The following is a 57,671-nucleotide window of genomic DNA, read 5'->3' as shown; positions in this document are numbered from 1 at the left end:
TTATGATACAGATATTGTAATTACAATAGAATTGATAAAAATCATCTTTTCCTTCATCTTGATTTAGTATCTTTTCTAGTATATGCAAAGATTTTATTGGAGATTCTTCTTTATAAAAGAGTAATCCAGCATAATTAATTTTGAATGCTTGATTTATTTCTGTATTATTTATCTTATTAAATTCACTTAACACCTTAAATATATCATCACGGATATTATTGCTCAAAAATAGAGTGATAAGAAGTGCGTTATTTTTAAGTTTAAATTTCTTAAATTTGAAATTATCAAGTATATCAAAGCTATTATCGTATACCCCCTTAGCATTCAGCATGTTCTCATTTTCCAAGTACATGCTAACCCCTAGAAAATTACCAAGTGCAATAGGAAATATTCTCTCTAGATTAATATTTGAAGAACGAAATCGTTCTGTTTTCAAATCATTAATAAGACCATATAAAGTATAATAAGCTTCTTGATAAGGTATAAAACCAGCACATATAATTTTACAAAAGATAGAGTATGATATATAATAATTATTCTTTTGGACAATTTTTTTATCTATCAAATCAGTTATTTCTAGATAAACTTTTTTTGCCATATCTAACTTGCTAGAAACGTTGTAATTAATGGCTCCGATAGATACAACGATTCCTACTCTAATAGCTAATTCTATTTCTTTTAGGTTTATCATTTTTTCATAGGTGTTAAATAACTCCATAATTATAAAATGAATTAATTCATAATTTCTTGAGCTACTTTTTGTAATACAATTAAAAAAATGAATCTGAAACTCCGCCAATTCCAATAAAGTCAATTCTGATTTATTAAACATTATATAATCATGTTCATTTTTTTCTATATCGGTAATAAATTCTATAAATTTGTCTTCTGATTCAGTAAGGTTTTTAGGATTTCTAAGATTTGAAATACGAACTAAACTTTTGTATTTTCTATTGTCAATACCTTTTAATATTTTTGCTCGAAGAGAGTAGTTTTCTGGATAATTTAATTTTAAATAATACTCAAGTTTCAATGCAATATCACGCCTAGTTCTTTTGTTATAGAAATTTTTTATAAACCCTTCTCGTGAGTTCCATATTAAATCATTAAATTTGTACTGTTTATCTATAATACTACTTTCAATTAACTTTTCAAATTCTGAAATATAGTCATAATCAGTATCTGAAAAAATATCTTCTAGAGCTTCCTCACTTAAAAAATTACTCAATAAAAAAATAGATAGAATTAATTTTTGTTTATTTTTTTCATTTTCGTTATCTACCGTTTCTTGCTTTGAACTGTAGATTTGTTCAATAAAAGATATTATATCGTGATTAAGCAATAATTTGATATTCCCATAATTTCCATGAGATAAATCAATGATTTTTTTATAGTCTTCATTTGATAATTTTTTTAATTCTCTCAATATAGATGTTTCATAATTTTGAAAATCTTTACTATCCTTTTTAATTTTGGGTATACAAAATCTAGCAATAATATCCTCTTCTATAAAATCATCAAAAATCTGTTTATCAGATGTCGTTATAATAACAATAGATTTACCGGGGATATCTTTCAAAATTGTTTTAATAGTATGTATATCAATGTTATTTTCTTGTTCGACATCCTTAAAATACAAAACATTATTCAACTTTTTATTTGAGAAGTACTTATATAATTTAGTTATAGGTAAAGTAATCCCAGCACTTGGCTGAATTCCTTCTGTAGATAATGAAAAATCAGGCAATAGTTCATGAATATGAATGTTTTCCTGAAGCTCAAACGGATATTTTTCGACTACAATTTCGTGATTTTCATATCTAATTAGTTGCACATCATTCTTTAAATATTTTTTACAAATATGATTTACCAGTGTATTCTTACCACTATTATTCTCTCCATATATTAATAAAATTTTGTTATTATGTTTGGAAATATTACTTAAGTACTTTCTACAATTATTTTTTATGAAGTCTGTTATATCTTGATCCCAATACTCAAACTTTTCCATAAAACCTCCAAATAATCGAATATTATTTGGAGGTTATTTTAGTTCAAAAAACAAGTCAGTAAATCTCATCATTCCATGCTATAATAGACCTATCAAATCACATCCAGAAAGCAGGCAAGCATGCAAGAAAACAAATATCTGTCATTATTAGCTGAAAAGTATGAAACCAAGGACAAAGTCGCAAGTGAGCTGATTAACTTGGAAGCCATTCTTAACTTGCCAAAAGGAACAGAGCTTTATATTAGTGATATTCATGCAGAATATAAGGCATTTAACCATATTATTCGAACAGGTGCTGGAAATATCAAGGAAAAAATTGATGAGCTATTTAGTGATGAGGAGCCGGAAGAAATGGAGTGTCTGGCTATGCTGATTGCATATCCGACGGATATGTTACAACGTAAGCCAAAAGATTTGGAGGCTGCCAACGACTGGTCAAGTCGGACGATTCATCGTCTGATTAAGTTGCTCCGTTATCTGGGCACCAAATACTCTCGTTCTAAGGTTCGTAAGGCGGTTAATGCAGATTTCCGCTATTTTACGGAAGAATTAATGCTGAGTATTGAGGCGAATCAGTCTGAAAAAGCGGACTATTATCAGCAGATTATTAAGCGGTTGATTGAGCTGAATCAGGCGGACAAGTTTATTCGCAGTTTGTGTATGACGCTTCAGCAGTTGACGGTGGACCATTTGCATGTGGTTGGGGATGTCTTTGATCGGGGTGCGGGTGCGGATAAGGTGATGGATCGCCTGATTCAATTTCATAACGTGGATTTCCAGTGGGGCAATCATGATGTGCTGTGGATGGGGGCTTATGCTGGGAACATGGCGAGCCTTGCGACGCTACTTCGAATTGCGGTTAAATATAATTACCTCTATGAATTAGAGACAGCTTATTCCCTGAACCTGCGACCATTATTTTTATTTGCTGAAGAACATTACGAACTGAATCCAGCTTTTAAGCCGACAGCACGTCCTGATGATGACTTGCTAGGTGTCGAAAATCAAACGCGTTTGACCAAAGTCCATCAGGCTTTGACCATGATTCAGTTCAAGCTAGAAGGTCAAATCATCGCGCGCCGACCTGAGTTTGAAATGGCAGACCGTAATTTATTAGAGCAGATTGACTTTGCGCACAAAACCATTACCTTAAATGATAAGGAATATCCACTTGAAAACACGTGTTTTCAAACCGTCTCGCAGGCTCATCCAAATGAGTTGACCGAAAGCGAAGCCTACGTCATGGCAGCGATTTTGTCGTCTCTACAGAAATCTGAAAAATTCCAACGCCACATGCAGTTTCTAGTCGAAAAAGGCTCATCCTATCTCGTTTACAATCGTCATTTGTTGTACCATGGTTGCATTCCTCTGAAAAAGGATGGCACTTTTTTAGCGATGAGGATTGGCGGTCATCTCTATTCTGGCCGTGCCTTACTTGATCAATTTGAGGCGCACATTAGGCGTGGCATTCGCCATACTGAAATTTATGATGATTACTCGACTGACCTGATGTGGTATGCTTGGGCAGGCAAATGTTCCCCTCTATTTGGGCGTTCGGCGATGACAACATTTGAACGTTATTTTATCGCAGATAAAAGCACACATAAGGAGGGAGAAAATCCTTACTTTGCTTATCGAGAAAAACCAGAAATCATCGAGATGATCTTGGCAGAGTTTGGCTTGAATGACCCACAATCCGTTGTGATTAATGGGCATACACCGGTCAAGGTCGCCAGTGGCGAAAGTCCTATCAAAGCCAACGGGAAACTCATGGTGATAGATGGCGGGATGAGTAAAGCCTATCAGAAAACGACAGGCATCGCAGGCTATTCCCTCTTAAATGACTCCTACGGTTTTAAAATCGTGACCCACGCGCCCTTTACATCTATTGAAGAAATTTTGGCAAAAGGCAAGGGCAACGAGTCCTTAAAATATTTCTTAGAAGAAAAGCCCAAACGTCGCTTGATTAAAGACACAACCATTGGCGATAAAATACGAGCTGACATTGGGGATTTGACAGACTTGATGGCTTATATGCCGTAACAGCAAGAGAAGTAAGTGTATAGCTTGCTTTTTTTAGTCTGGAGATATTAAACTTAAATTAATACTGAGTACAGTCAATCCAAATTTTAGACAAGCAATTTGAACTCAATGTTACTTTACTTTGAAAGCGGTGTCATTTACAATTAAAGTGTGAGGAGGAGATAAAGGATGATAAGGCAAGCAATCAATTTGACTGAAAATGACCGACAAGCTCTGGCAATTCTGATGATTTCAGCTGAATTAGAAGACATTTCTGTTTACCATTTACAAGATGCCCTGTTGGTTTCTCGAGGAACTGTTTTAACAGACATTAAAAAAATACAGAAATCTGCCCAAGAAAATGGTCTTGTCTTCAAGTACAGTCGACAAGCTGGTTACCGTTTTTATGGTGATGAAAGACGGATTCGGCAACTCGTTCAAAAGAGTATTCTTGCCTTACTTTGTCAACCTGCCACTAAAGCATTGATGGTGAACCTTTTAAATCAATTTTCGGATGACTTTCATTTACGCGTGATGACAGATATTCGACAATTTTTAGAAAGCCATCGTTTAACCGTCGTTCCGAGTAGATTAGAGGAAACCATCTACTTCTTAGCCTTTGTGATTATTCGTTCAAGCAGCCATCCGATTGTGCTGACTGATAAGGAAATCGGTATGCTAGAACCTTTAATCATCAAGCAAAAAGTGGGCGAGCTAGTGAATTGTTTTCCGACCATTATAGAGCCGAAAGCTGAAACAAGTTATTTTTCAATGGTTTTGATGGGCATGATTCAAGCCAAAGTTCGGGAATATGGGACTGAATTTCTCTACGACTGTTCTTACGAGATTTGTCGAAAAGTTGAGCATCTGACTGGCATTGAATTTAAAGCATTTACCAGTGTCGTTGACCATATTTATGCACATCTCGTGCCGGCATATTTTCGGATTTTGGGAAAATTTACCATTCAAAATGTTTTGATTGAACAAATTCAAAAACAGTACAATCATCTCTTTCAACTCACACAATACAGTTTGAGAACCTTAGAAGATTTGCTTGGCGAGAAGTTACCAGAGAGTGAGGTGGGCTATTTCACCATACTATTTGGGGGTGAGATTGCTAATCTAACAGAACGTCCAGAAGATAAGCGATACAGAGCCTTGGTCGTTTGTCCGAGTGGGATGAGCAGTTCGTTGATTATGCGTTCAGAGTTAGCAACGCTCTTTCCAATGATTGATTTTATTGAAGCAAAATCTTTCTTCGAATTAGACCTTATCCCTCTAGACGATTATGATTTGATCTTTTCGAGTGTTGCGCTGGTCACACAAAAACCACTTTATATCATACCACCTATTTTGAGTATGGTTGATAAGGTTGAATTATTGCGAAAGGTACAGCGAGAGTTGCTATTGCCTAGCGTGGTTGTCCCATCGGTCACCGATATATTGGCAACCATTTTACCCTATGTGACTTTAAAAGAGGGGGTGACGCAGGAGAAAATCAAAAAATTAGTCACTAAAAAAATGATGAAGCAGTTAAAAAAGAAAGGTGATGAATCCCCAATGCTTTCAGAATTATTAACACCCGATAAAATCCGCTTTAACCATGAGACGCCAGCGCCAACTTGGCAAGAGGCGATTCGCTTGGCTGGCGCGCCACTTGTCGAAAATGATGCGATAGAACCACGCTATTTAGATGCGATGATTCAAAAGGTGCTCGATTTTGGTCCCTTTATCCATCTCGGTTTTGGGATTGCTTTACCGCATGCCCGACCAGAAGATGGCGTCAAAAACTTAGCGATGTCTTTATTGAAGTTTTCGGAACCTGTTTATCTCTTAGACGATGAAAAACATCCGATTCGTATTTTTATCTGCTTAGCAGCCGTTGACAATGACACACACTTGCGTGCTTTGAGCAGTTTGACGAAGATATTAACGGATAAAACAGCAGTGCAACGGCTTTTAGAAGCCGAAACGACAGAAGAAATTGTCACATTAATTCAAGAAGGTGAGGAATAAAAGATGAAATTAGCAGCAGTATGTGGCTCAGGACTTGGGTCAAGCTTTATGGTAGAAATGAACATCAAAACGATTTTAAAAGAATTAGGCTTAGAAGAGGTAGACGTCCAACATTATGATGTGGGAAGTGCAGCACCCGAACTGGCAGATATGTTTTTTGTGGGTGGTGACTTAGCCGACAGTACAACGCATTTAGGGAATGTCACGGTCTTGGAGAGTATCATTGACATGGATGAATTGAGAGAAAAAGTGACAGCAGTTGTTAAAGCTGCTGGTCTGCTTGCTTAAAGATGACTGATAAACTAGATTAGGAGAATGAAAATCATGAAAGATGTCTTAGATGTATTAATTGATATTGCGAGTACGCCCGCTATTTTAGTCGCCTTTATTGCAGTTGTGGGGTTGTTACTGCAGAAAAAAGGGATTGCAGATATTATTCGAGGTGGCATTAAGACCTTTGTAGGTTTCTTGATTGTGACGGCTGGTGCCAACTTTGTTGTCTCGTCTTTAGAACCGTTTGGGATTATGTTCCAAAAAGCCTTCCATGTGACTGGCGTTGTACCAAACAATGAAGCGATTGTTGCCGTTGCCTTAGAAAAATTTGGAACCTATACGGCTTTGATTATGCTGGCAGGCATGCTCTTTAATATCTTGTTTGCCCGGATCACGCGCTACAAATATATTTATCTGACTGGGCATGCGACCTTATACATGGCCTGTATGATTGCTGTGATTTTAAGTGTTTCAGGACTGGATGGCGCTTTACTCATTTTATTTGGCGGCATTTCTTTGGGGATTGCCAATACAGTTTTCCCTGCTATCTTACAGCCTTTTACGGTACAAGTGACGAAAAACGATTCGGTTGCCTTGGCTCATACCGGAAATTTCGGTTACGCCTTTTCAGCCATCATTGGCAAATACTTTGGCAATAAAGCAAAATCAACTGAAGATATTAATTTCCCTAAAGGTCTGGCATTCCTACGTGACTCAACTGTTTCGATTACAATCACAATGGGTGTTGTCTATATGATTGTTGCCATTTTTACGGGGAATGACTATGTGACAAAAGAATTGTCTGGTGGCACAAACTATATCGTCTATGCCTTGCAACAAGCCGGTAGTTTTGCGGCGGGTGTCTTTATTATCCTAGCTGGTGTTCGCTTGATTTTGGCAGAAATTGTACCTGCCTTCAAAGGAATCTCAGAAAAATTAGTACCAAATGCTAAACCAGCCCTAGATTGCCCGATTGTCTTCCCTTATGCACCGAATGCTGTATTGATTGGTTTCTTCTCCTCATTTGTTGGCGGTATTCTCTCGCTCATTATCATGGCTGTGACTGGGTTGCCGATTATCATTCCAGGTGTTGTCCCGCATTTCTTCTGTGGCGCGACTGCAGGTGTTTATGGCAATGCGACAGGAGGCGTGCGAGGTGCCGTTCTTGGCTCATTCTTACAAGGGATTTTGATTAGCTTCATGCCGATTTTCTTAATGCCTGTCATGGGAGACCTAGGTTTTGCTGGCTCGACATTCTCTGATACTGACTACGGTGTTGTCGGGCTCTTGCTTGGTAACATGGCTAATGGTGGTGGCAAGGTGCTGGTGATGCTTGGCATTTTGATTGTGCTAGGACTTGTTTTAGCTGCCAGCAAAGTGACAACGATGCGTGTGGCTAAAAAAGCAACAGAAGTATAACAAGCGATTGGAGAAAAAATGATGAGAGATGATGTACCCAAATTAAGTGACTTAGCACATCTAAGAGATAAAATTCGACTAGAGACGCTTAAAATGCTGGGACATATGGGGTATGGCCACCTGGGTGGTTCGCTGTCAATTGTTGAGCTACTGGCTGTTCTTTATGGCAAGCAGCTGGCGATAGAGGCGAGTCAGCCAAATTGGGAAAAACGCGATAGACTAGTTTTATCTAAAGGGCACGCAGGACCTGCTTTGTATGCGACTTTAGCGATAAAAGGCTTTTTTCCAGAGGATTGGCTATTGACCTTAAATGAAGGTGGGACTCATCTACCGAGTCACCCAGATCGCTTGAAAATTCCGGGAGTAGATGCGACAACTGGCTCTCTTGGTCAAGGCACCTCGATTGCTGCAGGGATGGCGACTGGTTTGAGATTATCCGGTAGTGACGCCTATACTTATCTCATTGTCGGCGATGGTGAATTAAACGAAGGACAGTGTTGGGAAGCCTTTCAATATATCGCACACAATAAACTGAACCGCTGTCTTGTCATAATTGATGACAATAAGAAACAGCTTGATGGCTACACAGCTGATATTCTGAATCCCTTTGATATTCAGAAAAAAATGGAGAGTTTTGGTTTTATCACGTTAAAAGTCAAAGGTGACGACTTGCAAGCCATTGATGATGCCATTAATTTCTTAAAAGACCAAAAAGATAGCGCTGTTGCCCTTGTTTTAGATACGGTCAAAGCTCAAGGTGTACCCTTCTTCGAAAAAGTTGAGGATAATCATTCAGTTAAATTTGGGATTGCCAATTATCAAGAAGAGTTAGAAAAAGCCATCACCGCCTTAGAAGCACAAGTTGTTAAAGGAGGAAGTCATGCTTAAGCAAGTCAAACAAGATAGAAGCAAAATGGGTCCAGAACTTCGCACGGTATTTGTCGCAACCTTAGATGAGCTGATGACCGAAAATCAGCAAGTGATAGCTTTAGAGGCAGACCTTGGCAGTGCCAGTGGTTTTGCCAATCTGGCGCAAAAACACAGTCAACAACTCATTAATGTCGGCATTTCTGAGGCCAATATGATGGGCGTTGCGAGTGGGCTCAGTTTAACGGGGCACATTCCTTTCTGCCATACTTTTGCCCCCTTTGCGACACGACGCGCCTTTGACCAGCTATTCATTTCTGGCGGTTATGCCCAGACAACGATTAATATCTTCGGCTCTGATCCGGGATTTGCCGTTGGGCCAAATGGTGGGACCCATACATCATGGGAAGATGTCGCCTTGATGCGCATGATTCCAAATAGTGTTGTTTGTGACCCAGCAGACGGTGTCCAGCTCGCTTGGCTGATTCGTGAATTGGCAGATAAAGCAGGTATTCATTATATCCGTGCTAATCGTAAAGCTGTTCGCGAGGTTTATGAAGCGGGAACGACTTTTGAATTGGGTAAAGGGAATGTCCTAAGACAAGGCAGTCATATCGTCCTATTGGCATCTGGGCAACTCGTCAGTGAAACGTTAGACATTGCCGACGAATTAGCATTACAAGGGATTGATGTAACGGTCGTCGATATGTTTACGATTAAACCACTTGATAGCAACTTAGTGATTGCACTTTCTAAAACGCATGACTTGATGATTAGTATTGAAAACCATTCCGTTACAGGTGGCCTAGGCAGTGCAATTGCTGATGTCATAGCAGAAGCGGGTCTTCCTGCAAAATTATTGAAACTAGGTGTCAATGAACGCTTTGGTCAGGTCGGTAGTCCAGACTACTTACAAGCTGAATTTGGTCTTTCAAAAGCCAAAATGCAAGCAAAAATTTTAGACTTTATAAATAAAAATTAAAAGTTCCACTTATATTGGTAGTCCAGACTACTTACAAGCTGAATTTGGTCTTTCAAAATCCAAAATGCAAGCAAAAATTTTAGACTTTATAAATAAAAATTAAAAGTTCCACTCATAAAAAATATCAATTTCCGAACGATAAACGTATATTTTGTAAAGATATACGTTTTTTCGCTATCAAAATTGGGGATAAATCGTTAAAATTAAGTTATCAACTAATATTTAAGGAGTGAGACATTGACAAAACGAGCATTAATCAGCGTAAGTGATAAAACAGGGATTGTAGCCTTTGCCGAAAAATTGCGTGAACTGGGTTGGGAAATTATTTCAACTGGTGGGACTAAAACAGCACTGGATGCTACAGGTGTTACAACCATTGCCATTGATGATGTAACAGGTTTCCCAGAAATGATGGATGGGCGCGTGAAAACCTTGCACCCTAAAATTCATGGTGGTCTTCTGGCGCGTCGCGACCTCGACACACACGTTTCAGCTATGAAAAACCACGATATTTCGCCGATTGACCTCGTTGTCGTCAACCTTTATCCCTTTAAAGAGACGATTCTTAAACCGAATGTGACCTATGTTGATGCGGTTGAAAACATCGATATCGGCGGGCCATCTATGCTACGTTCGGCTGCGAAAAACCATGCTAGCGTGACTGTTGTGGTTGATCCGACAGATTATGAGGTTGTCTTGACTGAGCTTGCTGAAAATGGTGACACGACTTATGATACGCGTCAAAAATTAGCAGCGAAAGTCTTCCGTCACACAGCCGCTTATGATGCTTTAATTGCTGAATATTTCACAGCACAAGTCGGTGAAGTTAAGCCTGAGAAGCTTACCCTGACTTATGAGCTCAAACAGCCCATGCGTTATGGGGAAAATCCACAGCAAGATGCTGATTTTTATGAAGCAGCATTGCCGACAGACTATTCGATTTCACAAGCTAAACAGCTTAATGGGAAAGAACTTTCGTTTAATAATATCCGTGATGCTGACGCAGCGATTCGCATTATCCGTGATTTCAGCTTGCCAACTGTTGTGGCCTTGAAACACATGAACCCTTGTGGGATTGGCACAGCTGAGACGATTGAAACAGCTTGGGACTATGCTTACGAGGCTGACCCCGTTTCAATCTTCGGTGGGATTGTCGTTTTAAATCGGGAAGTGGATGCCGCAACAGCTGAAAAAATGCATCCGATTTTCCTTGAAATCATCATTGCACCAAGTTATTCTGATGAAGCCTTGGCTATTTTAACTAACAAGAAGAAAAATCTTCGGATTTTAGAACTTAATTTTGCGCAACAAAAGGCTTCTGAAACTCAAAAAGAAGTCACAGGTGTGCTAGGCGGTTTACTGGTTCAGGATCAGGATACGACAGTTGAGTTGCAAGATACTTGGGAAATCGTGACGAAGCGCCAACCGACAGCAGTAGAAGTTGAAGCGCTTGAGTTTGCATGGCGTTCTGTCAAATATGTCAAATCTAACGGCATCATCATTACCAATCATCACCAGACATTAGGTGTCGGTCCGGGTCAAACCAATCGTGTCGCTTCAGTTAAAATCGCGATTGAACAAGCCGCAGACCGTCTTGAGGGTGCAGTCTTGGGATCCGATGCCTTCTTCCCATTTGCCGATAATGTCGAAGAAATCGCGAAAGCTGGTATTAAAGCGATCATCCAACCCGGTGGGTCAGTCCGTGACCAAGATGCGATTGATGAAGCAGATAAACATGGCATTGCCATGGTCTTCACGGGAGTCCGTCATTTCCGTCATTAATGAAACAATGGGATAGGGTGGCTTGTAAAAGCTACTCTTTTCAGCTATAAAAGGGTTATTTTATGATATAATTGATTGAGTTGAGACGAACGAAAGATAATGAAATTGAGGATATAAAATGACAGTTTTGATTTTAGGTGGCGCTGGCTATATTGGGAGCCATGCAACAGATGAATTCCTTGCGCGTGGTTATGATGTCGCAGTCCTTGATAACTTGTCAACGGGACATCGTGCAGCAGTATCAGATAAGGCACGTTTTTACCAAGGAGATATCCGCGACAAAGCCTTCCTGTCAGACGTTTTCACTCAGGAAAAAAATATCGAAGGGGTTATGCACTTCTGTGCTTATTCTTTAGTCGCTGAGTCCATGGCAAAACCGCTCATGTATTTTGAAAACAATATCGGTGGCGCCATGACCTTGCTGGAAGTGATGCAAGATTTTGATGTCAAACATATCGTGTTTTCAAGTACAGCAGCGACTTTTGGCATCCCAGAAGAAATGCCCATCACGGAAAAAACGCCGCAAAACCCAATCAATCCTTACGGCGAAAGCAAACTCATCATGGAAAAAATGATGGCTTGGCAAGCTGCGGCGACGGATATGACCTATGTCGCCCTGCGTTATTTCAATGTTGCTGGCGCTAAACATGACGGTTCTATTGGTGAGGCACATAAAAATGAAACCCATTTGATTCCGATTATCTTGCAAGTGGCACTTGGTCAACGTGACAAAATTATGATTTACGGCGATGATTACCAAACCGAAGACGGGACGTGTATCCGTGATTATATCGGCATGACAGACTTAATTGATGCCCATATTAAAGCTTTAGAATATCTTAAAGCTGGTGGTCAGTCTGACGCTTTTAATCTCGGGACGAAAACAGGTTATTCTAACCTTCAAGTGCTAGAAACAGCACGTCAAGTGACAGGTCATGCCATTCCATCAGAAATCGGACCACGTCGCCCAGGAGACCCAGATGCCTTGATAGCCGATAGCAGCAAAGCTCAGGCAGTGCTTGCTTGGACACCGGCAGAAAAACTATCAGACATCATCGAAAATGCTTGGACATGGCATCAGAAACACCCACATGGGTATGAAGATTAATCATGATTAGAAAACACGTGCGCTTAGCGTGTTTTTTGTTTGACTTATTTTCTAGCAAAAAAAGAATCTTTTTCTCTTGACAAAATACACAGGCACCTGTATAATGTAATTTGTAAGGTACCTGTTTAATTGGAGCAGGAAATAAAAAGAAAAGAGAAAGCATATGATGACTACTGACGAAATCGCAATTGAAGTCAAAGGTTTAACCAAAATATTCAAAGGTAAAAAAGCTGTTGATGGGATTGATTTAACTATTAAAAAAGGTGAAGTCTTTGCCATTTTGGGGCCGAACGGTGCAGGTAAAACCACAGCCGTCCGCATGATGTCAACTTTGTTGAAAGCTGACGGTGGCAACATCAACATATTTGGGCATGATGCGGTCAAAGAGGCAGCAGAAGTCAGAAAAATGATTGGCTTAACAGGGCAATATGCCTCAGTCGATGAAGATTTGACTGCTTGGGAAAATTTGATGATTTTCACAGCGCTCAATGGTTTAGATAAAAAACAAAGCAAGGCTAAAGCAACACAGTTATTGCAAGATTTTACCTTGATGGAAGCGAAAGACAAACAAATCAAGAACTTTTCAGGCGGCATGCGTCGTCGCCTAGATTTGGCAGTGAGCTTGATTGCCAATCCACCACTTGTTTTTCTCGATGAGCCAACGACTGGACTTGACCCCCGAACCCGCGAACAAATGTGGGAGGTCATTCGTGAGATGATTGCGAAAGGGACGACCGTCTTACTGACAACGCAATATTTGGAAGAGGCTGATCAGTTGGCTGATCACATTGCCTTGGTTGATAAAGGAAAATTAGTCATTGAAGGTACACCAGATGAACTCAAACGTGAAGTTGGCGACTTGAAATTTATTGTTAAATTTGCTGCCAATGCAACAAATGCAGGCATCGCCTTAATCGAAGAAGTCTTTGACCGCGCATCAGAACTTGTTATCAACGGAAATGAAATACAGGTACCTGTTGAAAATACATTGCAAATCTCTGATTTCTTTGTCAAAGCAGAGCAAAGAAAAATTGACATCAAAGTCTTTTCAATGCAAAAACCAACACTTGATGATGTTTTCTTCAAGTTGACCGAAGATAATAAATAATAAAGGACGATAATCATGAAAAATACCCTTAAACGCCTAACCAAAGCATGCCGTGATACCTTGACATTTGCGAAACGTAGCCTCCTTAAAATCTACCATAATCCAGAAAAACTCTTTGATGTCACCTTCACACCCGTGCTATTTACCCTGATGTTTGCCTATCTTTTTGGCGGTGCAATAGCAGGTGATATGAAAAATTACCTGCCGACCTTGATTCCAGGAATTCTCGTTCAAAGCCTTTTGACGGCGACCTCTGCGACTGGTGTGCAAATGCGGGAAGACATCGAAAAAGGTGTGTTTGACCGGTTCAAATCGCTGCCAATCGCACGGATTGCACCACTTGCAGGACCGCTTGTCGCTGATCTTGTCCGCTATCTCTTATGTACAGGATTTGTCATGGGCACTGGGCTTGTCCTCGGCTGGCATGTTGGTGGGAGCGCGGTATCCGTTATTCTTGCCATTGCGCTGGCGGTCTTCTTTAGCTGGTCTATCAGCTGGATTTTCGCCTTTATCGGTCAAGTCATCAAAAGTTCAGCTGCCATTACTGGCATTTCCATGACTGTGATGATGCTCCTGACCTTCCTCTCAAATGCTTTCATCCCAGTTAAAACGCTCCCTAAATTTTTGCAAACTTTTGTCAATCTCAATCCAGTTAGTCACTTTGTGACAGCGCTTCGAGATTTGCTCAATAGTGGCGCAATCCATAGTAATTTCTGGCTACTCTTACTTTTAAGTGCTGCGATTGTCGTGATTTTTGCACCATTGACTACTATCAAATACAGCAAAACAATCTGATATTTTGGTATAATGGTAGCAGAAATAGAGGTAAATCATGACAACAGTATCAAAGGAATTATACGATAATCTGGGGAAATTGTTGCGCTTCTTTCGTCAACCACCAGGTGGTGGTGGCGGTAGACGAGGTGCTGAAAATAATGCCCAAATACGTGTCCTACAATTTTTAGCCCTGTCAGAAACAGCCAAAACAACAGGAGAAATCGCCGAGAAATTAGAAATTCGGCAACAGTCCGCCTCAGAACTTGTTAGCAAACTCGCCAAAAAATCATGGGTTGACAAGACAAAAGATAGTCAAGATAAACGAGTCACCTTAGTCACTCTCACAGCAGAAGGTCGTGAGATGATAGAAGGCACTGCCAAACGTGAGGGTGACTATTATCAACAATTCTTTGATGTTTTGACTGACGAGGAACAAGCCAATCTAAATCGATTAGTCAAAAAACTTTTTGATGGTAAATTTGAACAGTATATGCCTAACCGTAAGGATGGCTTGATAACAGCCGTAAAAAAACGTGAGCAGATGAAACGTGAGTTATTGCGAAAGAAATGATTTCTGATTGTCAATTTGAATTTTTTTCATCATCTGTCTACCATGCCCTATAGCCACTATTTGAGAAGCAATCTAGTTTTTGGATTAATTTATCTAAAAGCTCAACTGATGCAAAAAAGTTTCCAAATTTCGGAAACTTTTTCTGATTTATCGCCAATATGTTCATGTCAACGATGAAGCATGAAAGTTTTGGAAACCTTTTTGGTATTGTCACTTTTTTCAATGATACAAGGCATGATGAACAGTTGTTAAAGCATGCCGTTCTGAAAAATGCTAGGCATTTACTACTGATTTCGTGCGCGGTGGGTTACAGCCTAATCTAACGATTGGTAGGCTTGCCGAGCAATTAGGTCGTGATTATTCCTCAACTAGCCGTCAGGTTGATAAATTTGTTAGCCAAGGCTTACTCACAACAACTTATGTCAAAGAGATAAGCGTGTTCGGGAAATTAGTTTGACAAAAGAAGGGCAAACGATTTATCAGATGATTGAAAAAGCGCGTTCAGATAAGATGAACATGCTTTGGGAAGACTTATCAGAGTCTGAAACCAAGTAAATCTCAGATTACTTAAAAAGTTGTTGCGCACCCGTATCTGAGTCATATTATGAGAGCCAAATAAAAAGTCGTGTTCAATTTTCACGACTTTTTTAATGTTTATTTTGTAGCATGCTCTGTCTCGGCCCATTCACGACTAAAGAAGTAGTTATCTAAATGATACTGAGGCGTTGGTTGCTTGTTTGTGAGAAAAGGATTCACAGCTTTATCAAAGGCTAGCCAACCGTTCCAGCCTAAATGGATGGTGTCTTGCATAAAGTAGGGCTCATTGCCTTGCTGAGACAAATCAGCAATTTGATTAAAGCCTTGAGAAGTCAGTTGATAACGGATTTTGTCAACAGCCTTGTCATACATCTCTTTGTTCAAACCTGTATAAGTACGCCATTTCTCGTTGACAGGCGGAATGACAAACATCACATCGGTCTTGTTTTTAGCAAATTCACTCAGAAGAAGTTGAAAATCATTGTATTCGGGGGATTTGAGATAAGAAAATTTGGTCTGGCTATCTTTCAGTTCTCCTAAACTGTGCTTGATACGTCGTGTATAAAAGCGATTCAAAATTCCAAAGTTATTATTGCTCGTATGTTTTTCGCCAAGCTCTTGCGCCTTTTCTTGTAAAGTACTCAAATCATAAGGTTGTGGCAATTTAGCAGCCCGTGGTTCAACCTTATCCTGATAATTATCGCCGAACTGCAAGCCAGCAAATAGATTATCTTCATGATTAGATAATTTTTCCACCAGATTAATTTGCCAATAATCAAATTTTGTCAGGCGTTTACCGGCGACAATTTTTTTCATGAAGCGATTAATTGGACTTTCAGGCATCAAAGCTAGAAAACGTTTAGCAGCATATTGATCCTCAGCAGAACCCGTTGTATTTTTCAAGAAACTATAACCCTGATCGCTGGCATAATAATAGTTAAAAGCATCCGCCACCTGTCCATCTTTCACAAACCATTGAGGCGAAATGATGAAAACGGCTTGTTTACCTTTCAACTGGGGTTGAATTTGTTGTATGCCGAAATAATGGGTCAATGATTCTGCCCCTTTTAAACCGAGTAAAAACGGGGTATAGTCTCGTTTATAGGCCTCAGATAAGATAGAGGGGTGCATCTCATCGAGACGGCGCCATTCACTTGAACCGAAAAAGGGAACGAATCGATGATTAGGGTCAGAAAGCGCTTCTTTTTTCAAGGCAGCATTTTTAAAGACGATAGGTGTCAAAGCAGTCGCCGCACGTTTTTCAGCGGATAAGTGATGAGACGTTCTTTCGGGTGCAAATAAGAGTAAGGCAAATAAACCGATGAAGGCGACGAGAAGTGGCCCCAATATCAGCCAAAGTCGTTTAAGCATTTTGTAAGTCCTTTACACCTTGCACGATTTTATTACCCGTGTTCCAGTCGTCACGCCCCATATCTGAAACTGGAATTTTGATGTTAAATTTGTTTTCTAGTTCGATTACGAGCTCGACTGTCCCCATAGAGTCTAGAACGCCTGCGTCAAAGAGATCCTCATCCATCATATCAGAAATATCTTCCATAAATAAGTTGTCAATGAGTTCAATGATTGTTGTTTGAATATCCATTTAAATTCTCCTTTAAGTTAGGTTAGAAAGTTCATTTGAGAGGTAAGATGTTAGTGGTGGAACCATAGTTGGTCTAAAAATCCTGAGAATAGCAGTAAACTCAACATGACAACATTAAACGTAACAAAAATACCAAGGGCATGCGTCCATTTGTTGTCAGGTAAGGGTGGCTGACCATTTTTTTTGCGTGTTTTATTGACTGTTTTCTTGCGGCGAACCCACCAGTCGTTGATGATGAGACCAACACCGTGGAAGATACCGTATGAAATGTAATACCAAGTCACGCCATGCCAGAAGCCCATAATCGTCATGTTCAAGAGATAGGCGACACTAGAAGTTGTATTTCGATTTTTGAAGATTTTGTGTTTCATCATGACATAAACCAGTCTCATGAACACAAAATCTCTAAACCAGAAGCTCAAAGACATATGCCAACGGTTCCAGAAATCCTTCAAATCTCTCGCAATAAAAGGCTTGTTAAAGTTGACAGGGGTCTTAATCCCCATCAAATAGGAAATCCCAATCGCAAATAGAGAGTAGCCTGCAAAGTCAAAGAATAAATCAAAGCCGTAGGTGTACATGACTAAAAGCGTTTGCCAATTAAAGATGCCACCCGCATGGAGCGCAAGCTGTTTAAACTGTGGCAAGAGCACTTCGCCGAAGATATGCGCGAGGATGAACTTGTAAAAAGCGCCTAACATCAGCGACCAAACAGCCTTCTCAATCATATCCAGATAGGCATCACGACTGGGTGGATTAAGATAGTCTTCGTTAAAACGACGGAAGCGATCAATCGGACCAGACGAAATCGTTGGCATGAAAATCATAAAACGAAAGAACGACCAGAAAGTCACAGCCTTTAATTCGCCATCCCGCATTTCCATCATCATGGCAACAGACCTGAAGGTGAGGTAAGAAATACCAAGAAAACCCAGTAAAGACTCCACGCCAATGACAGCAGGTGTGACTTTGACGATAATCAAGGGAAGTAAGGCAACTAAAACACTGAGGTAGAAGACCCATTTATTATCCGCTTTTTGGCGATAGGTTTGATAGGCAAAGACAACGAGCGTTTGCCAAACCAGATAGAAAAGCAAGGCAAAGAATTGTTGATATTTTGACCCGCCAAACATCAAAGTGATGAAAGCAATTGAGACTAGACTTTCATATACCTGAAGCCGACGACGGAAAAACAAGCCGATGATAATCGGGAGTAGCGCTAAGATGAGAATGCCAAAGTATTTTGGCGTCCCATAAGGCTGCCAATTCGGCAGAGATTGTAAGAGGCTTGTCATTGGTCGTTCACCTCAGCAATCAGCGCCTTAATGTCAACTTTGCCATTAGGCGTAATCGGTAGAGATTCCCGATAAATAAAGCGCGATGGCATCATATAAGACATCATTTCGTTTTCAAGCTCAGTTTTGATGGCTTTCGTCAGCTGCAAGTCACGTTCAAAACCATCACGCGCTCCAGGTTTCAGCACGATATAAGCCAAAAGCTGATGAACTTTATGTTGATCGTTGTAGCGAGGTACAGCAACTGCAGAAGCAACATACTGAGACAGATTTAGGATATGCGCGACTTCTTCAAGCTCAATCCGATAACCATTGAGCTTGATTTGGAAATCCATCCGTCCACGATAATGGAGCATGCCACTATCATCAAGCAGCCCTAAATCGCCAGTATGATAAGCCTTTTGACCCTTTAGCTCAAAGAAAGACTGCGCCGTTTTCTCGGGATTATTAATATAGCCTTTAGAAACAGCAGGACCCGTCACGACGATTTCGCCCTGCTCACCAGCAGCCAAAATCTCGCCAGATTCATTGAGAATAAAAGTCGGCGAATCAGCCTTAATATAGCCAATCGGCAGACGGTCAGATTTTTCAATCATCTCATCTGTAATGGTCACAGCAGAAAAAGCAACGGTGCTTTCAGTCGGACCAAAAGAATTTACAACTCTGGCTTGAGGAAAGCGTTGGCGTATTTTATCGGCAGTGCCGATGGTTAATTCCTCGCCACAGAAATAAAAATGCGTCAAACTCGGCATCTTTTCAGCAGAGAAATCATCTGAGAGTAAGACCATATCAGCAAAAGAAGGCGTTGATACCCAAACTTGAATTGGCAAAGTCGGTAAAACAGCAAATAAATCTTTGAAATTGTCTGTTTTTTCCTTTGGTAAGGCATAGAGACAGCCACCAGCTGCTAAAGCCGGTGCCCAAGACATGACAGATAGGTCAAATGAATACGGTGCTTGTGCCAAGATTTTAGCCTGTGCTGGCAAGTCAAACTCATCTGATGCTAATGTCCAGTTGACGAAGGACAAGAGATTGTTGTGTGAAATTTGCACACCTTTAGGCTTACCCGTTGTGCCAGAAGTGAAGATGATGTAGTAAGTCTCGTTACCATTAACAGGATGTGTCATCTCATAGGGGACAGGCGCTTCAAGAACTGTTGTCAATTGGTCAGGTGTCACGACTGGCATTTCTGAAATCTCAATCGGCAAGGTATCAATCGCAATGACCGCACTCGGTTCAGCAATGTCAAGAATATTTGTCAAACGTTCATTGGCTGAATTGACATCGACAGGAATATAGGCATGCCCTGATTTTGTCAAGCCGACAAAGGTTGCCAGCATTTCGTATTCTTGGCCGCCAAACACCATGACGGGACTTTTTTCAGGCAAACGCAAGCTATCAATGTAAGCCGCAATTGTATCTGAGTCTTGCTTGAGTTGTTGGTAAGTGTAGCGTTTACCCAAGAAATCATAAACAGGTGCATTGGGCTGTGTACTGGCATAGTGCTCAAGTGTTGCGATAAAATCTGAAACGATCATAGGTAGCTTTTCTCCTTGTGATTAGAATTCATTGTAAATAAAGTGCCCTTGTCCTTTTCCGGAGTAGTTAAATAAATAAAGCAAGGCAAGTAAAATCATAAAATAGAATAAGCTCTGTAAAATAAATTTGATGACAGGCCATGCCTTTTGTTGCGGCAAGTTATGAATATATTTAATCATTTTTTAATTCTCCTGTGTTAAAATTGTTACTTAACTATTTTAACAAGTATTTGAGTAAATTGCCACTATATCTGAGTGGCTGGTATTGAGTATATCAAAAGAATAAGTTTATCAGCTTACGCGGTCAGACCGAATACTTACATTTTTGAAAGGTTTAAGAGTGGCTAGCGCAAAGCAGGTAAGTTAGCAGCTGACGTGACGCCCATCACGACACGCATCCGATAAGTCTGGTTCTAGGATAAAAGAACAGTCTTAAATAAAACTCAAAAAGATAGCGTGATTTTTAGTTGCGTCAGAAAGGTCAGCATTTTCACGCTGGCCTAATCTCAGGATTAAGAAGACATTAACTATTATATCTTAAAAATTTCGAAATTTTATCCTTCTAAAGTCTTATTTTAGATCTGACCTAAAAATGTTCAATTGCGACTTGCTGAAAACAGCTCTAGTTTCAAAGCGGCTTTTTATTCGGCGTCCCAGCTTGACGTGGGAATTTTTTAGGGGTCTCTTTTTTCTTTTCGACGATAACCAGATGACGCTCGTCGCCATTTGGCAACGCATAATCCAGTGTATCGCCTAACTTGCCACCCAAAATCGCGATAGCGTGCTTCCCTTCTGAAATTTCATCCAGCATTTGACTCGCCTTTAAGGACAAAAGCTTCCCATTTTTTCTCAAAAATGGGAGTGTCAACTCAGCTAACACGTTGAGACGCGCCACAGCGCGAGCAGTCACGTAGTCGAACTTAGCTCTGTAAAGCGGGTTTTGACCAAAATCTTCAGCCCGACCATGTAATAAAGTGATAGAAGTCGGATCAAAACCGAGTTTATCAGACAAGGCCGCTAGAAATTTAATCCGCTTGTTCAAAGAATCAATAATCGTCACTTGCAAGTCAGGGTAAATAATCTTCATCGGAAAGCTAGGAAAGCCGGCGCCAGCACCAATATCTAGCAACTTAATCGGTGCATTGTCAATCACACCATATAAAATCGGTGCAATCGAGTCGTAAAAATGTTTGAGATAAACGTCATTTTCTTCGGTGATAGCAGTTAAGTTAATTTTTTCATTTTCAGAAACGAGAAATTCAAAGTAAGTTTTAAACTGTGATTTCTGCAAGTCAGAGAGTTGGATATTGAAAGTTTCAAGCGAGTTATAAAAATCTTCTGGGGTCATAATTGTCTTTCTAAGAGGTCTCTAGTAATCTGACGAATATCAGATTTGACAGGGATATTGGGTAATTTGTCGATGAGTTTGAGGGCAGTTGACGTGTATTTGCCTGCCAAGTCATGTGTTTTTTGAAGGGCGTCGGTTTGTTGAATGCGACGAAACACACCATCAAAATCTTCTTGTTTTAAAAGATCAGTGACACTTGCATCAGCTGCCAAGGCAAATAAAACAGGAGCAGAATAAACGCCTTGCTGCATATCGGCAAGCACAGGTTTACCCAGCGTCTCACTATCTGCTGTATAATCGAGATAATCATCCATAATTTGAAAAGCAATGCCGATATTTAAGCCAATGTCGTAGGCTAATTTTGCTAGTTTATCGTGACCAGCAGCAAATGGGGCAACCGCACAAGCTTGGGCAAATAACTCCGCAGTTTTCCCGGAAATATTATCAAGATAATCTGCAATTGTCTGTTCAGTGTTAAAGCGCAAATTCATCTGACCCAACTCGCCATTGAGTAATTTTTCCATGGCCTCGACACGCTGAGAGAGATTAGATAGGTCTAGAGCGTGTTGAAACATTAATTTAAACACAGCAATAAAGAGATAGTCACCCGCATAAACCGCAATTTCTGACCCGTAAAGATGGGAAATCGTCGGGACGCCACGGCGCGTTTCAGCTTGATCAATCACGTCATCATGAATTAAAGTCGCCGTATGGAGCATTTCGATGGAACTGGCTAGGGCAATTCTTTTATCCGCTTCTAAATCAGTAAATTCAGAAAAGAGTAGCAGATAGGCAGGCCGAAGCCGTTTGCCACCAGACGCCAATAAGTCTAAAATCGCCGCTTGTGTCTGAGGGTTTTTAACATGAATGGCAGCAGTCATCATGCGTTGTACCTGCTCAAGTTGTTTTGAAAGTTGGGGATAGAGTGTCCAAAAGGTCATGTGTGTGTCATCCAAGTTTTATTTTCTTTTAGCAATAAAGCATTAATAGGTTTAATTTTGTAGAGTAAGGAATTGCCCGCTACACCGATAAAAAAGCCTGCTAAGAGCCCGAAAAAGGCTAACCAAGGCAGATAAAGTAGAACAGCAGGGGTTTGCGCAAGCCAAGTCGCCATGAGGAGTTGACCCACATTATGGAAAAAACCACCGACGAGAGAAATCCCAATCAAACTGATAAGTTTAGGCCCTAAAAGTTTGACGAGGTACATCGCCAGCAGAGATAGAAAACCACCAGCCATGCTATAGAGAAAAACTGAAAAACCTGTAAAAAGCGCCGTGAGCAGTAATTTGAGTACCATTAGAATAATCACGTCAGATTTTTTCAGCGTAAAAAGCGCTATGAGAACGACCAGATTGGCAAAGCCAAATTTAGCGCCGGGAGCAAAAGCAAAGGGCGAGGGAAACAAGGATTCCACAATCCCGATGATGGTCGCTGATGCTGTGAGTAAAGCGATATAGACAAGCCGATGTAACTGTTGTTGGTTCATTAATAATCTATTATCCTGCTTCCGTTGTCATCGTCATTGCCAGAGTGCATGACTTCAATAACAAGTTTATGGGGGAGACAAACAATCGTCTGTCCAGTTTGATTGATAAAGCCTTTTCTGACGCAGACTTGATCGCCACAATTCGCATAAACGATCGCGATGCGACCATCACGTACCTCTATTTTGTTAATCTCACCGTCGGCATCTTGATAGGTGTAGGTTTGATTTTTTGTTAAATCAAAATTTTTAACGACTTGGCTGTTGACGCGTAACTGTGCCTGATGGCTAATGCCCTGTTTCCCACCTAGTAGCAAAAAAGGTGTGAAACTTGCAAGCATTAAACACATCACAAGGATAAAATCTAGCGGTTTCATCCGTAACGCTTTAATTGCAGTCAAGACATTTTTTAGCTTGCCCGTAGTTGTTTTCATTATCATATTTTATCATGTTTAGAGAAGTTTTGCTTAATATTAATGAAATATATGCTATGTCCAATTCATGATGCCTAAAAATCAGAAAAAACGTCCCAGTATCAGAACGTCTCCCCTTTTATTTTTTAGTTGTTGCAGGCTTAGCGGCTGCTAAATCAGCTTTTTCTAATTCTTTCCCTTTTTTGATGATATAGTCATGCAAATCTTGCTTGATTTGTGGATGACCAAGACCATATTCGATTGTCGTTTCAACAAAACCAAATTTATCGCCGACATCATAACGGCGACCAGTAAATTCACGAGCAAAAACGCGTTGTGTTTTGTTAAGCGTTTCAATGGCATCCGTTAATTGGATTTCATTGCCAGCGCCTGGTGTTTGATTGTCTAAAATTTCGAAAATTTCAGGCGTTAGGAGATAGCGACCGATAATCGCTAAATCACTAGGCGCATCAGCGACAGCAGGTTTTTCAACGAAATTAGCAACGTTATAAAGTCCTTTGCAAACTTCGCCCTCAGGCGCAATCACACCGTATTTGTCAACATCTTGATGTGGCACTTTCATGACAGCGATAGTTGACGCATGTGTTTTCTCATAGTCATGAATCAGTTGTTTCGTTAAGGGGATTTCAGATTCCATTAAGTCATCACCGAGCATGACAACAAAAGGTTCTTCACCGATAAATGATTTAGCTTGCAAGACAGCATGCCCCAAACCTTTCGGGTGACTTTGGCGAATGAAGTGAAGATTGATATCAGTCGTTTCTTCAACGAGTTTCAACAAATCATCTTTGCCTTTTTCTTTAAGTGCCATTTCAAGTTCAATATTTGAGTCGAAATGGTCTTCAATTGGGCGTTTCGCTTTACCAGTGACGATCAGAATATCTTCGATACCTGATTTGAGGGCTTCCTCAACGATAAATTGAATCGTCGGTTTATCAACAATCGGTAGCATTTCTTTCGCGAGTGCTTTAGTTGCTGGCAAGAAACGTGTCCCAAGACCTGCTGCTGGAATGACAGCTTTACGAACTTTTTTATCTAAACAATCATCTCTCATCTTAATTCAGTCCTTTTATTTCTATAATATATTCATTTTCGGGACGGCCTTCACGACGCATCAATTTAATAATACTTTCCCGAATATCCGCATCTTTGTAAATCACGTGATAAATGGTATCAACGATAGGCATTTCAACCTGTAACATCTTGGATAATTCATAGGCAACTTTAGTTGTTGAGACACCCTCGATGACCATCCCCATGTTAGCTTCGATATCGGCGAGTTTTTCACCACGACCTAAAGCATCACCGGCACGCCAGTTTCGAGAGTGGATAGAAGTTCCTGTGACAATCAAATCGCCCACACCGGATAAACCGATATAGGTCATTGGATTAGCACCCATGGCGACGCCGAGACGTGTAATCTCAGCAAGACCACGCGTAATGATAGCAGCTTTTGCATTGTCGCCGAAGCCAAGTCCATGTAAGGCACCCGCACCAACGGCAATGACGTTTTTTAAGGCAGCGGCTGTCTCGACACCGATGACATCATCATTGGTATAAAGTCTGAAATAGTCGTTACTAAAAAGGTCTTGCACATATTTGGCATCTTCGTGGTTCTTAGATGCCGCCGTGATAAGTGTCAAATCGCGGACAATGGTTTCTTCCGCATGAGAAGGTCCAGAAACAACGACAACGTCAGAACGCAAGTCAGCAGGAATTTCTTCTTCTAGGATGGTCGAGATACGTTCGTGCGTGCCTTGTTCCAAACCTTTAGAAGCGTGCATGACGACAACCTTGTGATCCAAAACTTCAGCAACTTGTTTGGCAACGAGCCGTGTGACCTTAGTTGGGACAACGAATAAAATCGCATCAACATCAGTAAGGGCAGTAGCCAAGTCGTTGTAACCTGTGATTTTATCGTCTAAGATAACCTCGCTAAAATAACGCGTATTGGTATGCTTTTCGTTGATTTCCGTAATTTGCTCAGGAACATTTCCCCAAATCCGAACTTCGTGACCGTTGTCATTGAGCACTTGCGACAATGCAGTTCCCCATGAACCTGGTCCTAAGACGGCAATTTTCTTTTGAGTCATAATACCTCCAATTGTATTCCTTTTCATTTTAGCACATTCCAATAAAAAAATCATACTCTAGACTGAGAATTGCACGAGAAAATATGCTAAAATAGAGTTATGAAATTAATAACAATCTTGATAATAATAGCGGTGGTGCTCATTTTGTGGTTAAGACATGATTATAAAAAAAGTAAAAAGACTAATTTAATGGATACCTATCATGAAAAAGGGTTGTCGGATCAGGACATCACCATTTTTCGTGGTACCATGAAAGAGGCGAAAGCTCAAATCAAAACTTGGGAGACTGCAGTCAAACAAGATTCAGAGTTACAAATCATTGAAAATGTAACAGGTGGCTTGAAAAGTGCTAAAAAACTATTTCAACTGATTGTTAAACATCCTAAAATGGCGCTGACCAATCACAACTTTCTCTATAAACAATTGCCAACCATGGTTGACTTAACAGAAACTTATGACAATGTTAAAAGTGTTGATAAACTTAATCAGGAATTAAAGATTGAAAGTCAGAAAGTCATTCGGCAGTTATCTGAAAAAATTGCGAAAACGTATGAATTAGAACTGTCAGATGATATTGAAAAAATTAAAGATGAGGTAGAAAATGGCTAATGAGATTCTGGATGACTTAATGACTGCTGACCAAGCCACGCTAGTAGAAAAGCCACTGACACAGAGCGTGACGACTGGCACTGCTCTTGCGACTTTATCGGAAGAAGAGGTAGGGAAAGCAAAAGAATTGTCGAAATCTTTGGATGAAACTAATTCCCAATCTGTCATTGAATACGGGTCCTTGGCACAGAAAAAGATTGGTGATTTTTCACAGTCTGTTCTAAATAAAGTTCAAGCTAAAGACTTGGGCGAAGTCGGCACAGCGCTGACTGACCTCATGTATCAGCTCCAAGAGTCTAACCCTAACGATCTTGTGGCAGAAGACCCAGGCTTTTTCAAAAAAATGTTTGGCAAAGTCAAAAAATCAATTTTTGAAGTGACCCAAAAATATCAAAAATTGGGGGCAGGTATTGACAAAATTTCAATTAAGTTGACGCATGAGTACAAGGGCTTATTGGAAGATAATCAAACCTTGGAGACACTTTATGCTGAAAATTTGGATTATTTCCATGCGCTGAGTGTCTATATTGCAGGCGCAGAGCTGAAAATCAAGGAACTTGATGACACGATTATTCCGCAAGCGAAAATTGAAGCTGAACATACGCCAGATAATGCGATTGCGGTTCAAAAGATTTCTGATTTGGAAAGCTATAAAAATCGTCTGGACAAACGCCAATATGATTTGAAACTCGCGCGTCAGATTACAATTCAACAAGCGCCACAAATCCGGATGATTCAAAATACCAACCAAGAATTGGCTGAAAAAATTCAGACGTCCATCAACACTGCCATTCCTTTATGGAAAAATCAGGTTGCGATTGCTTTGACGCTTTTGAAACAAAAAGACGCTTTGACAAGCCAGCGGATTGTCTCTAGTACGACCAATGATTTGTTGACCAAAAACTCTGAAATGTTAAAACAATCTTCTATAGAAGCAGCACGGGAAAACGAACGGGGTGTGGTTGATATTGAGACGCTCAAAACCACTCAGGCTAATTTAATTGAAACCATTCAAGAAACGATGAACATTCAACGTGAGGGGGCGATTAAACGGCGTCAGGGTGAAGTAGAGCTTGCCCAACTTGAAGAAGAAATTAAGGCTAAACTGCTGGAGTTATCTAACAAAACAACAAGCGAGTGAGACTAGCTCGCTTTTTTTATATCTCAAAATTGGACTATACCACTTTTTGACAAAGACATCAAAAAGGTGTAAAATGATAAAAAAGTCTATTTTAAGAAAGAATAAATGAGGTAAAGTCGATGACAACTTACTATATCAAAGCGGACAAATTTTTCTATCCTTACGAAGTCAAGGTAGGTGGCTACTTAGAAGTCACGGCAGATGGTAAATTCGGGAAACATACGATGCAAGCGCCTGAACATGCTGAAATTTTAGATTACAGTGGTAAATTCATTGCGCCAGGTTTAGTCGATACTCACGTCCATGGTTATGCGGGCGCTGATGTCATGGACAATGATAAAGACGGGATTGTTCACACCATGAGTGATGCCCTTTTATCAACAGGTGTGACCTCATTCTTACCGACAGCATTGACGGCAAGCTATGAACAATTGCGCGACATTTGTCAAACAATCGGTGACCATTATACAGAAGCGAGTGGTGCTAAAATTCAAGGGATTTTCTTTGAAGGGCCTTATTTCACTGAGAAATATAAGGGTGCGCAAAATGCTGACTACATGCGTAATCCAAGCTTTGAAGAATTCCAAGGTTGGCAGGCAGCTGCCAAAGGCATGTTGTTGAAAATCGCGGTTGCCCCTGAACGTGATGGCGTCGAAGATTTCATTTCAAAAGTAACAGCGACTGGCACAAGAGTGGCGCTCGGTCACTCTGATGCGACTTACGAACAAGCTGTTCGTGGCGCAGAAGCCGGTGCTAGTATCTGGGTTCATGCCTACAATGGGATGCGGGGCTTGACGCATCGTGAACTTGGGATGGTAGGCGCTATCTATGAAATTCCGCATACTTACGCAGAGTTAATCTGCGATGGTCACCATGTCCATCCAAAAGCTTGTGACATTTTGATGAAACAAAAAGGGCATGACCATGTTGCCTTGATTACTGACTGTATGCGTGCCGGTGGCGAGCCTGATGGCGACTACATGTTAGGTGAATATCCTGTTATCGTGGAAAATGGCACTGCACGTCTCAAAGACGGCGGTAATTTAGCAGGGTCTATCTTGAAGCTCAAAGATGGTCTTAAAAACGTGGTCGAATGGGGGATTGCCTCACCTGAAGAAGCGGTGATGATGGCGACGCTCATTCCAGCTAAATCTGTCGGTATTGACGACAAATGTGGTCGCATTAAACCAGGTTTCGCCGCTGATTTCATCGTCCTTGAAGAAGATTTAGAGCTTTCAGCCACTTATTTGAATGGTGAAAAAGTCTATTCTGCCTAAGGCTTAAATTCAAGCACAGTAGGCCAAGGCTGATAGGAAGATGAGAGATACTAGAAAAAGCGTCAGTGCGCTTTTTTTAGTGCTCAGACATAGAAAACGTTTTCTTGGTATTTAGCACTGACAATTAGGTCTAAACGTGGTATAATGATTAAGATAAAAAACTTTGAAGGAGTGATTACTCAAATGAAACGTATTGCCGTTTTAACCAGTGGTGGCGACGCCCCTGGTATGAATGCCGCTATTCGTGCCGTTGTTCGTAAAGCCATTTACGAAGGTATGGAAGTGTTCGGCATTAATTATGGTTATGCTGGTATGGTTGCTGGTGACATATTCCCTTTGGCAAGTAGAGGCGTTGGCGGAAAAATTGCACAGGGCGGAACATTCTTGTACTCAGCACGTTTTCCTGAATTTGCTGAACTTGAAGGGCAACTTGCTGGTATTGAACAACTAAAAAAACATGGTATTGAAGGCGTGGTCGTCATCGGTGGCGACGGTTCTTACCATGGCGCAATGCGCTTAACAGAACATGGTTTCCCAGCGATTGGTTTGCCAGGTACGATTGATAATGATATCGTCGGTACTGACTACACGATCGGTTTTGATACAGCTGTCACAACTGCGCTTGAAGCGATTGATAAAATCCGCGACACATCATCTTCACATAAACGCACGTTTATCGTTGAAGTGATGGGACGTCATGCGGGAGATATCGCGCTTTGGGCTGGTATTGGTGCAGGTGCTGATGAGATTATCATTCCTGAACAAGATTTTGATGTCAATGAATTAGTGGCATCAATCAAGAATGGTTACAAAAATGGTAAAAATCACAATATCATCGTTCTTGCAGAAGGTGTGATGACTGGCGCTGAACTTGCTGAAAAAATCAAAGCGGCTGGTGATGATAGCGATTTGCGTGTTAGCACTTTAGGTCACATTCAACGTGGTGGGACACCAACAGCCCGTGACCGTGTTTTAGCATCATGGATGGGTGCTCGCGCAGTCGAATTGCTCAAAGAAGGCCGTGGTGGTCTTGCTGTCGGGATTCACAACGAAAAATTGGTCGAAAGTCCAATTTTAGGAACAGCAGAAGAAGGTGCCTTGTTCAGTCTTGATAATGGTAAAATTGTTGTCAATAATCCTCACAAAGCCAACCTCGATTTGTATAAATTAAACAAAGAGATTTCGTCTTAAACATTTCTTTGCTCCACTTGTTAACTTTCGCTGCGTCAGCAGTGTCAGAGCACCTCTCGTTTGAGATGTTCGTAAATATTGGTGAAAACCACTTTATTATAGAAGGAGTTCTATCAAAATGAACAAACGCGTAAAAATTGTTGCAACACTTGGACCAGCTGTTGAAATCCGTGGTGGTAAAAAATTCGGTGACGATGGTTACTGGGGTGAAAAACTTGATGTTGAAGCATCAGCACAAAAAATTGCTGAGCTCATCAAAGAGGGCGCAAATGTTTTCCGTTTTAATTTCTCACATGGTGACCATGAAGAACAAGGCGACCGTATGAAAGTTGTCCGTCGCGCTGAAGAAATCGCTAACCAAAAAGTTGGTTTCTTGCTTGACACAAAAGGACCTGAAATCCGTACTGAATTGTTCGAAGGCGATGCTAAAGAATTTGAATACAAAACAGGTGACAAATTACGTGTTGCGACAAAACAAGGTGTTCAATCTACTAAAGATGTGATTGCTTTGAACGTTGCTGGCGGTCTTGACATTTTTGATAACGTTGAAATCGGTCAAACAATCCTTATCGATGATGGTAAACTTGGTTTGACACTTGCTGGTAAAGATGCGGCAACGCGTGAATTTGAAGTTGAAGTTCAAAATGATGGTGTTATTGCGAAACAAAAAGGCGTGAACATTCCGAACACTAAAATTCCTTTCCCAGCGCTTGCTGAACGTGATAACGATGACATCCGTTTTGGTTTGGAACAAGGCTTGAACTTCATCGCGATTTCATTTGTCCGTTCTGCTAAAGACGTGAATGAAGTGCGTGCGATTCTTGAAGAAACTGGTAACACACACGTGCAACTTTTCCCTAAAATCGAAAACCAACAAGGTATCGACAATATCGATGAAATCATTGCTGCCTCTGAAGGTATCATGATTGCCCGTGGTGATATGGGTATCGAAGTACCATTCGAAATGGTACCCGTTTACCAAAAACAAATCATTCAAAAAGTCAATGCTGCTGGTAAAGCTGTTATCACAGCAACTAACATGCTTGAAACAATGACTGATAAACCACGTGCAACGCGTTCAGAAATCTCTGACGTTTTCAATGCGGTTATTGATGGCACTGATGCCACAATGCTTTCAGGCGAATCTGCTAATGGTAAATACCCAGTAGAATCAGTTCGCACAATGGCAACTGTTGACAAAAATGCGCAAGCACTTTTGAAAGAATATGGCCGTTTGTCTTCTGACAAATTTGACCGTTCTAATGTGACTGAGGTTGTTGCCTCAGCAGTTAAAGATGCCACAAACTCAATGGACATCAAATTGATCGTTGCTTTGACTGAGTCTGGTTCAACTGCACGTTTGATCTCTAAATATCGTCCTGATGCTGATATCTTGGCAGTCACATTCGACGAAAAAATCGAAAAATCACTCATGATTAACTGGGGAGTTATCCCAACCTTGACTGAAAAACCTGCATCAACTGATGATATGTTTGAAGTTGCTGAAAAAGCAGCAATCGACTCAGGTCTTGTAGCATCTGGTGACAACATCATCATTGTTGCCGGTGTACCAGTTGGTTCTGGCCGTACAAATACAATGCGTATTCGTACAGTTAAATAATTGAACTAAAATAAACTCACCAAATCATTTGGTGAGTTTATTTTGTCTCATAAAATTGTTCCAATTCTTGGAGCAATTTTTTTGTATGGTTGCCATGTCGTAGGGCGTGTCCGATTTTTTTACCCATGATGGGATCGTAGTCAAAAGTGAGTGGCAGTTGGGATAAATCATCTAGGCTTATGCCTAGGTGATGTTGCGTGATAAAATCAGCAAAGGGTGAAAATGATGGCAGGATAACAGGAAGTTCTGCAGCCAGATATAAACTTAATTTATGGGGGCTGTTCAGTCGCTGATAGGTTTGGTAGTGCGTATTTTCTGTATCATCAGTATCCCAGACAAGACCGATACCGTCAGGCAGTTCAGCGGGTGCTGAGTCTTGTGGTAAAATGTCTTGCAGTTTAAGTGTAGGTGCCAAGTCAGCTGGCGACCATTTTCTGGGGAGATTGCCGAAGACTTTAATCGGCAAGGGGAAATTTTTGAGCCAAGGTGCTTTGGTCAAAGTGCCGGCAAAAATCAAGTTTTGGCTCGGGTTTCTGTCAGGAATTTGGCTGTCGGTCAGGTAGTCAAAAAGCCCCAAAATAAAAGTCGGGATAGGGATGTTTAGGGCTTTAGCCATCTCGGTAGTGTGAACGATGAGACCGTCAGCACGGTTTAATAGTGCATATTCACGGTCGCTGTCTTGTCGTGCTGACAGGCGCAGAGGTTCAAAATCATGGATTAAGATGATAAATTTTGCGCCAGTTTCTTGGACTGCTTGTTGAAAGTTTTCCTCAAACGCTAAAGACAGATAGCTGGGAAACTGATGGACGACAATGTCAGATGCGGTGAGGTTGCTGACAAGGTTATCGGCAGTCGTTTCCTGAGTGGCACGGTCAATTTCAAGACGGTTCCAGCCGATTTCAGTGGCAATTTTGGCAATGTCATCCTTAGGCTTAGTCGCACCGACTGGCATCCAAGGTTCTAGTGTATGGGTCATATAGTTCATGTCTTTATTCTAACATTTTATTGGGCATACTGTGGTTTTAGCTGTAAATCATTCAAATCCCGTGTGGTGTATAATGGTAAAATAAGGCATTTTACGGTATAATGAAATGAGTTGATTAAAAAAGATGAGGTGATGTATGATAGCAGGAATTTGGGCAGAAGATGCACAAGGTTTGATTGGTTCAAATGGTGTTTTGCCGTGGTTTTTGCCGAGTGAACTTCAACATTTTAAGCAAACGACGATGGGGCAGGTCATTTTAATGGGTCGTAAGACGTTTGAGGGTATGCACAAGCGTGTGCTACCGGGTCGGACGACGATTGTGATGACACGAGATGAGACCTATCAAGTTGACAATGATGCCGTGCTTGTCTTTCATAGTCCTAGCGCTGTGCTTGACTGGTATCAGTCGCAAAATCCAGAAACGGCTAAAAATTTATATGTCACGGGTGGAGCTGAGATGTTTGTCGCATTCAAAGACTCTTTTGACCGACTTTATCGGACAATTATTGCAGGGACATTTGCCGGCGATACTTATTTTCCGAAAGTGCTAGCATTTGACCGCTTTACCGAGGTATCAAGTGTCAAGCATCCTGCCGATGACAAAAATGACTATGCGTTCACAGTCAAACGATATGAGATTAAGAGATAAATGGAAAAAACAATATTTGGCGTCTTTACAGCTGTTTTAGCTTGGATTTGTTTCGTGTGTGCGGTGCAGTGTCTCCGTAAGAAGAAGTTTGGTCTCGCCATTCTCTTTTTACTCTGTGCCTTTACCAACCTCGTGAACTCAATTCATGCGGTTTATCAGACACTGTTTTAATGGCGTAGGTTTATAGATTTAAAAGAAGAAAGATTTAGGAAAATGATAATGACGAATGAGATTTTTTGTTCATTTTGCGGTAAATCACAAGATGAAGTTAAGAAAATTATTGCGGGCAGCGATGTCTACATTTGTAATGAGTGTGTTGAGCTATCAATGGACATTTTGCGTGAAGAATTTAAGGGCGAAGGGCAGCCTGATATTTTAGAAAGCAAGACACCGAAAGAGCTATTAGAGATTTTGAATGGCTATGTCATCGGTCAAGATACGGCGAAACGGGCGCTGTCTGTTGCGGTTTACAACCACTATAAACGCATTAATTTTGTGGAAAGCGTGGAAAATGATGATGTTGAGCTGCAAAAATCAAACATTTTGATGATTGGTCCAACAGGTTCTGGTAAAACTTTCTTGGCGCAAACTTTGGCGCGTTCGCTTAATGTCCCCTTTGCCATTGCGGATGCCACGAGTCTGACTGAGGCTGGCTATGTCGGCGAGGACGTGGAAAATATCCTACTCAAACTTTTACAAGCTTCTGACTATAATGTGGAACGTGCAGAGCGTGGGATTATCTATGTCGATGAGATTGACAAAATCGCTAAAAAATCTGAAAATGTCTCAATTACACGTGATGTGTCAGGCGAAGGGGTCCAACAAGCCTTACTGAAAATCATCGAGGGAACCGTTGCAAGTGTGCCACCACAAGGCGGGCGTAAACATCCCAACCAAGAAATGATTCAGTTGGATACTAAAAATATTCTCTTTATCGTTGGGGGTGCTTTTGATGGCATTGAAGAAATCGTCAAACAGCGTTTAGGTGAAAAAATCATTGGCTTTGGTGCCAATAATAAAGCCTTAGGCGAAAATGATTCTTATATGCAGGAAATTGTCGCTGAAGATATTCAAAAATTTGGCTTAATTCCTGAGTTTATCGGTCGTTTACCAATCGTGGCGGCCCTTGAACGCTTGACGAAAGAGGACTTAGTTCATATCCTGACGGAGCCTAAAAATGCGCTTGTGAAACAATATCAGCGTCTCCTGAGTTTTGACGATGTTGCCTTAGAATTCGAATCTGGTGCCTTAGATGCCATTGCCGAAAAGGCGATTGAGCGCAAAACGGGCGCGCGTGGTCTGCGTTCGATTATCGAGGAAGTGATGATGGATGTCATGTTTGAAGTGCCGAGCATGGCGAATGTGACGAAAGTTGTGATTACTGAGGAAGCTGTTCGAGGAACGGAAGAACCTTTAATCTTAGGCGCTTAATGGCGTTTCATAATGTGGTCGGTCAGTGGTCACAGTGATAGAAATGAGAAACATGAAATTTAATATTCACAATGTCAGCTTGACGATTTCAGCGGCATCAAGTAAGCAATATCCTGAAACGGCTATGCCAGAAATTGCCCTTGCGGGGCGTTCAAATGTCGGTAAATCAAGTTTTATCAATACTTTGCTTAATCGTAAAAACTTCGCTCGGACGTCTGGTCGACCGGGTAAAACGCAGTTGCTTAATTTTTTCAATATTGATGACACCCTTCATTTTGTGGATGTGCCGGGTTATGGCTACGCCCGCGTTTCTAAAAAAGAACGTGAAAAATGGGGTGGGATGATTGAGGAATATCTGACGACACGTGCGAATTTGCGTGCGGTTGTCAGCTTGGTCGATATGCGCCACGAGCCGTCGGCTGATGATGTTCAAATGTACGAATTTCTGAAATACTATGAAATTCCAGTGATTTTGGTGGCGACCAAGGCTGATAAAATTCCGCGTAGTAAATGGAACAAGCACGAAAGCATGATTAAGAGAACTTTGCAGTTTGATAGTACGGATGATTTCGTTATTTTTTCTAGTTTTGATAAAACTGGTTTGGACGAAGCTTGGGCAGTCATTGAAAGTTTTGTCGATTAACGGTGTCTAGGCGATAAATATTATAGAAATGTTCTGAAAATTCTGTTATAATGGCACTAATCATATTTTAAAGGAGCGTTAAAACACATGACAGTCAATATTGCTTTACTCGGATTTGGAACAGTAGCCAGTGGCGTTCCTTTTTTGCTACAAGAAAATAGCACCAAAATCACAGCTCAGGCGGGAACAGATATTCAGATTGCCAAAGTTTTAGTGAGAGATGTTGCTGAGAAAGACGTACTTCGCGCACAAGGGCATGCCTACGACTTTGTAACAGATATTTCAGCTATCTTAAATGATGATGCGATTGACATTGTGATTGAGCTGATGGGCCGTATTGAGCCAGCTAAAACCTTTATCACACAGGCTTTACAAGCGAAAAAACACGTCGTGACGGCCAATAAAGACTTGCTGGCGATGCATGGTGCTGACTTGCTGAAAGTTGCTAAAGACAATGGTGTGGCACTGTATTATGAAGCAGCCGTCGCAGGTGGTATTCCGATTTTGCGGACATTGGCTCATTCCTATACTGCCGATAAAATCACTAAAATTCTTGGCGTTGTCAATGGGACCAGCAACTTCATGATGACGAAGATGGTTGACGAGGGCTGGACTTATGATGAAGCCTTAGCTGAGGCAAGCCGTCTAGGCTATGCGGAGTCTGATCCGACCAATGATGTAGACGGGATTGATGCTGCCTATAAAATGGTGATTCTCAGTCAATTTGCTTTTGGCATGACGATTAAATTTGACGATGTGCGCCATGAGGGCATTCGTCACATTACGCCAGAAGATGTGAAGCTCGCGCAAAAACTAGGCTTTGTCATCAAATTAGTCGGCGAAATCGTTGAGCGACCGTCAGGGATATACGCCGAAGTTGTGCCGACATTCTTACCGAAAGACCACCAACTCGCAACCGTCAATGGTGTCATGAACGCTGTCTTTGTTGAATCTATTGGGATTAACGAAGCCATGTTCTATGGTCCCGGTGCAGGTCAAAAACCGACTGCCACATCAGTTGTCGCTGATGTGATTGAACTGGCTAAAGGTATCCAGAAAGGTGCCGTGCTGCCTGCTTTTAATACTTTCGCTCGCGAAACAGTTTATGCCACAAAAGAAGATTTGGTTGATAAGTACTATTTTGCGATTGAAACTGATGATAAAGCGGGGCAGCTCTTGCATTTGGCTGAGCTTTTCCATGCGGAAAATGTGTCATTTGAGCAAGTTTTCCAAGAAAACCTTGGCGACAATCGTGCGAGCATTGCCATTATTGCGCACAAAATGGACTTGAACCAGTTTGATAGTTTGGTTGAGAAAATTTCAGCGCTAGATGGTTTCACGCTCCGTAATACGATTAAGGTAATTTGAGGGTAGACAGATGACTTTGACACTAACAGTACCAGCAACATCAGCCAATCTCGGGCCGGGCTTTGATTCGGTGGGGCTTGCGGTTAAGCTTTATTTGACTGTGGAAGTCTTAGAGCAAGCCGACCACTGGGAAATTGTGCATGATTTGGGGGCAGAAGTACCGTCTGATGCGCGCAATTTGTTGGTCGAGACGGCTTTGCAAGTTTCGCCAGGTTTGAAACCTCATAAGATTAAAATGGTCAGCGACATTCCCTTGGCGCGCGGGCTTGGCTCATCAAGCTCAGTTATTGTGGCTGGGATTGAACTGGCCAATCAACTGGGGCAACTTGGCTTGTCAGCAGCTGATAAATTAACGATTGCGACTAAGATTGAGGGGCATCCAGATAATGTCGCGCCTGCGATTTTTGGTAATCTAGTCATTGCCAATAGCATCAACGGAAAAACTAATCATGTTACAGCACCCATGCCTGAGACTGGCCTACTTGCTTTCATTCCAGATTATGAGCTGAAAACGAGTGATTCCCGGAAAGTTTTGCCGAGTGAGTTTGCCTATCAGGAAGCTGTGGCGGCAAGTGCGATTGCCAATGTCGCGATTGCGGCGCTTTTGACAGGTGATATGGTGCTTGCAGGTCAGCTCATGGCGGAAGATTTATTTCATGAAAGCTATCGCGGTCAGCTTGTGCCAGAAGTGACTAAAATCCGTGAGATTGGGTATCGGTCAGGCGCTTATGCGACCTATCTATCTGGTGCAGGACCGACTGTGATGGTCATGGCGCCACTGGATAAAGTAGCAACTATTAAATCAAAACTTGAAGCGCAAGGTTTTTCAGGACAGTTATTAGAGTTAGCAGTGGATACGCAAGGGATTAGGGTCTCAAAATAAATTAATACATTAAAATGGAATTTTCACCCCTGAACTCGTGAAAATTCTATTTTAATGTATAGGGGCAGATTGATTGTAGCCATTTGGCTTACTAGATTCGTCTTTATTATTGGACGAGTTATCCTAATCAAAAAGCCTAAAAATATGGTAAAATAATAGTGTTGTACCTTTGGTACAAGCTATTTTTTATGTGATGACGTGATGGTCTTGCACGAAAAAATTTTTGATACGAAAAGAGTAACTATGCTAACTAAAAATGACCTACTTGAAAAATTACCAGAATTGACAGTGAAATTTGACGAACCGCTCTCAAATTATACCTTTACAAAAGTGGGCGGGTCAGCTGATTTCCTTGCTTTTCCGACAGATAAATATCAGCTCCAAAAATTGGTCAAATTGGCCAATGCAACGCAAACGCCTTTCATCGTTTTGGGCAATGCCAGCAACCTCATCGTGCGCAACGGCGGTATCCGCGGGGTGGTGATTTTACTCGAAAAAATGAACGTCATTCGTGCCAATGGTTATGTGATTGAAGCGCAGGCTGGCGCTAGTTTAATCGACACGACGCAAGTCGCTTTGGCAAATTCCTTGACTGGCTTTGAATTCGCCTGTGGTATTCCAGGGTCAGTTGGCGGTGCTGTCTTTATGAATGCGGGAGCTTATGACGGCGAGATTTCGACAGTCCTCTCTAGTGTTCAAGTTATGGATCAGTCAGGCGAGATTTTCGTGATTGCTGCCGAAGATATGCAGTTTGGCTATCGAAAATCAGTCCTTCAAAGTCAGCACTATATCGCTTTATCAGCTAAATTTTCACTCAATAACGGCGATTACAATCTGATTAAAGCTGAAATGAACCGTTTGACGCATTTGCGTGAATTGAAACAACCGCTTGAATTTCCAAGCTGTGGATCAGTCTTTAAACGTCCAGTCGGTTATTTTGCGGGTCAATTAATTCAAGATGCTGGCCTTCAAGGGCATCAAATTGGTGGCGTTCAAGTGTCCGAGAAACACGCTGGTTTTATGGTGAATGTCAACAACGGCACTGCCAAGGACTACGAGGACTTGATTGCCTACGTCATTGCGCAGGTTGAAGCGACTTCTGGTGTGACTTTAGAGCCAGAAGTGCGGATTTTAGGAGAGGAAAAAATTGACGACTAACCCTATCATCGAATTTAAACATGTGTCGAAGTCCTTTGAGGACAATGGTCAAATCATTCTTAAAGACATCAATTTTGAGCTAGAGGCAGGGAAATTTTACACGCTGCTAGGGGCATCAGGCTCTGGAAAATCAACGATTTTGAATATTATTGCGGGTCTGACAGATGCAACGACTGGAGATATTTATCTCGACACTGAACGCATCAATGATGTCCCAATCAATCAGCGTGATGTGCATACCGTTTTTCAAAATTATGCGCTCTTACCGCATAAAAATGTTTTTGATAATATTGCTTTTCCTTTGAAAATTCGGAAAGTGGACAAAGCGCAGATTGAAAAACGTGTCCTAGAAGCGCTGAAAATGGTGCGATTGACTGGTTTTGAAAATCGTCGGATTCAAAAATTGTCAGGTGGTCAGCGTCAACGTGTCGCGATTGCCAGAGCCATTGTCAATCAGCCTAAGGTCGTTTTGTTAGACGAGCCTTTGAGTGCCCTCGACTTGAAATTGCGAACTGAAATGCAGTACGAGCTACGTGCCTTGCAACAAAAACTTGGCATTACTTTTGTTTTCGTTACCCATGATCAAGAAGAAGCCTTAGCCATGAGCGACTGGATTTTCATCATCAATGATGGCGAAATCGTCCAATCAGCCACGCCAGTTGATATTTATGACGAGCCAATCAATCGTTTTGTGGCGAATTTTATCGGCGAGTCCAACATTGTCACAGGGATTATGATAGCCGATTATCTGGTCGAGTTTAATGGCAAAAAATTTGAATCTGTCGACGGTGGCATGCGAAAAAATGAGCCTGTCGAAGTTGTCATTCGGCCTGAAGATCTGAGATTAACCTTACCAGATGAGGGGAAATTAATCGTTAAAGTTCAGACGCAACTTTTTCGTGGGGTGCATTACGAAATTATCGCAGTGGACGAACTAGGGCAGGAGTGGATGATTCATTCGACACGTCGCGCCATTGTGGGCGAAGTCATCGGTCTGGATTTTGAGCCAGAAGACATTCATATCATGCGACTCAATGAAACAGAAGAAGAATTTGATGCTCGGATTGAAGAATATGTCGATGAAGAAATTGTCGAAGCTGGTCTGATTAATGCCATCGAGGAAGAAAATATCAAAGACTAACTTAAATGGGGAAAAATGGGAAAATATATCGCGGTACCAGATACACTAGCAGAAATATTAACTGATGACGAAGCTTTGATTTTAGAAGCAGTTGATAACGGCTTTTCGCTTAAATTAGAGAGCGCATCAGATCATAATCAGCAAAATTTTTCTTTACGTCATTTATTCATTCCTAGTTTATTTGCTTGGCTGATGGGGCTGATGACTTTCTTAGTAAGTCAAAAATCACAAATTTCTTTCACAGGAAATGAGCTGATTTCTGTTGCAAATGCGAGTTCAGTTTTTGGGATATTATCAGGTTTGGTCTCCTTTGTTTTGGCTTATCGCAAGACGCCGCATGCACGGGCGAGACAGTCTTGGTTCACAAAAATGCGGGAAACCTTGACTTTGGCATTGACCTATACTTTAGTGACCTTAGCGGTTACAGTCATCGCTTTTTATGTGATGCGCTATACCTTTAATGGCGTGAGTTTTGATCCTGTGACCGCTTCATTATTTGTCTTGGCGTTTTCTGCGATTATCAACTTTGTCCTCATTTCTTCAGCCATGTCCGTCAAGGTCTCTAATTTAATTACCATGCTATTTGTCACATTTATCGGTGGCGTGCTGGTTGCCATGGCGATGAACAATCAACGAGATTGGTGGCGCTTTAATTTTAGCTTTTTAGGCACTTCTGAAGCTAGAACCTACTGGGAATTTAACCTAACGCTGATTTTTTCAGGCTTGATTTTACTGACGATTACAGACTACTTGTTTTCAGAATTTTCGAGAAGTGATGCCTATACCAAAAAAAGTACAGTTGTGCGATTTTTCTATTACTTGATTGCGGTTTTGATTGCCTGTGTCGGTATTTTTCCAGCCAATGATTATTCTTGGACGATGACGGTGCATAACCTAGCAGCCTTTGGTATTGTTGGCTGTATCATGGTTTTAATCCTACTTTTAAGATGGCTCTTGCCTGAGATTTCAAAAGAGTTTCTCGTCTATTCTGCTATCACCTTGGGCCTATTAGTCTTATCTACTTTTTTATTTTTAGGTATTCATTATTTATCTCTGACATTTTTTGAAATCATCGCCTTTGTTATTGCCTTTATCTGGCTAGTGATGCTAATCAATGCGATTCAAGATTTATCGCAAGCTCATCGTCGCTGGCAGCTTAAACTTGTCGATATGACACCAGAAGAAACATTATGACTAAAAAAAATCAATTATCTGCCATTCCTTATGTGCTCTGGCTGTTCTTATTTGTCCTAGCGCCGATTGCTTTGCTGATTTATAAATCATTTTTCGATATTAATGGCAATGCGACCTTGGCGAATTATGGGACGTATTTCACCAGTTGGACTTATCTGAAAATGTCGGTTAACTCCGTCATTTATGCGGCAATTATCACAGCCGTGACACTTGTGATTAGTTATCCAACCGCCTATTTTTTGACGAAATTAAAACACAAACAACTGTGGTTGATGTTAATTATTTTACCCACTTGGATTAATCTCTTGCTCAAAGCCTATGCCTTTATCGGCATTTTTGGCCAATCTGGGGCAGTGAATAGTTTTCTAAACTTTATGGGACTAGGGAGCCAACAAATTCTCTTTACTGATTTTTCTTTCATTTTTGTGGCGGCTTATATCGAAATTCCTTTTATGGTGATACCGATTTTTAATGCCATTGATGAGATTGATGGTAATTTAATCAAAGCTGGTTATGATTTAGGCACAACACGGCTTCAAAATTTCACACAGATTATTTTCCCGCTTTCCATGAACGGTGTCAGATCTGGCGTGCAAGCGGTCTTTATTCCAAGTCTGAGTTTATTTATGCTGACACGCCTTATCGGTGGTAACCGCGTGATTACGCTGGGCACTGCCATTGAGGAACATTTTCTCGTCACGCAAAACTGGGGCATGGGCGCAACTATCGGTATGGTACTGATTATTACCATGTTCGTGGTCATGTACCTAACACGGGAGAGGGGGAGCAAAGCATGAAGCGACGTTTTAAATTTGAAAATGCCTATTTGATTTTTGTTTTTGCTCTCTTGTATTTGCCGATTTTCTATCTAATCGTTTATGCCTTTAACAAAAATGGCAATATGAACGCCTTTACCGGCTTTACTTTGGAGTATTTTCAGGCATTATTTGCAGATCGTCGTTTAATCTTAATTGTCGTTCAGACCTTTTTGCTGGCTTTTCTATCTGCCTTTATTGCGACGATGATTGGTACTTTTGGGACGATTTATATTCATCAGTCTAAAAAGAAACGTCAGCATACGATTTTAGCCTTGAATAATGTCTTGCTGGTGTCGCCAGATGTGATGATTGGGGCGAGTTTCCTGATTCTCCTGACTTCTATCGGGCTTAAACTAGGCTTTGCCTCTGTCCTGATGGCGCACATCGCTTTTTCAATTCCTATCGTTGTGCTGATGGTCTTGCCCCGCTTGCAGGAAATGGATCAGGATATGATCAATGCTGCCTATGATTTAGGCGCGACCCAGCGCCAAACGATGACGGAAGTCGTGCTACCATTTTTAACACCGGGGATTATCGCAGGCTTTTTCATGGCCTTTACCTATTCTTTGGATGATTTTGCAGTGACTTTCTTCGTAACGGGGAATGGTTTCTCGACTTTGTCTGTCGAAATCTACTCTCGCGCACGCCATGGTATCTCGCTTGAGATTAATGCATTATCTGCGCTAGTGTTTATGCTTTCAATTTTGCTCGTAATCGGGTATTATATGATTATGAGGAGTGCGGATGAAGAAAAATAAGGTTACCCAAAAAATCATCTTCTTGACCATCATGCTAGTGGCTTTAGCCGGCGTTTTTGGCTTTTTAAAATGGCAAGGTGACCCTAAAGGTGGTGATGCAGTATCGAAAATTACTTGGCAAGATCACACTTATATCTATGACCAAGCAGATTTATTGTCAGATACGACAGAAAATAACTTAAATCATCAACTCGAAAATTTAGATGTGGGCAAAAAAGCGCAAATCATTGTTTTGACCGTTGACGATTTAAAAAATAAGACGATTCAAGAATACGCCAATGCTGTGTTTAATCAGACAGGAATTGGCGATAAAGCGTCTGATAACGGCCTACTCATGCTGATTGCTAAAGATGAGAAAAAAGTATGGGTGGAGGTTGGTCAAGGACTTGAAGGTGAGTTGAATGACGGTAAGGTTGGTCGTATTTTAGATACTGACTTTGTGCCTTACCGTGTCAAAGATGATTATGACACCGCAGTAACCAAAACTATTTCAGCATTTTCAGATGTCTTAACTGGTTATGTTAGTCGTGAAGCATCATCTGATGAGACTTCTCAGAACGATGATAACGACGAAACAACTCATCAGTCTAGGGGAAGTTCGCTGGGAGGGATGATTATTTTCGGCATCATCTTAATGTTTGTTTTTGGGATGATTTTTACAGGTCACGGCGATGTCCTCGTCTGGCTTCTCCTTGCGATTTTTAATAATCGTGGTGGTGGTTCAGGCGGTTATGGTGGTGGCTCTGGTGGTTCATCAGGTGGTAGTGGCGGCTTTGGCGGCGGTTCTTCATCAGGTGGCGGAGCTGGTCGATAAAAGATTGACTTTACAAGATAGAAAAGAGAAAAAAGATGAATTTTATGAAGAAAAATAGCCTAGTCATTGGTATTTTAGCAGTCCTTGTCATTGTGATTGTTGCCTTTTTCAGCATTGGCAATGGGATTACGAAAGAAGAAAATAGTGTCGATTCAGCCTATGCTGATATTGATACGCAACTGCAACGACGGAACGACTTAATCCCTAACTTGGTCGAAACGGTTAAGGGGTATGCAACGCATGAAGAAAAAATCTTTACCGCCATTTCGACTGCTCAAAGTGCCATGAGTAAAGCTGAAACGGTTTCTGATAAGGCAACAGCTAGCAATCAAATGAGCTCAGCTTTGAATGGTTTGCTACGCTTGCAAGTTAGCTATCCTGATATCAAGGCGGACAAACAATTCACGCAGTTAGCAGATGAATTAGCAGGGACTGAAAATCGTATTACGGTTGCGCGGAAGAATTATAATGATGCTGTCAAATCTTATAACACCAAAATTTCACTTTTCCCAACATCTATCGTCGCAGGGATGCGTGGTGCGACTAAAAAAGACTATTTCAAAGCGGCTGAGTCTGCCAAAGATGCCCCCAATGTTAATTTCGGTGATAGCAGTCAATAAATGAAAAGATTAGTCTACTTTATGGGAGGTGTCCTTGCGATTATTGCCGTGCTTGGCCTCTTAGCCGTTAAATTATCCGCGGATAGCGGCAGTTCTGCGATCAGTAACCAGCTTACCATTTACAACTGGGGCGATTATATCGATGAAAGTTTACTGAAAAGTTTCGAAAAAGAGACGGGTTACAAGGTCAATTATGTGACTTTTGATTCCAATGAAGCCATGTACACGAAAATTAAGCAGGGTGGGACGACTTATGATATTGCCATTCCCAGCGAGTACATGATTGATAAGATGAAGTCGGAGAAGCTTTTAAATCGGCTTGACCATTCGAAAATCAAGGGCTTAGCGCATATCAATCCTCGGTTTTTAAATCAAAGTTTTGATCAGGGCAATGTTTACTCGATTCCTTATTTCTGGGGGACGCTTGGGATTACCTATAATGACACGATGGTACAGACGCCACCTGAGCATTGGCGGGATTTATGGTCGCCTGAGTATCAAAATAATCTGATGTTGATTGATGGGGCGCGTGAAGTGATTGGGCTTGCGCTTAATGAGCAAGGTGATAGCGTCAACTCAAAAGATATGGGGCAGCTGAATAAGGCTTATAACCATCTCAAATCTTTAACGCCTAATGTTAAAGCCATTGTTGCTGATGAAATTAAGCAGTATATGATTAACAACGAAGCGGCAGTGGCAGTCACGTTTTCAGGGGAGGCGGCAGAAATGGTCAGTGAAAACGAGCATCTGCATTATGTCGTCCCAAGTGAGGGCTCAAATCTCTGGTTTGACAATATCGTGATTCCAAAAACAGCGAAGAACTATGCTGCGGCTTACGCCTTTATCAATTTTATGCTGAAACCTGAAAATGCAGCTAAAAATGCAGAATACGTTGGCTATGCCACACCAAACATGAAAGCCGAGGCTTTATTGCCTAAGACAATCACGTCAGATAGAGCTTTCTACCCAGATGCCACGGCTATGAAAAATCTGGAAGTCTATCGAAATCTTGGCCCTGAATACCTAGGGATTTACAACGATTTGTTTTTAGAGTTTAAGATGTATCGGAAGTAGGTGACAAAATGACCACTGATTTAATGAAAATACCCGGCATCGGTATGAAAATGGCGGAGCACCTGACCAAAGCAGGTTTTCCAACGATTGCCTCCTTGCGAAATCATAGCCCAGAAGCAATCTATGTTGCGGATTGTTTGGCACAAGGACTGGGGGAAGGTGAGCTAGATAGATGCGTTCTTTATACTTATCGCTTAGCTGTCTTCTATGCCAATCATGACGGTGCACTACCTGCTGACAAACAAAATTGGTGGGATTGGAAGGATTGATAGATGAAACTAGAAAAAACGAGTTTGTAGCTCGTTTTTTTGTTGTGATTAGCGCGACACCTGCCAAGATGTGATATAATGAGGTCATGACTAATTTTAATAAAAATGATATTTTTGAAGTTCAAGTAATAGATTTGACCCACGAGGGAGCGGGTGTTGTCAAGATTGACGGCTACCCGTTTTTTGTGGAGAATGCTTTACCGGGTGAGATGATTGAGATGCGCGTCTTGAAAACAGGTAAAAAATTCGGATTTGGTAAGGTTGAAACTTACCTCACGACTTCTGAGCACCGCGTCACAGATATCAATCTTGACTACTTGCGAACAGGCATTGCCGATTTCGGCCATTTAGCCTATGCTGAGCAATTGAAATTCAAGCGCAAGCAGATTGTCGAGCTACTCTCTAAAACAGCGCACAAGGCTGATTTTCCTGTTCTAGAGGCCATTGCCAGCCCAGACGTTACACAATATCGCAATAAGGCCAGCATCCCTGTCCGTTCAGTCAATGGCGTGCTGGAAACGGGTTTCTTCCGCAAACATTCCCACACGCTGGTGCCGGTTGAAGATTTCTTTATCCAACAACCTGAAATTGATGAGGTCGTCATCGCAGTTCGTGATTTACTCCGAAAATTTGGCCTCAAAGCCTACAACGAGACTGAAAATACTGGTTTTGTTCGCAATATTGTCATTCGTCGTGCTCACGCAACTGGCGAAATTATGGTAATTTTCGTCACACGCAAGGCTTCTTTCTTCAAAGTAGACAGTGTTATAAACGCTCTTACCAAGCAATTTTCAGCCATTAAGTCTGTGATGCAAAACGTCAACACTTCTACTGGTAATAACATCTTTGGAAATGATTGGCACGTGCTGTTTGGCCAAGATTTCATCACCGACATTATGTTAGGGCGCAAATACGAGATTTCTGCACCCTCATTTTATCAGGTCAATACGCCAGCAGCAGAAGTGTTGTATGCAAAAGCGATCGAGTTTGCGGATTTAAACTCAGATGATGTCGTGATTGATGCCTACTCAGGTATCGGGACGATTGGCTTATCGTTTGCCGACAAGGTCAAGCACGTCTATGGCGTTGAAGTCGTAGCTGCAGCTGTTGAAAATGCGCGTAAGAATGCTGAGTTAAACGGTATCGACAATGTGACTTACGTAACGGGTAAAGCCGAGAAAGTCATGGGCGACTGGGTCGCTGATGGTGTAACACCTGATGTGATTTTGGTTGATCCACCGCGTAAGGGGCTTGATGAGACTTTTATCAAGTCAGCCGCGAGCGTCGGCGCGCGAAGTCTTATTTATATTTCTTGTAATGCAGCAACCTTTGCGCGTGATGTGGTGCGGTTTGAGGAGTTAGGCTATGTGCTTGAGAAGGTGCAGCCTGTTGATTTGTTTCCGCAGACGCATCACATCGAGTGTGTAGCATTACTATCTAAGGTTAAATAAGGCTTGAACCTTTTGTTTATAGGGTTTCTCAGGCTTTCTGGACTTGTGTCTAGGGAGCTTTTTTAGTGCCTGAAACGGAGTTTTAGCGTGGGTTTAGGGGTTAGGGTTGAGTGTGCGGCTTGGTTATTTGGGAGCTGAGTGAGTAGGTTGGATGTTTTTTTGGTATTAGATTGATAAGGAGATTATTTTGCGAAGAAAGTAAAATCATAGAACAAAATTACAAGTAACGTTTCCTTTTTGTGACGTTTAGAATATTTTTGACAAAACTTGCAATTCGCTAAACAATTTGCATTAGCACAAATAGCCGAATAGGCAGTTTTTTTATCATAAAAATTGCATATCTGTGAGATTATTTTAGCATATTGTGATATAATATCAGCAGGTATTGAACAAAAGTAGAAAGATTGAGGTGAAAAAATGCCAATATCATATAAAAGATTGTGGAAATTACTGATTGATAAAGATCTTAATAGAACCCAATTAAAGGAATTATCGGGAGTTAGCGCCAATGTAATTGCGAAACTTGGAAAAGATGAACCTGTGGCGATGGAGTCATTGGTGAAGATAGCTGAGGCGCTTAAAGTCGATTTTGGCGATATTGTGAACATAGAGAATGGAGAAAGCGAAAATGAATAATAGTAAACTACCAATCTTTCAATCAAATGACATCAATATTTCAAATGAAGTGAATATGGTTTGGTCAATTGCAAACACACTTCGTGGCGCTTATCGTGCTGATAAATACCGAGATGTCATCATTCCGCTATTTGTCATTGCAAGACTTGAGGCTGCTCTGCTACCTACGAAACAAAGCGTGGTAGAAGCCTATGCAAAAAATCAAAATACCCCTAAACAGGTATTGGAGTCCATCTCCGGCTATAAGTATTACAACGCCAGCAAATTTACGTTAAAAAACTTGCTAGATGAGCCAGATAACATCAAAACTAACTTTGAGAGTTATCTAGAAGGTTATTCTAATCGGGTTCAAGATATTCTGAAAAGCTTAAATTTAGCGCCGAAATCGATATAATCATCGCTAGGTTGATACAAAGAAATAGGATTGAAATGGCTTGTATATAGGCTTTCCGCTCGCAGTTGGGAGTTGAAGGTCTTTTTGTTTGTCGTTTTTTATGTTTGGTGACGACGTTCGATTTCGTAGGGGGTGTAGGGGTGTGGAACGTTGATTTTTCCGTTTATTCCGCTGAGGCTAGGGGTGTTTAGTGGGGTGTGCTTGCTCGAGATATTTAAATCGAGGGGGTGTGTAAGGGGGTGTTTTCTGCCAGTCGACCACTTTCCGCAGACCCACCATGTTGAGAACATTGCAGATGATAGCAAAAGACTAGTTTAACCCTATATAATATAAGGCTTCAGCGTTTTCTGGCATATCTGCCAGATTGCGCTGAAGCCTTTTTTTGTTGTGATTTTTGTCGAAAATAGAGGTTAGGGTTGAGTATAGCGTAATGATAAATCGGTAAAAATTAGGGGTGGGGTATAGAAGAAAGATGTAGGCTTGTCAGCAAATTCAAATGCGTGAAACGATTTTAAAAAGCGCGTCTTCTAATATGGTGTCAAATCTATCATCGGGGTTCAAAGGAAAAGATCCAACACCCTGATATGGATACGAATCACCGACAATAAATAGATTGTCAACTTGTCCGGGGAACAAAACAAAGGATCCAACTGTGTCGGTAATGCCATCTCTATAGGCATGCATTTTTACGATGTCATCATTTTTGCTAGACTCATCATAAGAAACTCTGAATTTCGAATCAAAGTGATAGTATTTAGTTTCTCCTCCTATAAAAACCTGTAAAGTGAAATCAGGCTTGAATTCAACGGAGTAGGAGTCATTATTTTTAAGAGTGAATGAATGTTGAAATAAAAGTTTTGTTGAATATAAGGTGTCATTGCCTTTAAAGGTAAACTCAACGCTACCGTTATCTTCGCCTAAAGATAAGGTGTATATCTTCTGAGTAGAGGCGACAGTAATAGTCGAATTAGATGGTGACGAATAGATTTTTTCTAAAATGTCAACAAGTCTAAATAAACTTACGTATTCATATAGTTTATCGATAGATTTATTCTCGAACAAGTCTATTAAAGAAGATGTATCGAAACAACTAGTGGGGGTTTGTTTTAAGTTTATAAATTCGTTGTAAAGTTGCTTATAACCATATTGCTTTGTAAGGGCGGTGCTAGAATGGTTTAATAAGTTGAGATTAGAGACATTCTTATAAAAATCCAGTTTTAAGAGCTGCTGAATCGCATCTCTATAATCGTGCAATTCGCCTATCAAGAGAGCATTTTTAGAGGTGTTTTCTGAATCCCGTTCCGAAAGTTCAAGTATAAAATGGCTCAATATTTTAAGAGAAAGTTTTAGAAAAAATTTCACAAACTGATTTTCATTTATGTCTGTTGTGACAACGTTTATATGTTCATTCATAACTAAAGGGACATTGCCTGAGAATTTTTGCGACAATGATGGTTTGCTATTAGATTTGGACAAGGGAGTGTTTCCTGAGAAAACATCCATAATACTTTCGGGTGAAACGTTTTTGATCTGAGTAATATGTTTTTGGGTAACATTCTTTATAAATTGGCTGTTTGGATTGGTCGCTATGAATTTTGCGAATCTCGTAATATTCCCCTGCTTTAAGGAATGATACAATTTTTGGTATACATAAAAATCTTGAAATTTATCTTTGTTTTTCTTGAAAACTCCTTGGGATATCCCTCTACTTGAAAAGAATTGAGAGATAGTAGCCTGTACCCGCTCGTCAATCTCGCTTATCAGTTTTTCAACATCATGGGTATCCATTTTTTTTGATTCAACGACAAAGACAACATCTCTAAATTTTGCTTTCCCGATAAAATTTTTAAATAAAATAGTTCCAGAATTATGGCGGCCGATAAGTCCGCTATAAAAATAATCGTCTTTGTTGAGGGGAGCATTGGATAAACCAACTATGTTGTAAGATGTCCATTCGTAAAGATGAACTATCCCGCTGGAATCTACCCGGATATCTGAGTTTGATTCGTCGCAGCTGATAGTAGTCTCACAGCTATTTTCTAGCTGGTCTAGTTCTTTGTCGCTAGTTATACTTGAAAACAAAATGAAGCGTTCAAATTTTATAGCTTTGTAATATTCCATAAAAGTCACCTACTCGATGAATGTTGCATAACCGACTAGGTTAAGCGAATTTTGCATCTTAGCTAATTTAGCTGCAGAGCGTACTAAGTTTTTCTCAGTAGATAAGTCTAGCAAGGCAACTATAATAGTAGATATTTCATCGTCTGAGCCACTGATTTTAGGCAATACTTTTTGTAGGATTTGCAAGTCAATTGCAGAGATAACATCCGTTGAAGCAGAGCTACTGCCGCAATAATTTAAGACAAATGAGCTGATTTCGTTGAAAACACGATAGCCGAAGTGCTTGTTTTTGTCTTTTAAAATATCGAAAGCTGATATAAGTATTTTGAATTCGGTAGGATATAGTCGCGTTAATTCTTTTGTATCTTTTGTTGTTGCTAATGAAATATCGAACGAGAAAGGAGCGTTACTTTTGGGTGGTAAAGTATGGCTAATTGATGGTTTTGTTCCGTAATCAAAAGCGGCGAATAAATCGATGTCATTTAACTCTATAACGTTACTTCTATCCAAGACTTTAGGGCTGAACATATACGTAGTTTCGTCAACGTTCACGGTGCCAATCACAAATACATTCAAAGGTATTTCAATTGCAGAGGGCACATAATAGCCTTCATCGTTGATTAAAGAATCTATATAGTCATCTTGAGTTTCAACGGTTTTAAGCGGATGCTCAAAATTGTGCAGGTCGATTTTACCTTGCTTAATTGAATTCGTTTCTGTCACGAATGCATTTCTGATTTTACTAAATTGCGCTCTAGTAGGATCATCCATTTCGGAAAATGATTTTAGTTTATATGAGTTACCTTGAGGTTCAGCCCAGAATGCTTTGCCAGCAAGGCGACTTCCATCGGCTTTTAGGCCGTTGGGGAGAGTTCCTTTGCGATCTTGATTTAGTTCAGAACGAAATTGCGCAGTTGGGTTAGAACCTGTAGATATAGTGTCTAGCCACCATTTAGCTATGGGTGTTTCTCGATAGTCTTCCACGCTGCGAAACTTGTTGTCCCCCATTTGAATGGCAGATAAAATTATAGCTTGCGACAGAGTTATATTCCCGCCAAGTGTGCTTTTTACAGAAACGAAGTCGCTCGAAAAAGATTGGCTTTTAGTCTCTCTCCGACTCTCGATTAAGCTTAAAAAGTCGGAAAAATAGTATTCCACTTTGGCTAAATTCATCTCGTCAAGCACAAGAAAGTAGGGCTTTTCAGGATTAGCTTTTGCTCGTAAAAATAATTTTAAAGTGGGGGTTATTTGATAGGTGTCGTTTAACAAGTTGTGATACCCGAAAATACCGCGATTATCCGTCCAGTTAGGTTTGACCGCGATTAGTTCATAGTTATCTTCGTTTTCGTACGCTATTCCCATGTATTCAGCGAACAGGTCGGCAATCTTTGACTTCCCAGATCCACTGATTCCAGAGAGAATGACAAATGGCTTGGTTATCAGAGAGGTATAAAAATCGTAAATCTGTTCATCACTGTAGAAAAAACCTTGTTCCTGCATGAAAAGAGAAATATCCTCTAGAGTTTTATCGAAATTAACTGTCATCTTGCATCTCCAAAAGTAATTAATGTTAATTCTATTATATCACAAAAGGGTGGTGTTTCCTAAGGGTGTCAAGATTAGTTGTGCGAAAACCTGAATAAATACTGATAAAAATAAAAAGCGGCAATATTAATAAATCTATGTTGAAAAGAAGTTGCCTATATGCTATAATGTTACTAAATAATTGGGAGGGTTGGAAGACTTGGATAATAAAAATATATCTAGTAATGAGCTCATAGGAGTTAATAAAGCTGCTACTATTTTGGAAGTGTCAAGTAATACAGTTAGAAGATTAGCCGATGCCGGGAAATTACGTTGCGTAAAGGTACAGGAAACCAATTATCGAAAATTCTACAAATCGGATGTCATTGATTTTAGAAACAATTTTTATGTTTCAGAGGGCTTGAATGACAATAATATTCCTAGTAGTGGTGGTAATAAGAACGCTAAAATGAAAAATATAAGTGCTAAATCTCATCCGGCTCACTATTTGATGCATAAATATTGGGGGCGCAAACCTCATAATGTTGTGGCTGATTATATTGAAAATTATACATCTCCAGGAGATGTTGTTTTAGATCCTTTCATGGGTTCGGGAATTGTTCCAATCGAGGCTTGTAAGGCGAAACGTGTTGGGGTTGGTGTCGATATTAATCCTATGTCGAAATTTATTGCTGAAAACACAGTGTCCGATGTCGATTTAGAAGAATATAAACGTTTAGCAAATTCTATTCTAGATGCTCTAGCGGATGAGTGTAATCATCTTTACGAAACAACTTGCCCGTCTTGCGGAAATGCAGCGCATGTTGAAATAGGTATTTGGGAAAACGGTGAATTTGTTAGGGTTAAAGGGAAGTGCAAACTTGACGGAGTATTCGTAAAAGACGTAGATGCCAAAGATTCAAAAAAGATAAACCAAATAAGAGCACTTAAGAGAAAGCTAGATAAAGATGGCTCGATTAAGTATCCAAAAGACAAGGTATTACAGTATGTTAAACGCTCTGGCAAAGAATCGATAGATGAGCTTTTCACGGATCGAGCTTTAATCATTTTGTCGAATTTGCGAGATAATATATTTTTGGTTGAAAATGAGCAAATGCGAAGCTTGCTAATGTTTACCTTTACCAGTATGCTGGCGAATGTTTCGAATATGCTGCCTGCCGATTTAGAAAAAGCAACATATAAATCAGGCTGGGTAATTAGTAAATTTTGGACTCCGAAAATCCACACTGAACGAAACATCTTTCATTGTTTCAAACTTAGAGTTAATGCAATTGCCAAGGGTAAGCTAGAACTTGAAAATGTTGATAATAACTATATTGATTTATATAACACTAACTCTAATAAAATGCAATTTTTGGAAAACGAATCTATCGACTATATTTTTACTGATCCTCCATACGGGGAAAGTATCGCATACTTAGCGCTGAGTCAATTTTGGAACAGCTGGTTAGATACTACAGTTGATTATGATAGCGAGATTATCATCGATAGTTACAGAAAGAAAGATCACGTAGACTATGGTGAGAGAATGTTAGCAACTTTTAAAGAAATGCATAGGGTGCTTAAAGACAAGCGATATGTTTCATTCACCTTTCACAATCGCGATTTAAACGTTTGGAAAGGGGTTATGGATGCCGTTAAGCGTGCTGGATTTATTTTGTGCGACATAAACTTACAAGAACAAGCTGTGAGTTCAGGGACGCAAGGAATCAATAAAATGAACACGCTGACAGGTGATTTTGTGTATACACTTTTCAAAGATAATAGTGTGAAACCGAATTTAGAACCTGTTGTAGCGCCTGAAAAATCTAAAGAGTACATTATAAATATCATTCAATCACTGGTTGAAGAAAACGATGGAATAACACCGTCTAAGCTATATGAGGAGTTGATTCCCATCATTGTCCACACCCAAACTTACCTTGATGAAAAAGGGAATGCTTTAGATATAGAAAAAATATTAGAAGATAGATATGAGTACGTAGAAGTTGAATCTGAATCTAAGATTGGAGATAAGTATCAATGGCAACAAAAGGAATAACAGCACTAGATCTATTCTCAGGAGCAGGTGGTTTTTCGCTTGGTATGGAAATGGCGGGCATTGAAGTGGCTGTTGCGATTGAATATGACCCTAAAATTGCGAAAACATACAAAGCAAATCATGACAAAACGGTTATGATTAATGCGGACATTCGTACGGTTCCCGCAAGCACAGCTGATGCCGTATTTAAAAATCAAGAATCATCTACAACGATAGCTGAGATATTCAAGAATCAAGGTAAATCGGTCGATATTATTTTTGGCGGGCCACCGTGCCAAGGTTTTTCGATGGCTGGAAACAGAATTCGCAAAGAAAAATCATTCTTTGATGATGAGAGAAATTTACTATTCTTGGAGTTTCTTCGGATGGTGCAAGAATTGAACCCTAAGGTATTTGTTATTGAAAACGTCCCCGGCATATTAAACTACAATAAAGGTAGTATAAAAAAGGAAATAGAGGAACGATTGGCGGCGCTTGGATACGACGTCGCCTCGCGTGTGTTCTCTACTGAAAAATTCGGAGTGCCTCAAAAAAGGAAAAGAGCCATTTTCATTGGCAACCGTTTGGGACTAGATTCGGAACAATTATTCCCTGAAGAAACGCATGACGAGGATAGTGCGGTTACTGTGTGGGATGCGATTGGGGACTTGCCAACGCTTAAATCTGGAGAAGGTGTAGAAATCACACAGTATAAGAGCTCTACTCAAAATGAGTATCAGAAGAAAATGCGTAGTGGTAACGGTAAAACATTTCGCAACCATATAGCTTCAACTCATAGCGAAAAAACTATAAGCATACTTAAATTAGTGAAACCTGGCGAGAATATGAAAGATTTGCCTAGCGAATTTCAAACTAAATCTGTTCATAGCGGAGCTTATGGTCGCATGGAAAAAGACAAGCCTAGTTATACTTTGACAACTAGGATTAATACCCCTAGCGTGGGCAGGATTACCCATCCGGTTGATGACAGAACCATAACACCACGCGAAGCTGCTCGTATACAAAGTTATCCTGACCATTACCATTTCATCGGTGATATTACTACGGTTGGTATGCAAATCGGGAATTCAGTGCCACCACTATTTGCAAAAGCTCTCGGCGATTCTATAATAAATAAAGTGTTCAATCAATCAATCGACTAGAAAAGGAGAAAAATTTATGGTAACAGAACGCTCGTTTACAAGCTACATAAAATCAAAATTCTATAACGAGCTGTTTGCTGCTGTCCAAGAGTTTGTTTCTGAAAACATCAAGTTCGGTTCTCGGAATTTTATAAGCTATCCCTGTCCAGTTTGCCAATGTACATTTGATGCGACCTTTCGGAACACTATCCATCAGATACAGTTGAATTGTCTTACCTCGTGCCATTGTTATCCTCCTTGTAAGTGCGCTTAAGACTACTATACCATAGTAAACTGTCAATTAGGGGATTTGTATAAGAAGATAAGGTCATGGAAATATCAAGCTCAAAATAGCTATAAAAGGCTATAAATGTTAAAATATAGTTAGAAACCTAATCAGGAGGTGTTTTTCTATGAGTAAGGAAACGCAAGAACTCACGTTAAATCCCAATTTGATAGCTTTTCAAAACAACCTATTAGCTGAGTATCAAGAAAAGAATAAAACAGTTAAAAAGGGGCAGACGCTATTTATCGGCAGTTCTATTATGGAACTTTTTCCAATTGAAAACTGGCAAGAAAGTGGCGAAATCAAGTTTGAAAAGTCTATTTATAACCGTGCTGTACGAGCGACGACGACACAATTTATCTTAGATCATATCCATACACAAATTTTTGATTTAGCACCTTCCAAAATTTTTATCAATATTGGCACAAATGATATTGGCTTTCAAGTCAAGCCAGAAATATTTCATGAAAACTATGAAAAAATCATACAACAAATACAGGCAACTTTACCGAAGACTGAAATTTTCGTATTGAAGTATTATCCTGTTAATAATGTAGATTTTGGCTCTGATGAAGACGAGGCGGTGTTATTTGCAACGCGAAATAATGACTTATTTAATCTCGCAAGTGAAAAAAATCGTGACATGGCTGAAAAATTGGGCGTTCACTTTATTGATGTGAGTGAAGGTTTAGCTGATGAAAATGGCAACCTTAAGAAAGAATATACGTTTGACGGCGCACATATTTCACCTGCTGGCTGCCAAGTCATTCTTAAAAACTTGGCGCAATATTTATAATCAATCTCAAACAAAGGAGTCAACATGACATTACAAATCAACGAATTTTCTGCTGCAGCATCAAAAATTGATGGGCTACAAATCATTCAGGTTAAAACGGTGACGGATGATCGTGGTACCGTTCGGGAACTTTATCGCTCAAGTAGTCATTCTGAGATTTTGCCAAATACGATCAATCCGTGGCAACAAATCAATCTAACCAGAACCAAGCGTGGTGCCGTCAGAGGCCTTCATGGCGAAGCGATGGCAAAATTAGTCACAGTCGCTCACGGCTCTGCATTTGGTGCTTACGTCGATACAAGAGCAGACAGCCGAACTCTTGGTGCGGTTGTGACGGTTCACTTGACACCGGGCGTCCAAGTCTTTGTCCCGCAAGGCGTGTGCAATGGCTTTCAAGCACTAGATGACGACACAGAATATCTTTATTGCTTTGACAATGAATGGCGCCCAGGGATGTCAGGCGTCGCATTAACGCCGCTAGACCCTGAATTAGGCATTGATTGGCCAATTCCTATCGTGCTCGGTAATCTTGAGCAGGTATCTGAAAAAGATGCTAAAGCGCCAACGCTTAAGGAAATAATCGAAGCATATCACAGCCCGAAATAAAAATATAGAATAAAAAATGACAGCTTACATCAGACAAGTAAAATATCCTGTTGAAGTAACGGTTAATAAATATAATGCTATAGAATGGATAGTCGTATTGCCGACTTTTAATGGAAGAGAAAAATTGAATCAAACAACCAAAGAAAAGATGTTAGAAATCATCAAGAAGAAACAAGCCGGTGGTGGTCGTTCTAGTCAAGAAACACCGACCAAGAATGATCGGAAACACATGCGTAAAGGACCCAAAATCTTTAATAAATAGACGATAAAAAAACTCGCCAGTCTCGATAAAAAGCCTGGCGAGTTTTTTATAGTTTAGTCAAAGACGTAGTCATCATCACTCATGGCTTCAACTTGACCGAGGAGATAACCATTGCCGACTTGTGAGAAGAAGTCGTGGTTGACGGTACCGGTTGACAGCCCATTCATCACGATTGGATTGACGTCTGACGCATTGTCAGGAAAGAGGGGATCAAAGCCAAGGTTCATTAGAGCTTTGTTAGCATTATAACGCAAGAAAGTCTTGACATCCTCAGACCAGCCTAAAACGCCATAGAGGTCATCGGTATAGATTTCTTCATTAGCGTAGAGGTCGTAGAGGAGTTCATAAGCCCAATTTTTGAGTTCTTCTTGCTCTTGACTAGAAAGTTCATCAAAACCAAGCTGAAATTTATAGCCAATATAAGTGCCATGGACTGACTCATCACGGATGATTAATTTGATAATTTCCGCGACATTAGCCAGCTTGTTATTGCCCAAATAATACAAAGGGGTGTAGAAACCGCTGTAGAAAAGGAAAGTTTCGAGGAAGACAGAAGCGATTTTCTTTTCCAGTGGCGTGCCATTTTTGTAAATACTGTTGACTTTTTGCGCCTTGTATTGCAGATTTTCGTTGGCATCAATCCAAGCAAAAATTTCATCAATCTCAGTCTTGGTATTGAGCGTAGAGAAGATAGAGGAGTAAGACTTGGCGTGAACAGACTCCATAAATTGGATATTGTTGAGGACAGCTTCCTCGTGTTGCGTCCGCGCATCCGCACGCAATGAGTCCATGCCTGTATCAGATTGGACGGTATCGAGGAGCGTCAAGCCACCAAAAACATGGCTGACGAGATGACGCTCAACGTCAGACAAACTGCGCCAGTCGTCCAAGTCATTTGAAAGTGGAATACGGGTGTCCAGCCAAAATTGCTCAGTTAATTTTTCCCAAGTTGATTTATCGATTAAATCTTCGATATTATTCCAGTTGATAGCCTTGATAAAGTTTGGATTAATCATTATTTTTTCCTAAATCTAGTTATAAGTTGTGTAAAATCTGGGGGAGTTGTTCCTCGGAAATGTTCTTGCTCGTGACAGGTAAGTCTTGGTTGCCAATTTGAAAAGCAGTTTCAGCGTGATTTAATAAGTCAATATCATTGTGATCATTGCCAAAAGTTGTATAAGGACAATCGCCAATCAGCGTTTTTAAAGTGGTATATTTGTTGATATTCTTGCCAGTAAAGACCAATTCTTGAACATCAGCATGATAGAGGGCATCAGGAAATAACAGACTGAATTTTTCTGGTGTCTCAAACGTGATAATTTTGCTGATGTTATCAAATTGGAGTGGGATATTTTGCGCTAAGTGATTGGTATCTAGCTTTTGCCAAATCGAATGATTAGCCGCAACTTTTGCTGTATAATCCCAATCATAGTCAATAATATAGTCCAGTTTTTCAGCTACTATTTCAGTCATAATCTGACGTGCTGAGGTTGCATCAATT

Annotated in this window: 57 protein-coding genes (2 of these 57 cut by a window edge); 39 read left to right on the top strand and 18 right to left on the bottom strand. The window is 40.6% G+C overall.

Translation table 11 applies throughout. From position 1 onward, the window contains the following. Nucleotides 1-2,011, bottom strand: partial view of an NB-ARC domain-containing protein gene (locus tag RsY01_RS06110; protein ID WP_094784659.1) — the 5' portion only. Its footprint begins 263 nt before the window's first position; the window shows 2,011 of its 2,274 coding nt (coding positions 1-2,011); its start codon is at nt 2,009-2,011; its stop codon lies off the left edge, out of view. Between the two features lie 120 nt (nt 2,012-2,131). Between RsY01_RS06110 and RsY01_RS06105 the strand changes: the two genes are divergently transcribed. From RsY01_RS06105 to RsY01_RS06055, 11 genes are all read left to right on the top strand, one after another. Further along, nucleotides 2,132-4,054, top strand: coding sequence for a fructose-1,6-bisphosphatase (locus tag RsY01_RS06105; RefSeq protein ID WP_094784658.1), 1,923 nt, complete (start codon nt 2,132-2,134; stop codon nt 4,052-4,054). Between the two features lie 168 nt (nt 4,055-4,222). Further along, entirely contained in the window at nt 4,223-6,049 is a 1,827-nt protein-coding gene (locus tag RsY01_RS06100) for a BglG family transcription antiterminator (RefSeq protein ID WP_094784657.1), read from the top strand. Nucleotides 6,050-6,052: 3 nt separating this feature from the next. Next, nucleotides 6,053-6,337, top strand: coding sequence for a PTS sugar transporter subunit IIB (locus RsY01_RS06095; protein ID WP_094784656.1), 285 nt, complete (start codon nt 6,053-6,055; stop codon nt 6,335-6,337). Nucleotides 6,338-6,373: 36 nt separating this feature from the next. Further along, nucleotides 6,374-7,741, top strand: coding sequence for a PTS ascorbate transporter subunit IIC (gene ulaA, locus RsY01_RS06090; RefSeq protein WP_094784655.1), 1,368 nt, complete (start codon nt 6,374-6,376; stop codon nt 7,739-7,741). Between the two features lie 21 nt (nt 7,742-7,762). Continuing rightward, nucleotides 7,763-8,629 (top strand): transketolase, encoded by an 867-nt coding sequence (locus tag RsY01_RS06085; RefSeq protein ID WP_094784683.1) that lies wholly within the window; start codon nt 7,763-7,765, stop codon nt 8,627-8,629. Beyond that, nucleotides 8,622-9,590: a transketolase family protein gene (locus RsY01_RS06080; protein ID WP_094784654.1), complete on the top strand. Its 969-nt coding sequence runs from the start codon at nt 8,622-8,624 to the stop codon at nt 9,588-9,590. The genes RsY01_RS06085 and RsY01_RS06080 overlap by 8 nt, the downstream gene beginning before the upstream one ends. 237 nt (nt 9,591-9,827) lie before the next feature. After that, nucleotides 9,828-11,372, top strand: a complete 1,545-nt coding sequence (gene purH, locus RsY01_RS06075; RefSeq protein WP_094784653.1) for a bifunctional phosphoribosylaminoimidazolecarboxamide formyltransferase/IMP cyclohydrolase — start codon at nt 9,828-9,830, stop codon at nt 11,370-11,372. Nucleotides 11,373-11,490: 118 nt separating this feature from the next. After that, nucleotides 11,491-12,480, top strand: coding sequence for a UDP-glucose 4-epimerase GalE (gene galE / locus RsY01_RS06070; protein WP_094784652.1), 990 nt, complete (start codon nt 11,491-11,493; stop codon nt 12,478-12,480). A gap of 163 nt (nt 12,481-12,643) precedes the next feature. Beyond that, on the top strand, nt 12,644-13,588 hold the full coding sequence (locus RsY01_RS06065; RefSeq protein ID WP_094784651.1) for an ATP-binding cassette domain-containing protein: 945 nt from the start codon (nt 12,644-12,646) through the stop codon (nt 13,586-13,588). A gap of 15 nt (nt 13,589-13,603) precedes the next feature. Continuing rightward, nucleotides 13,604-14,383 (top strand): ABC transporter permease, encoded by a 780-nt coding sequence (locus RsY01_RS06060; protein ID WP_094784650.1) that lies wholly within the window; start codon nt 13,604-13,606, stop codon nt 14,381-14,383. Nucleotides 14,384-14,420: 37 nt separating this feature from the next. After that, on the top strand, nt 14,421-14,936 hold the full coding sequence (locus RsY01_RS06055) for a MarR family winged helix-turn-helix transcriptional regulator (protein WP_094784649.1): 516 nt from the start codon (nt 14,421-14,423) through the stop codon (nt 14,934-14,936). Nucleotides 14,937-15,590: 654 nt separating this feature from the next. Here RsY01_RS06055 and dltD read toward each other — a convergent pair. The 11 genes from dltD to RsY01_RS05995 all read right to left on the bottom strand — a co-directional run bounded on the left by dltD (nt 15,591) and on the right by RsY01_RS05995 (nt 25,267). After that, a complete protein-coding gene (gene dltD / locus RsY01_RS06045; protein WP_094784647.1) occupies nt 15,591-16,844 on the bottom strand; it encodes a D-alanyl-lipoteichoic acid biosynthesis protein DltD in 1,254 nt (417 codons plus the stop codon). Then, nucleotides 16,837-17,076, bottom strand: a complete 240-nt coding sequence (gene dltC / locus RsY01_RS06040; RefSeq protein ID WP_094784646.1) for a D-alanine--poly(phosphoribitol) ligase subunit DltC — start codon at nt 17,074-17,076, stop codon at nt 16,837-16,839. The genes dltD and dltC overlap by 8 nt, the downstream gene beginning before the upstream one ends. Before the next feature lie 50 nt (nt 17,077-17,126). Next, entirely contained in the window at nt 17,127-18,371 is a 1,245-nt protein-coding gene (dltB, locus tag RsY01_RS06035; RefSeq protein WP_094784645.1) for a D-alanyl-lipoteichoic acid biosynthesis protein DltB, read from the bottom strand. After that, nucleotides 18,368-19,909 carry a D-alanine--poly(phosphoribitol) ligase subunit DltA gene (gene dltA, locus RsY01_RS06030; RefSeq protein ID WP_094784644.1) on the bottom strand — a complete coding sequence of 514 codons (1,542 nt, stop codon included), beginning with the start codon at nt 19,907-19,909 and terminating at the stop codon, nt 18,368-18,370. Before dltA ends, dltB begins: the two co-directional genes overlap by 4 nt. Before the next feature lie 21 nt (nt 19,910-19,930). Next, a complete protein-coding gene (locus RsY01_RS06025; protein WP_094784643.1) occupies nt 19,931-20,089 on the bottom strand; it encodes a teichoic acid D-Ala incorporation-associated protein DltX in 159 nt (52 codons plus the stop codon). A 448-nt stretch (nt 20,090-20,537) separates the two neighbouring features. After that, the gene (gene rsmG / locus RsY01_RS06020) at nt 20,538-21,257 is read right to left on the bottom strand and encodes a 16S rRNA (guanine(527)-N(7))-methyltransferase RsmG (RefSeq protein WP_094784642.1); all 720 of its coding nucleotides are present in this window, start codon (nt 21,255-21,257) and stop codon (nt 20,538-20,540) included. Next, complete coding sequence (locus tag RsY01_RS06015) at nt 21,254-22,198, bottom strand: polyprenyl synthetase family protein (RefSeq protein ID WP_094784641.1); 945 nt, start codon at nt 22,196-22,198, stop codon at nt 21,254-21,256. The genes rsmG and RsY01_RS06015 overlap by 4 nt, the downstream gene beginning before the upstream one ends. Then, complete coding sequence (locus RsY01_RS06010; RefSeq protein WP_094784640.1) at nt 22,195-22,743, bottom strand: Gx transporter family protein; 549 nt, start codon at nt 22,741-22,743, stop codon at nt 22,195-22,197. The genes RsY01_RS06015 and RsY01_RS06010 overlap by 4 nt, the downstream gene beginning before the upstream one ends. Further along, nucleotides 22,743-23,174 carry a NusG domain II-containing protein gene (locus tag RsY01_RS06005; protein ID WP_094784639.1) on the bottom strand — a complete coding sequence of 144 codons (432 nt, stop codon included), beginning with the start codon at nt 23,172-23,174 and terminating at the stop codon, nt 22,743-22,745. The genes RsY01_RS06010 and RsY01_RS06005 overlap by 1 nt, the downstream gene beginning before the upstream one ends. Before the next feature lie 118 nt (nt 23,175-23,292). Further along, nucleotides 23,293-24,228, bottom strand: coding sequence for a UTP--glucose-1-phosphate uridylyltransferase GalU (galU, locus tag RsY01_RS06000; RefSeq protein ID WP_094784638.1), 936 nt, complete (start codon nt 24,226-24,228; stop codon nt 23,293-23,295). A 1-nt stretch (nt 24,229) separates the two neighbouring features. Continuing rightward, nucleotides 24,230-25,267, bottom strand: coding sequence for an NAD(P)H-dependent glycerol-3-phosphate dehydrogenase (locus RsY01_RS05995; RefSeq protein ID WP_094784637.1), 1,038 nt, complete (start codon nt 25,265-25,267; stop codon nt 24,230-24,232). A 99-nt stretch (nt 25,268-25,366) separates the two neighbouring features. Between RsY01_RS05995 and RsY01_RS05990 the strand changes: the two genes are divergently transcribed. From RsY01_RS05990 to pyk, 5 genes are all read left to right on the top strand, one after another. Beyond that, nucleotides 25,367-25,876, top strand: a complete 510-nt coding sequence (locus RsY01_RS05990) for a 5-bromo-4-chloroindolyl phosphate hydrolysis family protein (protein ID WP_094784636.1) — start codon at nt 25,367-25,369, stop codon at nt 25,874-25,876. Further along, nucleotides 25,869-27,017 (top strand): toxic anion resistance protein, encoded by a 1,149-nt coding sequence (locus RsY01_RS05985; RefSeq protein ID WP_094784635.1) that lies wholly within the window; start codon nt 25,869-25,871, stop codon nt 27,015-27,017. Before RsY01_RS05990 ends, RsY01_RS05985 begins: the two co-directional genes overlap by 8 nt. A 119-nt stretch (nt 27,018-27,136) precedes the next feature. Beyond that, nucleotides 27,137-28,294 carry an N-acetylglucosamine-6-phosphate deacetylase gene (nagA, locus tag RsY01_RS05980; RefSeq protein ID WP_094784634.1) on the top strand — a complete coding sequence of 386 codons (1,158 nt, stop codon included), beginning with the start codon at nt 27,137-27,139 and terminating at the stop codon, nt 28,292-28,294. A gap of 183 nt (nt 28,295-28,477) precedes the next feature. After that, on the top strand, nt 28,478-29,485 hold the full coding sequence (pfkA, locus tag RsY01_RS05975) for a 6-phosphofructokinase (protein ID WP_094784633.1): 1,008 nt from the start codon (nt 28,478-28,480) through the stop codon (nt 29,483-29,485). 118 nt (nt 29,486-29,603) lie between these two features. Then, on the top strand, nt 29,604-31,106 hold the full coding sequence (pyk, locus tag RsY01_RS05970) for a pyruvate kinase (RefSeq protein ID WP_094784632.1): 1,503 nt from the start codon (nt 29,604-29,606) through the stop codon (nt 31,104-31,106). Between the two features lie 37 nt (nt 31,107-31,143). Here the strand turns inward: pyk and RsY01_RS05965 are convergent, their stop codons facing one another. Continuing rightward, nucleotides 31,144-32,082, bottom strand: coding sequence for a glycosyltransferase (locus tag RsY01_RS05965; protein ID WP_094784631.1), 939 nt, complete (start codon nt 32,080-32,082; stop codon nt 31,144-31,146). A gap of 145 nt (nt 32,083-32,227) precedes the next feature. Here RsY01_RS05965 and RsY01_RS05960 point away from each other — a divergent pair, with 145 nt between their 5' ends. From RsY01_RS05960 to RsY01_RS05875, 18 genes are all read left to right on the top strand, one after another. Further along, the gene (locus RsY01_RS05960; protein ID WP_094784630.1) at nt 32,228-32,740 is read left to right on the top strand and encodes a dihydrofolate reductase; all 513 of its coding nucleotides are present in this window, start codon (nt 32,228-32,230) and stop codon (nt 32,738-32,740) included. Continuing rightward, the gene (locus tag RsY01_RS11000; RefSeq protein ID WP_094784629.1) at nt 32,741-32,911 is read left to right on the top strand and encodes a hypothetical protein; all 171 of its coding nucleotides are present in this window, start codon (nt 32,741-32,743) and stop codon (nt 32,909-32,911) included. Nucleotides 32,912-32,953: 42 nt separating this feature from the next. After that, nucleotides 32,954-34,171, top strand: coding sequence for an ATP-dependent Clp protease ATP-binding subunit ClpX (gene clpX / locus RsY01_RS05950; protein WP_432205767.1), 1,218 nt, complete (start codon nt 32,954-32,956; stop codon nt 34,169-34,171). 52 nt (nt 34,172-34,223) lie between these two features. Beyond that, the gene (gene yihA / locus RsY01_RS05945; RefSeq protein ID WP_094784627.1) at nt 34,224-34,814 is read left to right on the top strand and encodes a ribosome biogenesis GTP-binding protein YihA/YsxC; all 591 of its coding nucleotides are present in this window, start codon (nt 34,224-34,226) and stop codon (nt 34,812-34,814) included. Between the two features lie 87 nt (nt 34,815-34,901). Then, nucleotides 34,902-36,182: a homoserine dehydrogenase gene (locus RsY01_RS05940; RefSeq protein ID WP_094784626.1), complete on the top strand. Its 1,281-nt coding sequence runs from the start codon at nt 34,902-34,904 to the stop codon at nt 36,180-36,182. Nucleotides 36,183-36,198: 16 nt separating this feature from the next. After that, the gene (gene thrB, locus RsY01_RS05935) at nt 36,199-37,065 is read left to right on the top strand and encodes a homoserine kinase (protein WP_167373236.1); all 867 of its coding nucleotides are present in this window, start codon (nt 36,199-36,201) and stop codon (nt 37,063-37,065) included. Between the two features lie 243 nt (nt 37,066-37,308). Then, nucleotides 37,309-38,223 carry a UDP-N-acetylmuramate dehydrogenase gene (murB, locus tag RsY01_RS05930; RefSeq protein WP_094784682.1) on the top strand — a complete coding sequence of 305 codons (915 nt, stop codon included), beginning with the start codon at nt 37,309-37,311 and terminating at the stop codon, nt 38,221-38,223. Continuing rightward, nucleotides 38,213-39,364, top strand: a complete 1,152-nt coding sequence (locus RsY01_RS05925) for an ABC transporter ATP-binding protein (protein ID WP_094784624.1) — start codon at nt 38,213-38,215, stop codon at nt 39,362-39,364. Before murB ends, RsY01_RS05925 begins: the two co-directional genes overlap by 11 nt. A 15-nt stretch (nt 39,365-39,379) precedes the next feature. Beyond that, nucleotides 39,380-40,558, top strand: coding sequence for a DUF998 domain-containing protein (locus tag RsY01_RS05920; protein WP_094784623.1), 1,179 nt, complete (start codon nt 39,380-39,382; stop codon nt 40,556-40,558). Beyond that, entirely contained in the window at nt 40,555-41,355 is an 801-nt protein-coding gene (locus RsY01_RS05915; RefSeq protein ID WP_094784622.1) for an ABC transporter permease, read from the top strand. Before RsY01_RS05920 ends, RsY01_RS05915 begins: the two co-directional genes overlap by 4 nt. Then, nucleotides 41,352-42,134, top strand: coding sequence for an ABC transporter permease (locus RsY01_RS05910; protein WP_094784621.1), 783 nt, complete (start codon nt 41,352-41,354; stop codon nt 42,132-42,134). Before RsY01_RS05915 ends, RsY01_RS05910 begins: the two co-directional genes overlap by 4 nt. After that, nucleotides 42,121-42,948 carry a TPM domain-containing protein gene (locus RsY01_RS11090; RefSeq protein ID WP_157905785.1) on the top strand — a complete coding sequence of 276 codons (828 nt, stop codon included), beginning with the start codon at nt 42,121-42,123 and terminating at the stop codon, nt 42,946-42,948. Before RsY01_RS05910 ends, RsY01_RS11090 begins: the two co-directional genes overlap by 14 nt. Before the next feature lie 35 nt (nt 42,949-42,983). Further along, on the top strand, nt 42,984-43,568 hold the full coding sequence (locus RsY01_RS05900) for a LemA family protein (protein ID WP_174655189.1): 585 nt from the start codon (nt 42,984-42,986) through the stop codon (nt 43,566-43,568). Continuing rightward, nucleotides 43,569-44,642: an ABC transporter substrate-binding protein gene (locus RsY01_RS05895; RefSeq protein WP_094784620.1), complete on the top strand. Its 1,074-nt coding sequence runs from the start codon at nt 43,569-43,571 to the stop codon at nt 44,640-44,642. Nucleotides 44,643-44,650: 8 nt separating this feature from the next. Beyond that, nucleotides 44,651-44,911, top strand: a complete 261-nt coding sequence (locus RsY01_RS05890; protein ID WP_094784619.1) for a helix-hairpin-helix domain-containing protein — start codon at nt 44,651-44,653, stop codon at nt 44,909-44,911. Between the two features lie 86 nt (nt 44,912-44,997). After that, on the top strand, nt 44,998-46,362 hold the full coding sequence (rlmD, locus tag RsY01_RS05885; RefSeq protein WP_094784618.1) for a 23S rRNA (uracil(1939)-C(5))-methyltransferase RlmD: 1,365 nt from the start codon (nt 44,998-45,000) through the stop codon (nt 46,360-46,362). A 417-nt stretch (nt 46,363-46,779) separates the two neighbouring features. Then, nucleotides 46,780-46,998 (top strand): helix-turn-helix domain-containing protein, encoded by a 219-nt coding sequence (locus RsY01_RS05880; RefSeq protein ID WP_094784617.1) that lies wholly within the window; start codon nt 46,780-46,782, stop codon nt 46,996-46,998. Next, nucleotides 46,991-47,392 (top strand): type I restriction-modification system subunit M N-terminal domain-containing protein, encoded by a 402-nt coding sequence (locus RsY01_RS05875; RefSeq protein ID WP_094784616.1) that lies wholly within the window; start codon nt 46,991-46,993, stop codon nt 47,390-47,392. Before RsY01_RS05880 ends, RsY01_RS05875 begins: the two co-directional genes overlap by 8 nt. Nucleotides 47,393-47,884: 492 nt before the next feature. Here RsY01_RS05875 and RsY01_RS05870 read toward each other — a convergent pair whose 3' ends face one another. Then, entirely contained in the window at nt 47,885-49,513 is a 1,629-nt protein-coding gene (locus RsY01_RS05870) for a DUF2357 domain-containing protein (protein WP_094784615.1), read from the bottom strand. A 9-nt stretch (nt 49,514-49,522) separates the two neighbouring features. Continuing rightward, complete coding sequence (locus RsY01_RS05865) at nt 49,523-51,058, bottom strand: DUF8727 domain-containing protein (protein WP_094784614.1); 1,536 nt, start codon at nt 51,056-51,058, stop codon at nt 49,523-49,525. Nucleotides 51,059-51,257: 199 nt separating this feature from the next. Between RsY01_RS05865 and RsY01_RS05860 the strand changes: the two genes are divergently transcribed. After that, nucleotides 51,258-53,099: a DNA methyltransferase gene (locus tag RsY01_RS05860; RefSeq protein WP_238594955.1), complete on the top strand. Its 1,842-nt coding sequence runs from the start codon at nt 51,258-51,260 to the stop codon at nt 53,097-53,099. Continuing rightward, complete coding sequence (locus RsY01_RS05855) at nt 53,081-54,241, top strand: DNA cytosine methyltransferase (protein WP_094784612.1); 1,161 nt, start codon at nt 53,081-53,083, stop codon at nt 54,239-54,241. The genes RsY01_RS05860 and RsY01_RS05855 overlap by 19 nt, the downstream gene beginning before the upstream one ends. Nucleotides 54,242-54,293: 52 nt before the next feature. Here RsY01_RS05855 and RsY01_RS05850 read toward each other — a convergent pair whose 3' ends face one another. Then, a complete protein-coding gene (locus tag RsY01_RS05850; protein WP_238594954.1) occupies nt 54,294-54,467 on the bottom strand; it encodes a hypothetical protein in 174 nt (57 codons plus the stop codon). A gap of 166 nt (nt 54,468-54,633) precedes the next feature. Here RsY01_RS05850 and RsY01_RS05845 point away from each other — a divergent pair, with 166 nt between their 5' ends. Genes RsY01_RS05845 through RsY01_RS05835 form a run of 3 tightly spaced genes read left to right on the top strand, consistent with a single transcriptional unit; the run spans nt 54,634 to nt 56,170 of the window. Continuing rightward, nucleotides 54,634-55,302, top strand: a complete 669-nt coding sequence (locus RsY01_RS05845) for an SGNH/GDSL hydrolase family protein (RefSeq protein ID WP_094784611.1) — start codon at nt 54,634-54,636, stop codon at nt 55,300-55,302. A 24-nt stretch (nt 55,303-55,326) separates the two neighbouring features. After that, on the top strand, nt 55,327-55,908 hold the full coding sequence (locus tag RsY01_RS05840) for a dTDP-4-dehydrorhamnose 3,5-epimerase family protein (protein ID WP_094784610.1): 582 nt from the start codon (nt 55,327-55,329) through the stop codon (nt 55,906-55,908). Nucleotides 55,909-55,924: 16 nt separating this feature from the next. Beyond that, on the top strand, nt 55,925-56,170 hold the full coding sequence (locus RsY01_RS05835; protein ID WP_094784609.1) for a hypothetical protein: 246 nt from the start codon (nt 55,925-55,927) through the stop codon (nt 56,168-56,170). A gap of 53 nt (nt 56,171-56,223) precedes the next feature. Here the strand turns inward: RsY01_RS05835 and nrdF are convergent, their stop codons facing one another. After that, nucleotides 56,224-57,186, bottom strand: a complete 963-nt coding sequence (gene nrdF / locus RsY01_RS05830; protein ID WP_094784608.1) for a class 1b ribonucleoside-diphosphate reductase subunit beta — start codon at nt 57,184-57,186, stop codon at nt 56,224-56,226. Nucleotides 57,187-57,205: 19 nt separating this feature from the next. Further along, nucleotides 57,206-57,671: the 3' portion of an HAD-IIB family hydrolase gene (locus RsY01_RS05825; RefSeq protein ID WP_238594953.1), read on the bottom strand. Its footprint extends 233 nt past the window's final position; the window shows 466 of its 699 coding nt (coding positions 234-699); the start codon falls outside the window, past its right edge; the stop codon is at nt 57,206-57,208.

Source organism: Pseudolactococcus reticulitermitis (genome assembly GCF_002260845.1).
GTDB lineage: Bacteria > Bacillota > Bacilli > Lactobacillales > Streptococcaceae > Pseudolactococcus > Pseudolactococcus reticulitermitis.
The sequence above is the reverse complement of the archived record's forward strand: the minus strand, read 5'-3'. Positions and strand labels throughout refer to the sequence as shown.

Bases quoted from the DNA above. Each gene is read 5' to 3' on its own strand.
- RsY01_RS06105 (WP_094784658.1), top strand. From the start codon at position 2,132: ATGCAAGAAAACAAATATCTGTCATTATTAGCTGAAAAGTATGAAACC.
- RsY01_RS06100 (WP_094784657.1), top strand. From the start codon at position 4,223: ATGATAAGGCAAGCAATCAATTTGACTGAAAATGACCGACAAGCTCTG.
- RsY01_RS06095 (WP_094784656.1), top strand. From the start codon at position 6,053: ATGAAATTAGCAGCAGTATGTGGCTCAGGACTTGGGTCAAGCTTTATG.
- ulaA (WP_094784655.1), top strand. From the start codon at position 6,374: ATGAAAGATGTCTTAGATGTATTAATTGATATTGCGAGTACGCCCGCT.
- RsY01_RS06085 (WP_094784683.1), top strand. From the start codon at position 7,763: ATGAGAGATGATGTACCCAAATTAAGTGACTTAGCACATCTAAGAGAT.
- RsY01_RS06080 (WP_094784654.1), top strand. From the start codon at position 8,622: ATGCTTAAGCAAGTCAAACAAGATAGAAGCAAAATGGGTCCAGAACTT.
- galE (WP_094784652.1), top strand. From the start codon at position 11,491: ATGACAGTTTTGATTTTAGGTGGCGCTGGCTATATTGGGAGCCATGCA.
- RsY01_RS06065 (WP_094784651.1), top strand. From the start codon at position 12,644: ATGATGACTACTGACGAAATCGCAATTGAAGTCAAAGGTTTAACCAAA.
- RsY01_RS06060 (WP_094784650.1), top strand. From the start codon at position 13,604: ATGAAAAATACCCTTAAACGCCTAACCAAAGCATGCCGTGATACCTTG.
- RsY01_RS06055 (WP_094784649.1), top strand. From the start codon at position 14,421: ATGACAACAGTATCAAAGGAATTATACGATAATCTGGGGAAATTGTTG.
- dltD (WP_094784647.1), bottom strand. From the start codon at position 16,844: ATGCTTAAACGACTTTGGCTGATATTGGGGCCACTTCTCGTCGCCTTC.
- dltC (WP_094784646.1), bottom strand. From the start codon at position 17,076: ATGGATATTCAAACAACAATCATTGAACTCATTGACAACTTATTTATG.
- dltB (WP_094784645.1), bottom strand. From the start codon at position 18,371: ATGACAAGCCTCTTACAATCTCTGCCGAATTGGCAGCCTTATGGGACG.
- dltA (WP_094784644.1), bottom strand. From the start codon at position 19,909: ATGATCGTTTCAGATTTTATCGCAACACTTGAGCACTATGCCAGTACA.
- RsY01_RS06025 (WP_094784643.1), bottom strand. From the start codon at position 20,089: ATGATTAAATATATTCATAACTTGCCGCAACAAAAGGCATGGCCTGTC.
- rsmG (WP_094784642.1), bottom strand. From the start codon at position 21,257: ATGACCCCAGAAGATTTTTATAACTCGCTTGAAACTTTCAATATCCAA.
- RsY01_RS06015 (WP_094784641.1), bottom strand. From the start codon at position 22,198: ATGACCTTTTGGACACTCTATCCCCAACTTTCAAAACAACTTGAGCAG.
- RsY01_RS06010 (WP_094784640.1), bottom strand. From the start codon at position 22,743: ATGAACCAACAACAGTTACATCGGCTTGTCTATATCGCTTTACTCACA.
- RsY01_RS06005 (WP_094784639.1), bottom strand. From the start codon at position 23,174: ATGAAAACAACTACGGGCAAGCTAAAAAATGTCTTGACTGCAATTAAA.
- galU (WP_094784638.1), bottom strand. From the start codon at position 24,228: ATGAGAGATGATTGTTTAGATAAAAAAGTTCGTAAAGCTGTCATTCCA.
- RsY01_RS05995 (WP_094784637.1), bottom strand. From the start codon at position 25,267: ATGACTCAAAAGAAAATTGCCGTCTTAGGACCAGGTTCATGGGGAACT.
- RsY01_RS05990 (WP_094784636.1), top strand. From the start codon at position 25,367: ATGAAATTAATAACAATCTTGATAATAATAGCGGTGGTGCTCATTTTG.
- RsY01_RS05985 (WP_094784635.1), top strand. From the start codon at position 25,869: ATGGCTAATGAGATTCTGGATGACTTAATGACTGCTGACCAAGCCACG.
- nagA (WP_094784634.1), top strand. From the start codon at position 27,137: ATGACAACTTACTATATCAAAGCGGACAAATTTTTCTATCCTTACGAA.
- pfkA (WP_094784633.1), top strand. From the start codon at position 28,478: ATGAAACGTATTGCCGTTTTAACCAGTGGTGGCGACGCCCCTGGTATG.
- pyk (WP_094784632.1), top strand. From the start codon at position 29,604: ATGAACAAACGCGTAAAAATTGTTGCAACACTTGGACCAGCTGTTGAA.
- RsY01_RS05965 (WP_094784631.1), bottom strand. From the start codon at position 32,082: ATGACCCATACACTAGAACCTTGGATGCCAGTCGGTGCGACTAAGCCT.
- RsY01_RS05960 (WP_094784630.1), top strand. From the start codon at position 32,228: ATGATAGCAGGAATTTGGGCAGAAGATGCACAAGGTTTGATTGGTTCA.
- RsY01_RS11000 (WP_094784629.1), top strand. From the start codon at position 32,741: ATGGAAAAAACAATATTTGGCGTCTTTACAGCTGTTTTAGCTTGGATT.
- clpX (WP_432205767.1), top strand. From the start codon at position 32,954: ATGATAATGACGAATGAGATTTTTTGTTCATTTTGCGGTAAATCACAA.
- yihA (WP_094784627.1), top strand. From the start codon at position 34,224: ATGAAATTTAATATTCACAATGTCAGCTTGACGATTTCAGCGGCATCA.
- RsY01_RS05940 (WP_094784626.1), top strand. From the start codon at position 34,902: ATGACAGTCAATATTGCTTTACTCGGATTTGGAACAGTAGCCAGTGGC.
- murB (WP_094784682.1), top strand. From the start codon at position 37,309: ATGCTAACTAAAAATGACCTACTTGAAAAATTACCAGAATTGACAGTG.
- RsY01_RS05920 (WP_094784623.1), top strand. From the start codon at position 39,380: ATGGGAAAATATATCGCGGTACCAGATACACTAGCAGAAATATTAACT.
- RsY01_RS05915 (WP_094784622.1), top strand. From the start codon at position 40,555: ATGACTAAAAAAAATCAATTATCTGCCATTCCTTATGTGCTCTGGCTG.
- RsY01_RS05910 (WP_094784621.1), top strand. From the start codon at position 41,352: ATGAAGCGACGTTTTAAATTTGAAAATGCCTATTTGATTTTTGTTTTT.
- RsY01_RS11090 (WP_157905785.1), top strand. From the start codon at position 42,121: ATGAAGAAAAATAAGGTTACCCAAAAAATCATCTTCTTGACCATCATG.
- RsY01_RS05900 (WP_174655189.1), top strand. From the start codon at position 42,984: ATGAATTTTATGAAGAAAAATAGCCTAGTCATTGGTATTTTAGCAGTC.
- RsY01_RS05895 (WP_094784620.1), top strand. From the start codon at position 43,569: ATGAAAAGATTAGTCTACTTTATGGGAGGTGTCCTTGCGATTATTGCC.
- RsY01_RS05890 (WP_094784619.1), top strand. From the start codon at position 44,651: ATGACCACTGATTTAATGAAAATACCCGGCATCGGTATGAAAATGGCG.
- rlmD (WP_094784618.1), top strand. From the start codon at position 44,998: ATGACTAATTTTAATAAAAATGATATTTTTGAAGTTCAAGTAATAGAT.
- RsY01_RS05880 (WP_094784617.1), top strand. From the start codon at position 46,780: ATGCCAATATCATATAAAAGATTGTGGAAATTACTGATTGATAAAGAT.
- RsY01_RS05875 (WP_094784616.1), top strand. From the start codon at position 46,991: ATGAATAATAGTAAACTACCAATCTTTCAATCAAATGACATCAATATT.
- RsY01_RS05870 (WP_094784615.1), bottom strand. From the start codon at position 49,513: ATGGAATATTACAAAGCTATAAAATTTGAACGCTTCATTTTGTTTTCA.
- RsY01_RS05865 (WP_094784614.1), bottom strand. From the start codon at position 51,058: ATGACAGTTAATTTCGATAAAACTCTAGAGGATATTTCTCTTTTCATG.
- RsY01_RS05855 (WP_094784612.1), top strand. From the start codon at position 53,081: ATGGCAACAAAAGGAATAACAGCACTAGATCTATTCTCAGGAGCAGGT.
- RsY01_RS05850 (WP_238594954.1), bottom strand. From the start codon at position 54,467: ATGGCACGAGGTAAGACAATTCAACTGTATCTGATGGATAGTGTTCCG.
- RsY01_RS05845 (WP_094784611.1), top strand. From the start codon at position 54,634: ATGAGTAAGGAAACGCAAGAACTCACGTTAAATCCCAATTTGATAGCT.
- RsY01_RS05840 (WP_094784610.1), top strand. From the start codon at position 55,327: ATGACATTACAAATCAACGAATTTTCTGCTGCAGCATCAAAAATTGAT.
- RsY01_RS05835 (WP_094784609.1), top strand. From the start codon at position 55,925: ATGACAGCTTACATCAGACAAGTAAAATATCCTGTTGAAGTAACGGTT.
- nrdF (WP_094784608.1), bottom strand. From the start codon at position 57,186: ATGATTAATCCAAACTTTATCAAGGCTATCAACTGGAATAATATCGAA.